Origin of the sequence: Pseudarthrobacter sp. NPDC080039, from assembly GCF_040702335.1 — a bacterium.
Taxonomy (GTDB): domain Bacteria; phylum Actinomycetota; class Actinomycetes; order Actinomycetales; family Micrococcaceae; genus Arthrobacter; species Arthrobacter enclensis_A.
Genome location: NZ_JBFBKY010000019.1, coordinates 1 through 55,253 on the forward strand (window position 1 = coordinate 1; position 55,253 = coordinate 55,253).

Genomic DNA, 55,253 nt, shown 5'->3' on the forward strand with positions numbered 1-55,253 from the left:
CGCGACAGCCAACTGCCGGCGTCGTACGCCCCACCAAGATCCTCCCCAATGGCCTCCATAACCCCACTCTGCCAGCCACCACTGACAATGAAGACCACCCAAAACCCCTATGTGGAAAACCTGGGCAAGTAGTGCTTAGGCCGCCGAAGCGGTGGAACCGGAACGGGCCGCAGAGGCTTCTTTTTGCCACGGCCAGCGCCCGGTGATCTCCAGCTCAAGGGAGAAGCTGAGGAACGTCCTGATGAGCACGATGATGGCCAGTACCCCGACGCTCACGAATGTCGGGGTGACGGCGACGGTCCGGATGATGTCGGCGGCGACGAGCAGCTCAAGGCCCAACAGGATGGACCTGCCCAGCAGCTGCCGGTACGAGCGGTAGAAGCTCAGCTTCCCAGTGCCTGGCGGGAGCTGCCGGGGCTGATGACCGCGGATCGCCAGCGGGAGGGAGACCACCGCCCCGATGACCATGACCGCCACTCCTGCGAAGTCGACCAGTTGCCCAACCGTCTCTATGATCTGCCGAAAGTCCATTCCCTGCCCTACCCCGGGCCAGGCGTCTCCGCAACCAGCCCGGCAGTGACTAAGGGAAGGCCGACCAGTTACGGATGGCGGACGCCGTTCCCCGCTATAACGTCCCTGTACCCTTCCCTGAAGGTCGGAAACGCCAGGGTGAACCCGGTGCTGCGCAGGAGGTCGTTGCGGCAGCGCTTGTTGCCCCCACGGGCAGGCCCCGCGTCACCGACCCGCGGTGCCGGAAGGCCGAGTTCGCTTGCCAGGAAGCGCAATATGCTGCCCAGGTCGGCAGGCTCATTGTCCACACCCACGTAGATGGGCGCGGGTGCAGCATCCATGGTGGCAAGGTGAACGAGGGCTGCCGCAGCATCGTCGCGGTGGATCCGGTTGGTGTACCGGACGTCCTCGGGAATGACTGCCGAGCCGCTCCGCGCCTGGTCGATCAGCCGGGTCCGTCCCGGCCCGTAAATGCCACCCAGCCTGACGGAGACACCGAGAGTGCTGGTTCCTTCAAGCCTTGCCTGCAGCAGTTCCTCCGCTTCCACCAGGATGCGGCCAGAGAAGCCGCCGGGATCGGCGGGCGTGGACTCGTCCACCCAGCCGCCGCCCGCGTCCCCGTATACGGCCGTCGAGGAGACAAAGATGATCCGTTCGGGGGTGACAGCATCCCGCTTCAGCGCAGCAAGGACGTTTTCCACTCCACGTACATACGCGGCCCGGTATGCCTCCTCAGTGGGTGAATCGGCGGCAACGGCAATTACGACGGCGGTGGCATCCTCGGGGACGGGAGGCAGGTCCCCCGCGGTCAGGTCAGCCGCGGCACCTTCGATTGCGGCCGGCAGCTTCGCCGGGGACCGGCGCCACCCGACAACCCGGTGGCCCAAGCCGGCAAACCGCAACCCCGCCTCAGTACCAAGATCGCCGCATCCGGCCAAGAGAATCGTCATAAGCTACGGTGCCTCCACCGGGAAGAAGACACGCGGATCCTGCAGCAGCGCCGGGTAGGCGAACGCGGAGCGGTCCACGATCTCGGTGACTTCGAAGTTCCTGCCGAAACGGCCGTCATCGAGGGTGATGGGCCGCCCCACGACCTGTCCCACCGCGAACCTGGCCCCGTTCTCGAACGGGACCGCCACCGGTGTCTTTCCGGGAAGGGTCCGGAAGGCCTCCTCCTGCGCCAGCCGTTTGCGGGTGGGTTTCTTCGCCTGCGGCCTGGGCGGTGCCTTCTTCGGGGCACGGGACGGCCGGCGGGAGCCGTCTTCAACATAGACAGGGGAGTAGCCGTCGTCCCCGGCGGCCATTGCCGCAGCGGCGGCCGCGCTGCGGTTAACCGGCGGGAGCGCCACAGTCGTTAGGGCCTGGGGGTCGAGGTCCTCATGTGGCTCCCGCAGGATCCAGAGAATGTCCCCCTCCGGTTCCTGCGGAAGGAACTCGTGCCGGGGCTCTGGCCAGACGTAGTCCATGTCCGGGATCGCGTCGGGAAAGACAGCGGTGTAGAACTTGGGTTCCTTGTGGACCAACTTGGAACGGTGGCTCAGGTGGAAGTCGGGCTCACCCAGCCACGGCGGCATGACGATTTTGGCCGCGTAGTCCGGGTGCGCTGCCTGCGGGGCGAACTCGCCGATGTTCGCACGGGTGTTGTCCGGGTGGCCGCGTTCGATCCATTCGTCCACCATGGCCAGGCCGTACATGGTGAGGGCGGGCACGTGGCCCATCCACATCCGGATGGCCGGGTGGGTTTGCCAGCCGTAGCCCGGAATGACCAGCGCGCGCAGGGTTTGCAGCGCTTCAACCCGCTGCTTGCCCAGCCGTGCGGTGTCCAGGGCTGCGGCGCTTTGGCGGAAGTCAGGGTACGGAAGGAAGGTTTGCATCTCTTCAGTCTGACGGTCCCCGGCGGAAGTGCCAATTGCTGTGCCTGCGGCCACACGCAAGGGTCGCGTATGTCCAAATAATGGACGCCTGCATACGTCTTTCAGGTTAAACCACTAAGATCGCCGCAACCACCCCCGCGTTTTGGAAGCTCACTCATGACATCTACACCCAACAAAGCCGTCAGCCCATCCCGCACCGCCCTGCCCCGCTACGGGCAGATGCTGGGCCCGGAAGCCCAGGGAATCCTGGTTCTCGACGAGTTCACCATCGATCCTGCCGCCGCCCGCAAAGACCAGCACCGCTTTCGCGATGGCATGGCCACTGTTGCCAGGACTGTGCGCCGGATAGCCGCCCTCCGCGTTGTCATAGCGCTCGTGGCGATTGGCAACCTGCCCTTGTTCCTGCTGGGAAGTGGCTGGTGGATCTACGGCGTCTCACTGACCCTTGTTGTCGCTGTCCACGCTGCCGTGACGCTGCTCAACCGGCACGAGCCGCGGCTCAAGCAGCGCTCCGCCCTGGAGCTGCACATGCACCGGGAACGGAGCGCCAACTACCGCAAGGTGCGCGACGCCGTGAAGTACATGATCGACACCCCCACCCGCATGAACGAGCACCTCTACCTGGAGCTGCTGGCCGTCAAGCGGGTTGCCTTGAACCTCGCCCACGGCACGGTTGCGCTGCTGGACACCAGCGACGAGTCGGCCTGGAAGGTGCGGATCGTCCGCGAACTGCACGCCAGTTGACCGCAGGCTGGCTGCCTGCTCCGGCAGCGGCTGAGGAGTTAAAGAACGACGCCGGCACATCCCTTGTGGGGTGTGCCGGAGTCGTTTTTGGTCAACGGAATTTGTCTATCGCCGACCTGTCTGTGTCGCCTTGAAAAGGCGGTGCGGCCAAGGCCGCTGATGGAACATCCACTGGTATTAGGCGGGGAGCTGAATGACCTGTCCCTCGAATACGAGGTTCGGATCCGAAATAGTGTCCAGGTTCGCATCCGCGAGGTGCTGCCAGCCGCCCTGGACGCCCAGCTTCTCGGCGACGATGCTCAAGGTATCCCCGGCCTGCAGGGTGTAAGTCTCGCCGCTGAGCGGAACGGACGTCGCGTGCCGCGGCGCCGGCGCCTGCTTTACCGGGGCGCTCTGGACAGGGGCGCTCTGGACCTTGACCGGGGCACTCTGCACCGGAGCGCTCTGGACCGGAGCTCCGCCGCCGCCGCTCAGTCCAAGCTGCGACGAGCAGGACGGCCAGGCGCCCCAACCCTGGGAGGCCTGGACCCGCTCGGCTACAGCAATCTGCTGTTCACGGCTGGCGTTCGCCGGGGACCCGGTTCCGCCGTAGGCTGCCCAGGTGCTGGAAGTGAACTGCAGGCCGCCGGAGAAGCCGTTGCCCGTGTTGATGGACCAGTTCCCGCCGCTTTCGCACTGGGCGAGTGCATCCCAGGTGGATGTGGGGGTGGCTGCGTTGGCCGCCGTGGCTGAGAGTGCCAAACCTGCCGCGGAGACGGCGGCCAAGGTGACTCCGCGGCGTGCGGCAGTACGGAATTTGGTGTTTTTCATGATGGTGATGCTCCTGAAGGCCACCAGCGCTGGTTCCGTCCCCGGAGATCGTCGCGCCACTGCCCGCCCCTGACGAATAGAGGTCACTGTCGGTGGCTGCCGCTGGGCAGTTCTGGTGGAGGCAGCACCGGGCAATCAAAAAGCCCGCCGAACGGGCATGCATTTCACGCTAGGACATCGTTTCTGCGTTATCAAATCGAGATTCCGGCGGGCGTGTTGGGTGTGGGCCGGGACGCCCCCGGCGCCTCCCCTCGTAAGCGCGTTATCGCGCGGGCGGGCGCGAAGCCGGGAGGGGCATTATCCTGTCCGGATGGACAATTTAGCCGCTGGCAGCACCATGCCCGAAACCAACGTGGACGCTGCGGAAACCGCCGTTCCCGCCAAGCCCCTCCCGGTGGCCGAACTCCACCTGCACATCGAGGGCACGCTGCAGCCCGAGCTCATCTTTGCCCTCGCCGAGCGCAACGGTATTGAGCTGCCCTACTCCGGGCTGGAGGAACTCCGCGAAAAGTACGAGTTCACGGACCTGCAGTCGTTCCTTGACCTCTACTACGCGAACATGGCGGTACTGCGCACCGAGCAGGACTTCGCCGACATGACCCGCGCATACCTGGAGCGTGCTGCGGCAGCCGGCGTCCGGCACGCCGAAATCATGATGGACCCGCAGGCGCACCTTTCCCGCGGCATTCCCCTCGAAGCATGCGTCAGCGGTGTGGCGTCGGTACTCGCGACTTCGGAGGAGGAATTCGGCATCTCCACCATCCTGATCGCGGCCTTCCTGCGTGACCTGCCCGAGGACTCGGCCCTGGAAGTTTTGGGCAGGCTGCTGGCCATGAACGCGCCCATCGGCGCCATCGGGCTGGACTCGGCCGAAGTGGGAAACCCGCCGTCCAAGTTCGAAAGGTTGTACGCCAAGGCGCGGGAAGCAGGCCTGCGGCTGACGGCGCACGCGGGGGAGGAGGGCCCGGCGTCGTACATCACCGAAGCCTTGGATATTTTGGGCGTGGGGCGGATCGACCATGGCATCCGCTGCATGGACGATCCAGACTTGGTGGAACGCCTCGTGGACGCGCGGATTCCATTGACCGTTTGCCCCCTGTCCAACGTCAGGCTGCGCGCAGTGGACACCCTTGCGGACCATCCGCTGCCGGCCATGCTCGCAGCCGGGCTGAATGTTTCCGTCAACTCGGACGATCCTGCATACTTTGGCGGTTACGTGGATGACAACTTCGCACAGCTGACCGCTGCGTTCGATCTCTCCGACTTCGACAAGGCACGGCTGGCAGCGAACTCCATCCACTCCTCGTTCGCATCCGAGGAGCGCAAGGCGGAACTCCTGGCGGAACTGAACGGGCGGGAAGTGGCCGACTGACCACTTCTGTGTCACGCGCAACAGCAGGCGTCCGCGCCCGGTAAACTAAGTGCCGCAGGCGTGTCTGGGGAGTGCAGGGCAGCACCCATGTCAGCGCTTGAGGGTTATGCAGACAGCCCTTACCCGAGACCTCCGCCTCACTTGCGGCACCATCCGCTTCACAGTCGGTCACGACACGCAGAGTTAACCAATTAAAGTCGCGCGATTTAACGGGCAGTTGGCAAGATGCCTAAGACCGATCGCTTATATAAGGGGAATCATGGCCAAGTCCACCGCAGAAAACACCTACCTTCGACTCAAGACCGTCCTGGATGTCCTGACCGAAGGCGTGTGGTCCGGCGATGCACTCAATGCTGGCCAGGTCCTGGCGGAAGCCACTGCCCGCGTGCCGTTCAACGAGCACGAGGCGGAACTCCTCAGCGGCGGCATCCCGCGCGGCCACAAGACCCTTACCTCTGCCACCGCGAAGCTGGTCAAGGCCGGCTGGCTTATCAAGGGCCGTTCCGGCTGGACCATCACCGAAGACGGCATGCGGGCAACTGTCGCCTTCCCGGACGTGGATTCCTTTGCCGCAGCGCTCGACGCCGGCACCCCGGTCCCTGCCGACACCCCCGTTCCCACGGCTCCCGAAGGATTCGTGCGTCCCGTTTCCGCCGCAGCCGCGACGCTGGAGGTTCCGGCCAAGGAAGAAGCACCGAAGAAGACCACCCGGAAGGCTCCGGCCAAGAAGGCGGCTTCCGCTGTGGGCAAGGCAGCAAAGGCACTGGAGGACGCCGTCGAGCCGGTGGTGAAGGCCGTCCGCAAGAAGTCCTCCTCGAAGGACAAGGCTGAAGCGGCGGCTCCTGCCGAGGCCGCTGCCGCCGAGCCGTTCGAGGGCCCGGATGTGGAAACCCTTCCGCAGCCTGAAGCTGTGGCCGTTGCCGGTGACTTCAACATCATCCTTGGCGCCCCCGAGAACTGGGCTCCACAGTACGACGAAGCACAGATGGAGTTCGACTTCCTGGACCAGCTGTGGAAGAAGAGCGCGGAGCTTCCCGCCGGTTACTACACCTTCAAGATCGCACTGAACCGTTCGTGGGATGAGAACTACGGCGCGTTCGGAACGTTCGACGGCCCGAACCACGAACTGCACCACGCCGGCGGCACGGTGACCATCCGCTACAACCACGCCACCCGCGACATCACCATCAACTAACCAGCCATTCCACCCAGCCGGGTTGCACGGGCTGCCGTTTCGGGTTCCCGGAACATCGGTTCGTGCAACCCAGCGGGCCAGGGACGCTGTCCTACGAGGAGGCCATTATGGGCCGGCATGAAAGTTCAGCGCAGGACAACCCGGCGCCTGAAGGTTCAGGGCAGAATGTCCGGCTGGCCGCCCGGGTTTTCGGGATGGTTCAGGGTGTCGGCTTCCGCTACTGGACCATGGGCACCGCTGAAGAGCTTGGGCTCTCCGGAGAGGTGCGGAACCTCGACGACGGCTCCGTGTCCGTGATTGCCGAAGGCCCGGAACGCAAAGTCCACCAGCTCCTGAAGTGGCTCAATTCCGACCGGACTCCTGGCAGCGTGGAGCGGGTGGACAGTTCCCTTTCGAAAGCGGAGGGAAACCTCCGGGGGTTCCGCGCGCACTGACGTTCTCCGGGCCGCCTTGCTTCCGAAGACTACTGCTGGGCGGCCCGCTCGTGGGGGCTCAGGCCGAGGAAGGCTCCAAGTTCCTCCAGCGCCGCCGGCTTGTGCGGCATGTAATTAGTGAGTTCCGGGGACCGGATGACCACCGCGCGCCACTGGCCGCGGGAGACAGCAACGTTGATGCGGTTCCTGTTGAGCAGGAACTCTGCTCCGCGCGGTGCTTCGGCGACCGCAGAGCACGCCATGGACACCAACACCACCGGTGCTTCCTGGCCCTGGAACTTGTCCACTGTCCCCACGCGGACCTCGGGCAGTCCCGATTCTGCCAGTTGTTTGCGGATGAGGTGGACCTGGGCGTTGTAGGCGGCCACTACCAGCAGGTCCTGCTGTTCCAGTGGACGCGCCGCGCTGCCGGGGCCGGCAATCCACTTCAACCCCAGATGCCGGCGGGCCTGGCGGACAACTTCATCCGCCTCTTCTTTTGAAGCTGTCGTGTTTCCGCTGTGGGATACGAAGACCGTCTCCACACCGGGCGCGAAGGCTTCCAGTTCGCGGAGGGACGCGGCAGGAGCGGACTTCAGCTTCCCCTCGTAGCTGAGGTTGGATACGGCCCGGCACAGCTCCGGATGCATGCGCCAGGTGTCGGCAAGGAAGTAACCCAGGTTCGGCGGAAGGGTGGCGTGTCCGGCCGCGAGCCATCCCAGGGCGGACTCATCAACTGGTTCCGGATGCGCTCCTTGTGAAACCTGCGGAAGCTGCTGCGGGTCCCCGAGCAGGAGCAGCCTCCTGGCAGAGCGGGACACGGCGAGCGTGTTGGCCAGCGAGAATTGGCCGGCCTCATCAATGACCAGGAGGTCAAGGGACCCGGCAGGCACCTCCTTGCCGGTCATGGTCCACGCCGTGCCGCCCACCAAGCAGCCGCCCGGGGCCGACAGCAGGCGGCCCACATCTCCTTCCGCCGTTAGCTGCCACGGAACATCATGAGGAGAACTTAGTTTCTTGCCCACGACAGCCGGGTCCACCCCGCCTGTCTGGATGGCCCGGCACAGGAGGTTTTCCACCACATTGTGGGACTGGGCCACCACGCCGATCTTCCAGCCCTCGGCCACGAGCCTGCCGATCACATGGGCGCCAACGAACGTCTTTCCCGTACCCGGAGGGCCCTGGACGGCCAGGTAGGAGCGGTCAAGGTCCCGCAGGGACTCGGTGATGGCGCCGGCATAATCTGCCTCGGCGTCCTCCCCGCGCGCCACTTCCACCGGCCGCGGGCGGGAGAGGAAACGCGGTGGCAGCTTGCGCAGGATGTCCAACGCCGGCTGAGCGGGAAGGGTGGGCGCCGAGGCTCCCACTACCCGGGCTATGTCAGCTATGGCGGCCTCGATGTTGTCCGTGGGTATCGGGGTGTCCTCGGTCAGCGCTACCGGAAGGTGCGCGTAGGCAGCGACCTTCCTGGACTCCTTCTCGGAGATGGTGATGAGGGTGTGCTCAGGATTGTCCGGCGCCGCCTCCAGCTCATGAATCCGGGTTCCGAAGGTGTAGGCCCTGGTCCCGGGAAGGGCGTCGGGAGCGAGCATGCCGTCCGGTCCCGGAGGGTCGTACAGCCGGCACCACTTGGAATTTGAGCGGAAGTCGGAGCCTTCCGTCATGGTGCCTCGGAGCTTCAGTACACGGGTGCGCATCCGTTCCCGTGGCTTGGCCAATGCCCAGTCCGAGACGACTTCCGCTGATGACACCACGAAGACGTTCCGTTGGTCTGACCAACTGTCCAGCGGCGCCTCGACGCGGTCGAAGTGCTGCCACCAGAACTGCTTCCGCTCGCGCCGGTGATATCCGGTGGCGGCAGCGACCATGGCAAGGGCCCGCTCGTCGTTCGTCCAAGGCCGGTTGTCCGGCAGTTCGTCCAGATACTCGCGAAGGCGCCGTTCTTCCTGGGTCTCATTCCGTCCGACCGGGGATCCGTCGGCTGCGGGACCCGCGAGGGGAGCAACTGCCGAAGACCCGTCATCAGGATCTTCCGTGGGGGACTGGGCGCCTGCGGGGGCCTGGGAAGCGATCTGCAGCAGCCAGTCCCGCAGCCGCAGCGTGGAGAGGCAGTCGTACTGGTTGTAGTCGGAGATGGAAGCCAGGATGGCAGCGGCTTCATCCCGTTGCCCTTCATCCCGGGCGGCGCAATAGGCGGCATAGGCCACAACAGAGGCGCCTGCATCCTTGACATCCCCTGAGCGCAGGTTGTTTCCCATGTACAGCGGTTCGAGCTTCTTGATGGAGTAGGACGCTTCCGAGATGCGGACGGAATGCCGCACCGTGGCGTACAGGTCCACCAGCAGACCCTGTCTCAGCCAGTCGTCCACGATGTCCTCACCGGCCTGGTGGGCGAGGGAGAGGTTGCGGAGAGCCGTCTTCTCGTACGGGGCATAGTGGTAGACGTGCATGTCCGGGTAGACGGCACGCCTCTGTTCCACGTAGTCCAGGAAGCCAAGGAATGCGCGGCGCTCCTCCGAGCGGGAGTGCGCCCAGAACGGCCGGAAGACCGGATCTGTCTGATCCCCTTCAACCGGTGCCTCGATGACGCCGAAGAGGTACTCGATGCCCCATGCGCCGGTGGCAGGGTCCTGCCACAACGGATCGCCTTCGAAGTCGAAAAAGATGTCTCCCCTGCTGGGGGCGGGAAGATCCCGGATGGTGTTGTCCGGAAGGACGGTGTAGGAAACCGTGCGTGTTTCTCCGTCCTTCGTAAACGTGCGGGAACCGGCCACCGAATCCAGGCCCAGTTGCATCCGCGCCTGGGCGCGCAGCCTGACCACCGAGTTTTTTGCCTGGGCGGCGGGCATCGCCGCCAGTTGGTCGATGGTGGTGATGTTCGCTGCATGGAGTTTCCGCCGCTGGACCACGGACATGCCGGCTACCATCAGCAGGTCCCGGTGGAGTTTCACCTGTTCCGCGCAGTAGTCGCACCGTCCGCAATGGACGACGCCGGGCTGCTGCCACTGCACAACTGCCTCGGCGGCGCGGTGGCTGGCCGTGAGTTGGCGGAAGCGCCGCCGTCGCTCGCGGAAGACGGGCAGCAGGTCCGGCAGGGAGTGGCTGCTCCGCAGCCAGTCCTCTCCCACGCGGGTGCCCAGCACGAGGGTGACAACGGGCGAGGGGTCCAGCCCCATGCCCAGTAATTGGTCGCCGTACGCGGCCAGCTGAAGAAGCGCGCCTGCCTTGGCGTGCCGGGCCAGTTTCGTGTCCCAGATTTCGTACCGGCCCGGGTCCCCGGTGCCTGCGGCCTCGTTGACCAGGAAGTCCGCGTAGCCCAGGAATTCGCCATCGAAAAAGGTGGCTTGGAAGACGACGTCCGCTCCGGACCGGAGGGCGAGCTCTGTTTCGGCATGTTTAGCCTGAAGGTCGCTGCGCAGGGTCTGGCCGCGTTCCAGGGAGTAGACGCCCGACCCGCGGCTGGCGTCCCACTCGCCGTATTTCTCTACGAGACTGGCAAGCACCGTGCGCTCGTGCCGGTCTCCCAGCTCGCCGGCACGCTTCTGCATTTCGTCGGCGGGAAACTCGGCCTTGGGGGAGCGTCCCAGCTTTTCGTCCAGTATCCGGAGCGTGCGGTACTCGCATTCGGACGCAGCCACCAGGTCGCTGGCCGAAAAGACCAGGTCCGGCGGGGCACTGGAGCCCGAATCAGTGCCGGCGGCGTCGAGCAGAAACACGTGGCCTCCCCAACTGTTGGCGGGCCGGGGGACGGTTTCCCCAGCCTGGAATCAAACGTAGCAAGAGGGACTGACAAAGGCTCCCGGCCGGGAGTCCATTCAGAATTGGCGCCTCGACGCCGGTCCCCCGATTCACGTGACTCCTCAGCGCCCGGCGGCAGCGGCGCGCACCTGGGCCTTGTCATGCTCGGCGTGGGCGCTGTGGATCAGGTCCATGAACTCCGTTTCGTGCCGGACCAGCCGTTTGTACTTCTCGGGAAGCTTGTGGATCTGGTCTTCTTCGCGGCACATTTTGGCGAAGATCCTGTCGCGCTCGGCCATGTCCGTCTCATAGTTGAGGTCCAGGTACTCGGTGGCGTGCCGCCGGGCGCCGGACACTGCATTCTTGGCTTTGCCCTTAGGGCTGAAGATCGACGCAAGGATGGTCACCACCAGAACGCCCAGGATCACGCCCAGGGAAACCCCGGTGCTGACCTCCACCACGTTCACGTGCCCGCCCTCGTTAATGAATGGCAGGGTGTTTTCGTGCAGGGCGTGCAGGATGAGCTTGACCCCGATGAAGCCCAGGATGACTGCCAGGCCGTAGGAGAGGAAGATCAGCCGGTCCAGCAGTCCGTCAATCAGGAAGAACAGCTGGCGCAGGCCCATCAGGGAGAACGCGGTGGCAGTGAATACGATGAACACGTTCTGGGTGAGGCCGAAGATGGCCGGAATGGAGTCCAGTGCAAACAGCATGTCCGTGCCGCCGATGGCCACCATCACCAGCAGCATCGGCGTGAGGACCCGTTTGCCGTTCTCCACTGTGAAGAGCCTGTCGCCGTCGTAGTGCTGCGACGCGGGCAGGAGCTTCCTGGCGAGCCTGACCACCAGGCCTTCGGAATCGTCGTCGTGGTCGTCCGGCTTGAGCAGGTTGCCGGCCGTGACAAGCAGGATGAGCCCGAAAATGTAGAACACCCAGGCGAAGCTGCTGATCAATGCCGCACCGAGGAAAATGAACACCGTCCGGGCGATCAGCGAAAACACGATGCCGAACAGCAGCACCTTTTGCTGGTCCGCCCGTGGCACCCTGAAGCTGGCCATGATGATGAGGAAGACGAACAGGTTGTCCACCGACAGCGCCTTCTCCGTGACGTAGCCCGCGAAATACTCGGTGCCCATGTCAGGGCCGCCGAAGAGCAGTACGCCCAGTCCGAACAACACGGCAATGCCCACGTAGATCGCCGACCAGGCGGCGGATTCCTTCAACTTGGGCGTGTGGGCCTTCCGGACGTGGAAGAAGAAATCGAAGGCGAGCAGCCCTACGATTCCCGCTATTGTCAGGGTCCAGACATACGCAGGTACTTCCACGCCGGGCCTTTCGTTGGAGGTTCCCCCAGCCTACCTAAGCGGGCTTCAGGAGTTTGTTCTCCACGACAGCTGACCGGGACAGCGTCTTGTACCCTTCCTGCTCGAAGAGCACCGTGATGACATCGTCCTCGTGCCGCATCACCAGGCCGGGCCCCCACTCCTTATGGACCACGGCTGACTGAAGCGGGAACGGCTCCTCTTCCCCGGTGCCCGCCCCACCGCCGTCGTACGCCTTACCCTGCTGTTTCCTGCCCCGCTTGTCTTTGGGCTGGTCCTTCTTGCCCTGCCGTTTCCTGCCCGTGGGCTCTCCATTTTCGCGAGCGGAGGCAGCAGCGGCGCACCCGTCGCAGTTTCCGCACGGCTCCGGCAGTTCCTCACCGAAGTAGCCCAGCAGGAACTGCCGCCGGCAGCCGTCCGTCTCCGCGTAGGCGCGCATCATGGTGAGGCGGGACTGGTCCACGCGCTGCCGGGCTTCGGCGAGTTCGACGGCGTCACCCACCAGGGTGGGCAGCTTCGCCTTGGACGTCAGCCGGACGCCGCGCTTGCCGACGGCCACCGCGCCGATCTCCTCCAACTGGTTCACGAGGCCGGTGACGCGGCGCGGCTTGAATCCGGTCAGCTCCGCGAGCGAGGACTTGGGAGTGGCCGCATGGGCAGCCTTTAGGGCCTTCAACACGGCGAGCAGGGAATCTGGATCAGGGGAGTGGGTGCCGAAGAATTTGCGGATGCCCAGATCCTCCGACCGGTAGTGCAGCACGGCGGACGCGGGTTTGCCGTCCCGGCCTGCCCGGCCGATCTCCTGGTAATAGGAGTCCAGGGATTCGGGAATGTCGGCGTGCACCACAAACCGGACGTTCGGCTTGTCGATGCCCATGCCAAAGGCCGTGGTGGCCACCACCACGTCCAGCTGGTCGTCCAGGAACAGCTCGTGGATGCGTTCGCGGTCTGCGGCTGACCGGCCGGCGTGGTAGGCCTCCGCCCGCAGCCCTTCCTTGGCCAGCTTGGCCGCGTATTTCTCCGTGTCTGTCCGGGTGGCAGCGTAAAGGAGCCCCTGCCCGTCGCTCGCCAGGGCCGCCACCTGTTCCAGCACGGCCTTGCGCTTGCCCTTGTCCTCATGGTGACGGACCACGTCCAGGCTGATGTTGGGCCGGTCGAAGCCGTGAACCAGCACCAGTGGGTTCTTCATGGCCAGCCGCTCCACGATCTCGTCCCGCACCGGCGGAGAGGCGGTGGCGGTCAGGGCAGCCACGGGCGGATTTCCCAGCTGCTCCCGCACATTGCCCAGGCCCAGGTAGTCCGGACGGAAGTCGTGGCCCCAGGAGGAGACACAATGTGCCTCGTCAACCACGAAGAGCGAGATGTCCAGTGCTTTGATCCGGTCCACGGTTGACTGCTTGGCCAGCTGCTCGGGGGCGAGGAACACGAACACGGCCCTGCCGTCCTCGGCGGCCTGCCACGCGGCCTCCACTTCGGCGTCACTGTGAGAGGAATTGATGGCCACCGCGGTGTCCGGCCCCAGGTCCTGGGACAGGCTGTCCAGCTGGTCCTCCTGCAAAGCGATCAGCGGTGAAACCACGACGGCGGGACGGCCAAGTGCCTGGTGCAGGTGCAGGGCCGCGACCTGGTAGATGGCCGACTTGCCATAACCGGTGGGCATCACGGCCAGGACGTCGCGGCCATCGGCAAGGGCGGCCATACCGGCCAATTGGCCGTCCCGAAGGCGGGGCAGGGAGAAGGACGAGGCAGCAAGGGCCCGGAGGGCAGGTTCGTCGGACATGAAACGGGACTCCGCACAGAAGAAAACCGCGGCCGCTTGCTTCAGCCGTAGGAACCACCCTACGCCAGCCCCGCCCCGCCGTCGTGCACCCCGGGCCCTGTGTGGAAAGCCCTGGCTACGTGTCGATGGTGGACATGTTGGGGTAGCGGTCACCGGCGGTGGCGCCGGCCGGCGCCAACTGGTCCAGCAACTGCAGCTCGTCCTGGCTGAGCTCGACGTCTACGGCGCCCAGGTTCTCGCGCAGCCGTTCACGCTTCTTGGTGCCCGGAATCGGGACGATGTGCTCACCCTGGGCCAGCAGCCAGGCGAGGGCCAGTTGGCCGGGCGTGCACTGTTTCCGGTCGGCCAGCTCCTTTACACGGTCCACAAGTTCGAGGTTCCGGGTGAAGTTCCCGCCCTGGAAGCGGGGGGAGTGCTTGCGGAAGTCGTCATCGGCGAAGTCATCCACGCTGCGGATCTGGCCTGTGAGGAAGCCGCGGCCCAGCGGGCTGTAAGGGACAAACCCGATGCCCAGCTCCGCCAGCACGGGAAACACCTTGGTCTCAGGCTCCCGCTCCCACAGCGAATACTCCGTCTGCAGGGCCGTGATGGGGTGCACGGCGTGGGCCCGCCGTATGGTGTCGGCGGAAGCTTCGGACAAGCCCAGGTGCCGGACCTTTCCGGCCTGGACCAGTTCCGCCATGGCGCCCACCGTGTCCTCGATGGGGACGGTCTTGTCCACCCGGTGCTGGTAGTAGAGATCGATGTGGTCCACGCCCAGGCGCCGCAGGCTGGCGTCACAAGCGGAGCGTACGTACTCCGGACGGCCATTGATGCCCACCCAGGAACCGTCCGCGCGGCGTTCATTGCCGAACTTGGTGGCCAGTACCACGTCTTCGCGGCGCCCGGCGATGGCGCGGCCCACCAGCTCTTCGTTGGTGAAGGGGCCGTACATGTCCGCCGTGTCCAGCAGGGAGCCGCCGGCGTCCAGGAATTCGTGGATGGTGGCGATGGATTCCTGCTCATTGCCCTCGCCATAGAACTCGCTCATGCCCATGCAGCCAAGGCCCAGGGCAGAAACCGTCAGTTGTCCAATAGTGCGCGTCTTCATGCGGTTCTCCTCAAAGGTGGAACTTGCCTGGGACCGGTCCGCCGGCGTTCGTTCATCACAGCGGAAACCAGGTGGTGCGGCGTAGGCCACTGTAGGCACCTACCCTGTGGGAAGCCTCGGTAAACAGGGGCCTCCTACCCCTAGACCACTGTGGGGGGCGTGCCTAGACTGGGCGAATCCCCACCCGGGAACCGGTACCTGACCATGCCAAACATCAGGAAAGCACCATAGGGCCAGGGCTGTTCCCCAACACGAGGGATGTCTCACCTACCCAGATCACGGCCGTCCCACCGGACGCCTGACTATAGGAGCAATTGATGACAGGGAACAAAGCCGTTGCCTATAAAGAAGCCGGCAAGGTTGAAGTAATCGACATTGATTACCCAACGTTCGAGCTCAAGGACGGGCCCGGGGTCAATCCCGCGAACGTGGGACGCCCGGTGAACCACGGGGTGATCCTCAAAACAGTCGCCACCAACATTTGCGGATCGGACCAGCACATGGTCCGCGGCCGCACCACGGCCCCGCCCAACCTGGTGCTGGGCCACGAGATCACCGGCGAAGTGGTGGAAGTCGGCCGCGACGTCGAGTTCATCAAGGTGGGCGATCTCTGCTCCGTGCCGTTCAACATCGCCTGTGGACGCTGCCGGAACTGCAAGGAACGCAAGACCGGCATTTGCCTGAATGTGAACCCGGACCGGCCCGGCAGCGCCTACGGCTACGTGGACATGGGCGGCTGGGTGGGCGGCCAGGCCAACTACGTGCTGGTGCCGTATGCCGACTGGAACCTGCTGAAGTTCCCGGACAAGGACCGGGCCATGGAGAAGATACTGGACTTGGCCATGCTCTCGGACATCTTCCCCACGGGATTCCACGGCGCCACCACGGCAGGCGTTGGCGTTGGTTCCACCGTGTACATTGCCGGTGCTGGTCCTGTGGGCCTCGCAGCGGCAACCAGCGCGCATTTGCTGGGTGCCGCCGTCGTCATTGTTGGCGATATGAACGAAGGCAGGTTGGCCCAGGCGCGCAGCTTCGGCTGCGAAACCGTGGACCTGACCCAGGGTGAGCCGAAGGACCAGATCGAGCAGATCCTGGGCGTGCCGGAAGTGGACTGCGCTGTGGACGCGGTGGGCTTCGAAGCGCGCGGCCACGGCAAGGGAGCGCACGAAGCACCCGCAACCGTGCTGAACAGCCTGATGGACATCACAGCTGCCGGCGGTGCCCTGGGTATCCCCGGACTGTACGTCACCGGCGACCCGGGCGGCATCGACGAAGCAGCCAAGAAGGGTTCGCTCAGCCTTAGCCTGGGCACCGGATGGGCAAAGTCGCTGAGCTTCACCACGGGCCAGTGCCCCGTCATGAAATACAACCGGCAGCTGATGATGGCCATCCTGAATGACAAGGTCAGCATCGCCAAGAACGTCAATGCCAAGGCCATACCGCTCGAGGATGCACCCAAGGGCTACGCGGAGTTCGACGCCGGCGCAGCCACCAAGTACGTCCTCAACCCGAACGGCTACTTGAGCTGACACGACGGCGGACGGGGATCGCCGCCAGGGAACCACCGCTTGCGGAAATAAGTGCCCACCGGGCCGGGTTAGGCTGTGCACGGGCAGCACACCGCAAACGAAGGAGTACCCCTTGAGCGACATCACCGTCCGCCACAACCCGGAGCGCGAACGCTTCGAGATCCTCGACGCCGGCAACGTGATTGGCAAGGCGGCATACAAGGAGTACGACGGCGGGGAGTCGCCGCAGCGCATTTTCTACCACACTGTGATCAATGAGGAATACGGCGGGCAGGGCTTGGCGGGACGCCTCGCCACCGCCGCACTGGACAGTACGGTGGAGGCGGGCATCCGCATAGTTCCGGTCTGCCCGTTCATCAAAAAGTTCCTGGGCAAGCATCCCGACTACCTGCCCAACGTGGTGGCCGTTACCCCGCCGCACCTGGAGTTCCTGGACTCGCGGCGCGTACCCGGGGCTAGTTCCACGCGAGCCTGCTGCTGAGAAGGCGCAGGCCGCCTTGGCATGCCATCCCCTTCCGCTGTCCGCAGCAGGATTTTCGACGCGCAAAATTGTTCTCGAGGAGCAAATGACGCAGCGCGGCTGAAATGTGGGCCGCGGAATGTGCTTTGCGGGTCGGGGACGGATTTGCCTGTCGTCAAGGCCACTTCGGGACACTCCGCAAGCCTTCAGGAACCTCCCAATGTCCAGTGATTTAATCGGCATTTGTCAGCGCGGCTCAGTGCCGCGCTGATTGTTTGTTGACAAGCCGAGGCTGGACAGGAGCCCTTGTATGTCCGTGCACCCCGTGGTGCCCAAGCCAGGCCGCGACGCCCCGCCGCCGGCGCCACGCAGGCCGGTTTCCGCGAAGGCTCGGGGTAACAGAAGGCTGCTGATCCTGGCCCTTGTCGTGTTACTCGTCATCGCCGGCACCATCACCCTGGCGGTGGTCCGGTCCGAACCGCGGTCCGGGGCAGTTGTGCCCACGCAGCCGGCCGTGCCCGCGGCCCCCGTGGCGGCAGCTCCGGCGTCCCTGAAGGACAGTGTGGACCATATCCTCAGTGAAGCGGACCAGTACCGGATTGGGCTGGCGCTCGCGGACGTGTCCGGCGGCGCCGAGCGAACATTCGGTGACCAGAACACTTTTACTGCAGCCAGCACCGCGAAGATCCTGACTGCTGCCGCCTACTACCACCTGGTGGAAGAAGGGCAGGCCAGCCTGGACGCACCCATGGGAGACTACGACGCCGCCTTCCAGCTCAAGGCCATGGTCAACGACAGCAACAACGATTCGTGGCTGCTCCTGATGGATGCCGTGGGCCACTCCCAGCTGACCGCCTATGCGGCGTCCATCGGAGTCACGTACGATCCCGAACAGAATCTCCTGACTGCGGCCGACATGGCCCTGATCCTGAAGAAGCTTTACGCGGGGGAGCTCCTGGACAAGGACAACACGGCGCAACTGCTCGGCTACATGCAGGACACCAACAACGAGGACCTCATTCCGGCGGGCTCCAGGTCCGGAGTGGACGTGCACCACAAGTACGGGGAAGTTTCCGGGGAACTGCATGACGCCGCGCTCCTGAGCTACCAGGGTTCGACGTTCGCGCTGGTGATCTATACGGAGAACCGGGACGGCGTGGCGGATGACGGCCAGGCGGAGGTCATCCGGGACCTCACCCGCGCGGTGGAGGACGCATTGTTCCCGGTGGGCCTGTCCAGCAGCAGCAAGTAGTTAACGCCACACCCTCCCGCAGGCCGCGAAGTCGTCTCCAGCGGCGGCCTTAGGACAGACTGTTACCGTGAGCAACAAACCCCGGACTGCCCTGGCCGTCGCCGGCCTCAGCCTGGGCACGGCATTGAATCCGCTTAACTCCTCCATGATCGCCGTGGCCCTGGTGGTGCTGCGCGCGGACTTCGGTCTCGACGTCGCCGCCGTCACCTGGGTGGTCACGTCCTTCTACCTGGCCTCCGCGGCCGGCCAGCCGGTCATGGGAAGGCTTGCTGACCGGTTTGGGCCGCGGCGGATGTTCATGCTCGGCATGGGTTTGGTTGCCGTTACGTGCGTACTGGCTCCGCTGGCCCCGAACTTTGCGCTGCTCTGCGTGGCCCGGGCGGTCATGGCGCTGGGCACCGCCACGGCGTATCCCAGCGCAGTGGTGATGGTGGGCGCGCTGGCGCACCAGGCCAAGGTGGATACTTCGCGTCCACTGGGGCGGCTGCAGATGGCCAATACGTCGGCAGCGGCGGTGGGGCCCGTCGTCGGAGGCCTTCTGGTGGGCTTTGTGGGCTGGCAGTCGCTGTTCCTGATCAACGTCCCGCTGGCCGTGGCGGCGCTGCTGATTGTCCGGAGTGCGGCACCGCCGGACAAGGTCCGGGAGCGCGGCAGCGTTGCCGCGCTGGTGCGCGATTCCGACGTCCCGGGCATTGCCGCGTTCATCGGCGCCCTGCTGCTGGTCATGATGGCCGCACTGAACGTGGCGCCGGACTACCGCTGGCTGATGCTGGCCGCGGGTACCGTCATTGCCGCGCTGTTCGGCTGGCGGGAACTGCGGTTCGCCAAGCCCTTCCTGGACCTGCGACTGTTGGGCCGGAACCGGCCGCTGATGCTCGTGTATCTGGCCTTTGCCGTCTTCAGCAGTGTCTACTACTTCGTTTTCTTCGGCCTGCCGCAGTTGCTGCAGGAAGCCGGCGGCTACGATCCGGGCGTCGTGGGGCTGCTGATGCTGCCCCTGGCCGGCATGTCCGTGATCGCCACCCCGTGGGCGGTCTCCGCGATGGGAAGGTTCGGTGTGCGGCATGTGCTGCTTGCCGGCGTCGTCCTCCTGACCCTGGTGGCGGCACTTATGTGGCTGCTGACCGGGACGCTGGCCATTCCTTTCGTGGTGGTCCTGACGGCCCTGATGGGCGTCCCGTACGGGACGGTGAGCATCGCGTCCAACCAGGGGATGTTCGTCTCCACCCGGCCGCAGGACCGCGGGGTGGCTGCCGGGATTTACCAGACCTGCCGCTACGTGGGGGCGATTACCGCAACGGTGATGATCGGGGTGTTCGCCTCCGGCGGGGTGCACCAGGACAGCTGGATGCGGATGGTCCTGGCCATGCTGGTGCTCTGCGCGGTGACCTTCGGGATTTCGGTTTTCTGGCGGCAGCAGAAGGCGTAGCCGAACCTTTCAGGAAGGGGGCCGGGGCCCCTAGGAAGGCCCGGGGGAGCGTGCCATGCTGGCCCCATGGGAAACATGATGACTCTTGGCAACGCTAAAACCTCCGTCCAGGCGTACGTCAGCGAACCGGCCGGAACGCCCAAAGGCGGGCTGGTGGTGGTCCATGAAGTGTGGGGCCTGGTGGGCCACACCAGGGATGTGGCGGACCGCTTCGCTGCGGAAGGCTACCTGGCGGTGGCTCCGGACCTGCTGTCCGGAGCCGGTGGCACCGCCGACCTGTCAGGTGAGTTGCAGGTGGCGGCGTTCGATCCCGAACAGCGCAGCACCGCCCAGCCACGCCTGCGGAAGCATATGGCGCCCATTCGTTCCCCTGAGTACGCCAAGCACGCCGTGGCCGCCCTTCACGCTTGCTTCGACCACCTGGAAGGCGTGCCCGGGCTGGCGGGCCGGGTGGCCGCGACTGGTTTCTGCCTGGGCGGGACCTACACGTTCTCCCTGGCCGTTGCCGAACCCCGGCTGCGCGCCGCTGTTCCCTTCTACGGCCACGCCGAGTTCAAGGATTCCGAACTGCGCGCCATCAGCTGCCCGGTGCTGGCCTTCTACGGCGAGCAGGACACGGCGCTCATGGAGGAGCTGCCCGGGCTGAAGTCGCAGGTGCGCAAAGCCGGGGTGGACTTCGAAGCCGTGGTGTATCCCGGCGCCGGCCACGCCTTCTTCAACGACACCAACAAGTACACCTACAACGCGGACGCCGCCGCCGATTCCTGGACCCGGACGCTCGCATTCCTGGAACGGAGCCTCGCGGCCTAGGAGCGGCGGCCCCCACTCACGGACAGTAGTGCGCCTCACGGTCGTACTGGACTTTGGTCCCGGTCCGGTGGGAGTCCTCCCGTTCCCAGCACTGCCGGGTGCCGTCCGTGGTCTGCTCCCGGTAGTGCTGGCCCGACTCCACAACCTGCCCGTCGCGGACCAGGATGTGGGAGTGCGTTTGGGTGTGAATGGTGTTTAGGAGAGTTCCGCCGTTCGTCGTGGTCAATGTGTCTGTGTAGTTGCTCGAGCTCGAGTTGGACTGGATACCGCTGGGGGTCGAAACCTGGTGGCTGACAGCCATGCCCGTGCGGCAGGAGCTGTACAAGTCCCCGCTCTGGCAGTCGTTGAACTTGGTGACGTCTGCGCCGTTGCTGCTGGCGGCCTGGGCGGGGGCCGCGAAGGCTGCAGCGCCAAGGGCCAAGGCTGCGCCGATGAGGGCCGTGCGTTTGATGAACATAGCGATGTGTCCTGCCGGGGTAAGGGAGCACGTGCCCTGTGCCCCGATTCGTGCAGCGGAAACAGCCCCCAGCCCCTCCTGGCCCCTTCGGCCAGCCGCCCCTTAACTGTGGCCGCTGGGGGGTGCTGCCTCTAGGGCCATAGGTCCCTGACGGGAGGACGGAGGAGGAATCAAAACGGCGACGCGTTTCGTAAACGGAGCCTTTCGGCGGAAGGCGCGTCCCGCCGTCGTACTTGCCAGCCCTCAGCCGGGTTCCCCGCCAACAGGAGTGACCCGGATGCGGGCGATCCGCAGCCTGTCCATGCTGAGGACCGTCAGGAGGTAGCCGGGAACCTGGACCTTGTCTCCGGCAGAAGGGAGCCGCCCCAACCGGTCCATCATGAAGCCCGCCACAGTTTCGTAATGGCCCTCCGGCAGGGCGATTCCGGAGGCTGCCCTGAACTCCTGCAGGATCAGGCCGCCGTCGACCACGATGCTTCCGTTGGCCGTGGTGACGCGGTCCTCGTGCTCGGCTCCGGTGTCGTACTCGTCGTAGATCTCGCCCACCAGTTCCTCCACCAGGTCCTCGAGTGTGACCACGCCGTCCGTGCCCCCGTACTCGTCCACCACCAGGGCGATGTGCTGGTTGGCCTTGCGCATCCGGGACAGCGACGGCAGCACCCGGTTGGTTCCAGGCAGCGGCATGATGTCCCGGGCGATGCTCCCCACAGGCTGCTGGTCCTGCAGCTCGTCGCGGGGCATCAGGTCGCGGATATGCACGAAGCCCAGGACATCGTCCGGGCTCCTCCCAATCACGGGGAACCGCGAATACGGACCGTCCCTGACCATCCTCCGGGCGTCGGCGATGGTCATGGCACTGTCGATGAACGTCACCTCCGTGCGTGGGCGCATCACTTCCTGCAAAGTCCGGTCCCCGGCGCCGAACACATCAGCCAGGATGTGCCGGCTGCTCTCTTCGAGCAACTCGTTCTCTGCCACCATGTCCCAGAGCTCCTCCGAGCTGATGCCCTCCCGTTTGGCGCGCGGATCACCGCCCAGGAGCCTCACTACGGCGTCCGTTGACACTGACAGCAGCCAGATGACCGGCCGCATGGCCCGTGAAAGGGCGATCAGCGGCGGAGCCAGGAGCCGGGTGAAGGCGACCGGCCGCTGCAGCGCCAGCCTCTTGGGCGCCAGTTCGCCCAGAACCAGGGACAGGTACGCCACCAGCAGGGTCATGCCAATGAAGGCCACGGGCGCGGCGGCAGCACCCAGCCCAATGCTTTCCAGGAAGGGCACGACGTCGGGCGCGATCGCCGAGGCGCCATAGGCCGCCGAGAAGAACCCGGACAGGGTCACTCCGATCTGGACCGTGGAGAGGAACCGGTTGGGGTTCCGCGCCAGGGCGGCAGTGCGGGCGCCGGTCTCGCCCGACCTCTCGATGCGGCGGACCTGGCTTTCCCGCAGGGAGACCAGGGCCATCTCCGCCCCCGCGAACACCCCGCCCAGCAGCACGAAACCGAGAACCAACGCAATATTGACCAAGGTGCCGCTGTCCATGACAAAACACTACCGACCTGCGGATCGATTGGCCCCTGCCGCCCGCCTTAGGAAGCGTCAGGAGGCGGCAGTCCGGGGGCGGAGCCGAAGAGCCTGCATCCCGCCGTCCACTGCCAGGTCCACCCCGGTGGTTGACCCGGAGAGCGGACTGGCAAGGTAAACCACCGCTGCCGCAACTTCTTCCGGCGAGACAAGCCGGCCGTGCGGCTGGCGTGCCTCCAGCGCCGCCCGCTCGGCCGCTGGATCCGGTGCGGTGGCGAGGAGCCGGCTGATCCAGGGAGTGTCGGAAGTCCCTGGATTCACGCAGTTGACCCTGATGCCTTCCTGCAGGTGGTCGGCTGCCATGGCCAGGGTGAGCGACAACACCGCACCCTTGGTTGCGCTGTACAGTGCGCGCTGGGGCAGTCCGGCGGTGGCCGCCACCGAGCACGTGTTGACTATTGCTGCGTGGCTCGAGCGGCGCAGGTAGGGCAGGGCAGCCCTTGAGACCCGAACCATTCCCAGTACGTTGATGTCGAACACCCGGTGCCACTCGTCGTCGTCATTTGCCTCGATGGTGCCCTGGGCACCTACGCCGGCGTTGTTGACCACGACGTCGATTCCGCCCAGTTGCTGTGCAGCCTCATCGATGGCCTGGCGAACGGAAGCGTCGTCGGAGACGTCGCAGTGGACGGCTTTTACTCCCGCCGGCGCCTGGTCGGGGTTGAGGTCCAGGACGGCGACGTCGGCCCCGCGCTCCTGGAGCAGTGCCGCTGTCGCGGCCCCAATCCCCGAGGCCCCACCCGTAACGATTGCCTTGATTCCGGCAAACTCCATTGTTTGTTCCTTCCGCTTGTTCGGGCTTAGCCCTGGACGAATTCCTGCCGTTGCCGGCCCAGTCCTTCCACTTCAATTTCCACCACGTCGCCGTTCTTCAGGTAGGGGAACCGTCCTGACAGGGCCACTCCTTCCGGGGTGCCGGTGCAGACCAGGTCCCCCGGTTCCAGGACCAGGAACTGGCTGAGGTCGTAGATGATCTGCTCCACGCCGAAGATCAGGTCGCGGGTGGAGGAATCTTGGCGGGTTTCGCCGTTGACCCAGCTGCGCAGCCGCAAGTTCCCGGCATCCACCTCGTCGGGGGTGGCGAGGTACGGGCCCGTGGGGCAAAAGCCGGCGCAGCTCTTGCCCTTGGACCACTGGCCGCCAGACACTTCGAGCTGGAAAGTGCGTTCTGAGAGGTCGTTGACGGTAACGAAGCCGGCGATGTAGTCCCGGGCCTGCGCGGGGGACTCCAGGTAGGAGGCACGCCGGCCGATGACCACGCCCAGTTCCACTTCCCAGTCGGTCTTGGTGGAACCGCGCGGAATGGCTACGGGATCGAACGGGCCGCCCACCGTATTGGGCGCCTTATGGAAGATGATGGGCACGGAAGGGGGAGCAGAACCTGATTCGGCGGCGTGGGCTGCATAGTTCATCCCAACGCAGATGACGGAGGACGGCCTGGCGATCGGAGCGCCGATCCGGATCCCCTCGGACGGCAGTTCGGCCAGTTCCCCGGCGGCGAGTGCTGCTGCCGCCCGTCCAGGCCCGTCGGATTCCCAAAAGTCCGCGTCGATGTCCTTCGCTATCTGTTCCAGGGAGTAGTACTTCTTGTCGTGCAGCAGGGCGGGGACTTCCTTGCCCAGAGCACCTATGCGTGCAAATTGCATTCGTTTCTTCTTTTCTTAGTTGAGGGGTGCGTGGGGTCAGCTGATCAGACCGCGGTCCCGGAGGTCAGCCCACAGCTGGTCAGGGACGGACTGCGAGGCCAGGTCCAGGTTTTGCTTCACCTGCGCCGGCGTCCGCATGCCCAGGACCACGCTCGTCACGGCCTGGTGCTGGTACGGGTAGTGGAGGGCGGCAGCCGGAAGCGTGGTTCCGTGCGACTCGCAGATGTCCGCCAGCAGGTTGGCTTTGGCCAGCAGTTCCTGCGGCGCCGGTGCGTAATTGTAGGTGGCGTTGCCTGCCGGCCGTTCCTTGGACAGGAGCCCGGAGTTGAAGACCCCCACGTTGACCACGCCGACGCCGCGTTCCACGCACGCGGGGAGCAGGTGTTGCGCCGCGCCCTGCTCCAGGAGTGTGTACCTCCCCGCGAGCATGACCACGTCAATGTCTGTTTCGGTGACGAACCGGTGGAGCATTTCGGACTGGTTCATGCCCGCGCCCCAGGCTCCGATCACGCCTTCGTCGCGCAACGCTGACAGTGTGGGGGCGGCGCCTTCAACAGCCTCGGTCCAGTAGTCGTCGGGGTCATGGATGTAGACGATGTCGATCCGGTCGGTGCCCAGCCGCTCCAGGCTTTCCTCGATGGAGCGCAACACTCCGTCGCGGGAGTAGTCACGGACCCGGTGGAGGTCATCCGGGACGTCGAAGCCCTCGGTGTCCTTGCCCCGCGGTGACGGGCTGGGCCGCAGGAGCCGTCCGACTTTGGTGCTCAGGAGGTAACTGCCGCGGTCCTGCCCGGCCAGCGCGGCGCCCAGGCGGCGTTCCGACAGGCCCAGCCCGTAGTGCGGCGCGGTATCGAAGTACCGGACGCCGCCCTCCCAGGCCGCAGTGACGGCGTCGAGCGCTTCCTGCTCCGGAACCTGCCGGTAAAGGTTACCGATGGGCGCTCCGCCGAAGCCGAGCACCGGAAGCTGCACGCCCGTGCCAGGGATGGTGCGGGTTTCTGCTTGCATTGTCAGTCCTGTTCCTGGTTCGTGGCTGTTTGTTCAGGGTCTTCCCCGAGTTGGTAGACCCGGGTGGCCGTTCCGTGTGCAACGCCGCCGCGCTCGCCGTCGGACGCCCCCGCCAGCGACCGTTCCACCAGAGTGATCCAGGCCTGGTAGTCGGCCGGGCTTGTCAGGGAGACGGGGAAATCGCTGCCGACCATGCAGCGTGCCGCCCCAAAAAGCTGAAGGGTTTCCTGGATGACGGGCAGCGCCTGCGGCGCCAGGGGCCGGTTCGGGTCCGCCTCAGCGCCGGCCCCTGAAAGTTTGACGACGACGTTGGGGCGCCTCGCCAGTTCCCGCATCCCGGTGCGCCACACTGTGAGGTCCCCACTGGCTATAGGCGGCTTGCCCATATGGTCCAGCACGATGGGCAGGTCTGGAACGCCGTCCGCGAATTCCGCCAGGGCCGGCAGCTGCCAGGAGCGGATGCACGCGTCGAAAACCAGGCCTGCCCGGGCAACCTGCCGTGCACCCGCCAGTGTTGTCCGGTCCAGCATGAATGATTCGTCCCGGTCCTGGAACAGCTGCCTGATGCCCCGTACCAGGGGGCGTTCCAGCAGCTGGTCCAGATCCTCCGCTACAGTGTCACCGTGGCTGATGGGGGCGAAAGCCACAATCCCCGCCAGCTGCGGCCAGACTGCGTGGAGGCTGGACACCCAGTCCACTTCCTTCAGGGCCTGGTCATCACGGCAGTCAGCCTGGACAAAAACGGCCCCGCGGGTGTTTGCCCCGCTGTGCGGGAGGTGTTCCGGCAGGAACGGCTTGTTCAGGGTAGGTGCATCCGCAAGCCAGGTGTAGTCGAGCGCCGCGGGATCCCAGATGTGGACGTGCGAATCAACCACCCGCAATGAAGGCGTTCCCATCACGACGTGCCGTCGGGCCGGACCCCGATGGTCAGCAGGAGGTTCGCATAGTGCCGCGTATCGCCACTGGCAATGACGACGGCGACATCGGCTGAGCGCGCGGCATCATAAAACTCAAAGCGCTGATGGGATTCGATGGAAACGTTCGTGCCAAGGGTGCGTTCGTAGCCTTTGACGGCCTCCGTCCAGTTGCCGTCCGGGGGTGTCATCACCGCTGCTGCCTCAAGGGGGACGGCATCCACCAGTACTTCAAGGATTTGGTCGATGGTCAACAGCCCGGGCCGGAGGTTCAGCGCGATGCGCCGCGCGGAGGCAGGTGCCCCGGTATTGTGCGGGTAGTTGGCGTCGGCGATGAGGATTTTTGAGCCGTGGCCGGACTCGGCGAGGGCTGCCAGGAGCCCCGGGTGGGTGAGGGTGTAGTTGATCATGCCTGGGCCTCCAGCCGTGCGCTGGCGAAGGCAACGCGGCCCGGCGGGTTACTGGCCCGCCATGCCTGTTCTGCCCTGCCGGAGCCGGTTCCTGCCCAGTAGCTGCCGTAGGGAAAGGCGTATTCCTGCAGCGTCTGCTCCTTGAGCTCGGCTGAGTATCCCGGATTTGCCGGCATGGCATAGGCGCCGTCCCTGACGATGCAGGGGTCCACGAAGTGTTCGTGCAGGTGATCAACGAACTCTGTGACGCGTCCGGCCAGGTCGCCCGAGACGGCGATGAAGTCGAAGATGGAAAGGTGCTGGACCAGCTCGCACAGCCCCACCCCGCCCGCATGGGGACAAACCGGGATACCGAATTTCGCGGCCATCAGCTGAACGGCCAGTACTTCGTTGACGCTGGCGAGCCGGCAGGCATCCAACTGGCAGTAGTCGATGGCTCCCGCCTGGAAAAGTTGCTTGAAGAGGACCCGGTTCATGCCGTGCTCGCCGGTGGCGACTCCGATGGGCTGGACCGCCCGCCGGATTTCAGCGTGGCCGAGGATATCGTCAGGGCTGGTGGGTTCCTCGATCCACAGCGGATTGAACTCGGAAAGCTGCTTGACCCAGTCGATGGCCTGCGGGACATCCCATACCTGGTTCGCGTCGATCATGAGGTTGCCGTCAGGGCCGATGACATCACGTGCGATGCCGAGGCGGCGGATGTCGTCCTCCAGGGACCCGCCCACTTTCAGCTTGATGTGGCGGTATCCCTGGTCCACCGCCTCCTGGCAAAGCCGGCGGAGTTTCTCGTCGGAGTACCCCAGCCAGCCCGCGGATGTGGTGTAGCACGGGTAACCGGTTTGTGACAGCTGCCGGATGCGTTCTTCCCGGCCCGGCGCAAGGCGTGCCAACAAGCCCAGCGCCTCGTCCCGCGTCAGGGCATCCGAGAGATAGGTCAGGTCGGCAGCGTCGACAATTTGCTCCGGGCTCATGTCCACCAGGAGCCGCCACAAGGGCTTGCCCGCGCTCCGCGCTGCGAGGTCCCACACTGCGTTCATCACGGCACCGAGGGCGAGGTGCTCCACCCCCTTGTCCGGCCCGAGCCAGCGCAGCTGGGTGTCGAGCTTCATTTCCCGGTACGTCTCCCCAAGGTTCCGGCAGATACGGTCGGCGTCCTGTCCCAACAGGGGGCGCGCCCGCAACTCAATTGCCGCCGCGCAGACCTCATTGCCGCGGCCGATGGTGAAGGTGAACCCGCAGCCGTAAACGGCAGGGTCGTCCGTCCTCAACACTATGTAGGCGGCAGAATAGTCCCCGTCCTTGTTCATTGCATCTGAGCCGTCCGCGGACAACGAGGTGGGAAACCGCACGTCAAACACGTCAAAACCGGTGATGTGTGGCATGGTGAGCCCTCCAGATTCAGGCTAAGAAGATGACGCTCCAGCAACGGTGCGAGCATCATCTGATGTATTTGGAAGTATTTGATGAGAATATAAGAGCAGGCTGGATTTTCCAAGCAATAGATCAGATGAAAGTGATTTCTGTAGCGGAAACCTGCTGACGAAACACAACGAAGGGCGGTAGCGATGACGAGCGGCGCACCCAATGGTTCGATGTCCCAGACCGATGTGGTGATCACGGGCGTGAAGCGGATGTTGTCCTCCCGCCGGCTCCGGCCGGGGGACCGGCTGCCAATCGAGAAGGACCTGGCGGCAGAGCTGCAGGTATCGCGCGGCTCACTCCGGGAGGGTGTGCGTGCACTCTCTACGATGGGCATCCTGGAAACCAGGCAAGGTGCCGGAACCTTCGTAACCCGCCTGGAACCATCGGCACTCCTGTCTGCGATGGAATTCTGGGTGGGACTTCAGGACGGTGAGCGGGCAAACCAGGTACATACCGTCCGCAGGGCGTTGGAGACCGAGGCGGCTGCCGCCGCGGCCATCTGCATCGGGAAGGACCAGCTGGATCAGGCGGAACGCATCCTGGAGCGCGCCCACTCCGCGATCCACGCGGCACCCGTCCAGCATGACGCGGCGATGCAGTGCGACGTGGAGTTCCACCGGTTGATCGCCGAGGCGTCCGCCAACCACGTGCTGTCCGCGTTGATCGAGACCGTGTCCACCAACACAATCCGGGGACGGATGTGGCGGTCGATCCATGACAACGAGGGCCTGCTGGCCACGCACCGCGAACACCTCGGCATCCTGGAAGCGCTGCGCCGGCATGATGTGGACCGCGCCCGGACGCGGATGGCAAACCACCTGTACGCCGTGGAGGACTATGTAACGGCCATCCCCGAACCGGACCTGGAGGGGCAGGTGGGGGATGCGGACGCGGTCCCCGGTGACCAGGGAAGCATGCCTTAGACATCATTCGTCTGATCTTGTTCTCAAAAAAACCCTGAAATACTGCCCTCTCTGTCGCTTTGGATCAAATTATCCAACAAAGATCAGATGATTCCTTGACTTACTGAGATGACCGGGGTCATTCTGTTGGAACGGGGGTTGCGGAAATCACACCAGGCAGGCCACGAGGACGTCGCCGGGCAACCCTTGTCCCCAGATATGAAAGGACATCATCGTGTCGAACAACCGCGTTACCGGCCGCCTGCTGACAGCGGCAGCGGTGGCAGCCCTCGCAGCGGGCACCCTCAGCGCCTGCGGTTCAAGCGCAGGTTCATCGTCGGACGGGGGCAAGGAAGCCTCATCGATGTACACATGGATCAGTAATGAAAATGACCGGGCACAATGGCAGGCCTTCGTGGACGCGGCAAAGAAGAAAGACCCCGCGTTCAACCTCACCCTCGAGGGCCCCAGCTTCAACGACTACTGGACAAAAGTGAAGACGCGGTTGTCCAGCTCCGGTGCGCCGTGCATCATCACCACGCAGGCAGCCCGCGCCCAGGAACTCAAGGACCTGACGGTGCCGCTTGACGACATGGTCAAGAGCAACAACGTGGACGTGTCCATGTACAACAAGGCGATGATTGATGGCTTGACGGTGGACGGAAGCCTCCGCGGCATCCCGTACGACGCCGAGCCGGTAGTTCTCTACTACAACAAAGACCTCCTGTCCGCAGCAGGAGTGAAGGAGCCAACGCTCAATTACACCACCGCCCAGTTCACATCGGACCTGAAGGCACTGACGAAGGGCGGCGTTACGGGCTTGGCCGTGCCGCCGGGCTTCGGCGCCGGCCCGGGGCTGCCCCTGGCTTTTGCCAACGGCAACGAACCGGTCAAGGACGGGAAGCTGGACCTGACCAACCAAGGTCTGGTGCAGGACCAGCAGTTCGCTTTTGACCTGGCCGCCAAGGAAAAGGTGGCCACTGCTCCCCAGGCATCGGACGGCAGCGATGTCCCGGAGCAGCAGTTCATGAGCGGCAAGGCGGCCATGATCATCGACGGCCCCTGGATGTACGACACACTGACCACGAAGACGCAGGGCAAGGTGGGCATCGCCGTCATTCCTTCGACCTCGGGGCAGGGCATCGGGATGATCCAAGGCTCCGCCTTCGCCATCGCGGCGTCCTGCAAGGACAAGGAAACGGCCTTCAAGAACATCATGAAGATCACGACGCCTGAGGTGGTTGGAGCCGTCGGGGCCGCCCGCGGAACGGTGCCGTCCGTGGAGTCCGCGATCAAGGACTGGGCCGGTAACAAGCCGGCGGCCGACGTCGCCGTGGTCGAAGCGCTGCTGAAGTCCGGGCGCCCCCTGGTGACGACACCCACCTGGAACCAGGTGGAAACGAACTTCACGCAGTACTCCGGCGACGGGTTCCGCGGCACCAAGTCAGCCCAGGACATCCTCTCCACCATCGCCAACTCAGCCAAGTAATCCTCCGGGGGCGGGCTCCAGCCTGGAGCCTGCCCCGCCCAAGGAATAGGTCAAAGATGACTGCTTTACCGACGCTCGCAGTAAAGAACGCAAAGAAGCCGGCCAGGGTCACCGGCCACGGGAAGCTCGCCGCTGTGTACCTTGCCCCCGGCATGCTGGGGTTCCTCATCTTCATCGTGGTTCCGCTCGTCGCCTCCCTGGTGATCAGCCTGTTCGACTGGCCCCTGTTCGGTACACCCAAGTTCGTCGGACTGGAGAACTACACCCGCATGCTGACCGGTGACCCGGTCTTTTGGACGGTCCTGGGCAACACGCTGTTCTTCGCTGTTTCCTACACCGTGCTGAACCTTGTCCTGGCACTTGCGGTATCGACGTGGCTGCACAACCTGGGGAGCTGGGGCCCGTTCTTCCGCGTCCTGTTCTTCATCCCGGTTGTCACGCCGATGGTGGCCAACGCGCTGGTATGGCGGCTCATGCTCACCGATGACGGCGTCGTCAACAGCTTCCTGGCCACTTTCGGCATCCACGGACCGTCCTGGCTCAGCAACAGCCAGTTGGCCATGGGCTCGCTGATCGCCATGTCCCTGTGGCAGGGAATCGGCTACAACATCATCGTCCTCGGCGCGGGGCTCAACGGGATTTCACCAAACCTGCTGGAAGCAGCCCGCATTGACGGAGCCGGGGCGTGGCAACGGTTCTTCCGCGTGGTGCTGCCGATGCTCTCGCCGTCGCTCTTCTTCTGCACGGTGATGACCATCATCGGATCCTTCAAAGTCTTCACCCAGCCGTACCTGCTCACATTGGGCGGCCCCGGTGAATCCACCAACACCATAGTGCTCTACCTGTACCGCAACGGATTTTCCTTCGACAAGCTCGGCTACGCATCAGCGCTGGCCTGGGCGCTGTTTGTGATCGTCATGCTTATCACCGCACTGCAGTTCTCCCAGCAGAAGAGGCTGGTCAACTATGACAACTGAAACCATGGCCAAGGGCGCCACCCCGAACACCGGCGCCCTGAAGCGCCAACCCCCTGCGCGCCGCAGGAAGAAGAGGCCCGGTACCTACATCAGCAGGGCAGGCATCATCCTTGCAGGGCTCATCTTCTTCTTTCCGTTCCTCTGGATGGTGGCCACTTCCCTGAAGCCGACTTCCGAGGTCTTCTCCACGGGTTCGAACTTCCTGGCTTCCCGCGTGGAATGGTCCAACTATGTCACCGCCTGGACCGCCATACCGTTCGCACAGGTGATCGCCAACAGCTTCCTGGTGTCCATTGCCGGAGCAGTCCTGACCACCGTCGTGTCGCTGCTGTCCGCATATGCCTTTGCGCGGCTGCAGTTCAAGCACCGCGACAAACTGTTCCTTGTCTTCCTGGGCACCCTGGTGCTGCCGCAGGAGGTCCTGGTCATCCCGCTCTACATCATGATGAACAAGCTGGACCTGGTGAATTCCCTTCCGGCGCTGATCGTTCCGTTCGCATTCGGTGCGTTCGGTGCGTTCCTCATCCGGCAGTTCCTGCTTTCCCTCCCGGTCGAATTCGAAGAAGCCGCGCGGATAGACGGTGCGGGGTCCCTCCGGATCCTCTGGAGCGTCATCCTGCCACTGGTCCGCGCACCGCTCGCGGTGGTGGCTGTGTTCAGCTTCATCGATTACTGGAGCAGCTTCCTGTGGCCCCTGATCGTCATCAATGACGTCTCGCAGGCGACGATTCCGCTCGGCTTGTCCATGTTCTCCGGTGAACGCGGAACGGACTGGGGGCCACTGATGGCCGCAGCAACCGTAGCCGTGATCCCCAGCCTGTTGGTCGTCATCCTCCTGCAGCGCCAACTGGTCAAAGGCGTCAGCATGGGCGGATTCGGCGGCCGGTGAGCCCCACCCTGAACCACAAAAATTGCCAAAATCACCTATCTGAAATTGGAGTGCAGCATGACTGACAGCACAGCCACGCCTGAAGACTGGAACAAGTTGTCCCGTCCCGTGCCGGAGTGGTTCCAGAACGCGCCGTTCGGCATCTTCATCCACTGGGGCGCCTACTCCGTTCCCGCCTGGGCCGAACCCATCGGCGCGCTGGGCACCATAGAGGACCACGAGTGGTTTACCCACAACCCCTACGCGGAGTGGTACTACAACACCATCCGCATTGACGGCAGCCCTGCCCAGCAGCACCACCGGGAGGTCTTCGGAGGAGAGGACTACGACGCCTTCCTGGACCAATGGAAAGCAGAACAGTTCGATCCGGCGGACTGGGCTGAGCTGTTCAAATTCGCGGGTGCCGACTACGTGGTGCCCACCACGAAGCACCATGACGGCATTGCGCTCTGGGACGCTCCGGGAACAGGGGAACGGAACACGGTCCACCGCGGACCGCGCAGGGACCTGATCGGCGAAATCGCCCGCGCTGTGGACGACAAGGGCCTGAAGCTGGGGCTGTACTATTCCGGCGGCCTCGACTGGCACGTACGTCCCTTCCCGCCGCACGTCACCAGCGAAAGCGTCCACGACACGTCCCGCCCCAAGGACGCCGGCTACGCCGAGTACGCCTACAACCACGTGGTGGACCTGGTGGATAAGTACCAGCCGGACGTCCTGTGGAACGACATCGAATGGCCCGACGCCGGCAAGCACTTTGGCGAGCACGGCCTCGGCGCGCTGTTCGAGCACTTCTACTCGATCAATCCGCAGGGCGTGGTGAACGACCGTTGGGGCGCCACCCACAAGGACTACGCCACCAGCGAATACGAAGCCGCCAGGGAGAACGAGTCCGAATCCGAGTGGGAGAACTGCAGGGGAATCGGATTCTCCTTCGGCTACAACCAGGTGGAAGGTCCGGAGCAGTCGTTGACCGGCCGGCAGTTGGCCCGCCACCTCACAGACGTGGTGTCCCGCGGCGGCCATTTTCTTTTGAACGTGGGTCCCCGGGCCGACGGGACCCTCCCTGAGATCCAGCGCCAGGCCCTGACAGGTCTCGGCGAGTGGATGGCCACTGCCAAGCAGTACCTTGTGGGGGCCCGTCCGCTCCAGGATGGAATGGCGGCAAGCAGCGAGGACCCCTGGATCCGCTGGGTGGACCGCGGAACGGAGGCCGTGGCTTTCGTTGACTCGCCGGGCGGGGGAACGGAAGCTGCCATCAAGCTGGACGCGGGCAGGTTCTCATTGTCACAGGCGGTAGCGGAAGGTGCCGGCGGAACGGTCGAGGCGACCGGGGACGGGCTCAATGTCACCCTGTTGCCTGACCGGCCCGGCCCTGCCATCATCCGCGTCCCCAAGGCGTAGTCCCGGAAGTAACGTCGACGGCGGCGGCTGACCCACCAAGGGGGCCGCCGTCGTGGTGCCTCAGCTCAAGATCCGCCGCTTACGTGTACATCAGCGAGCCGGGCGTAGTGAGCTTTTCGCCGGTCTCCAGCCAGGTCTTCAGGCCGGAGAGGATCATCGGCCAGCCGCCGTAGAGCTGCTCATTGGCGCCTTCACGCAGGTCGCTGTGGGTGACCGTGAGGTGGCAGGAATCGCCTACCGGCTCGATCTCCCAAGTGATTTTTGACGTGCCCTCGGCCTTGACGTCGTCGCCCCACAGCGCCCGCATGGTCTGGACCAGCCTGCGCGGCGGATCCACTTCCAGGTTCTCGCCCTCGCCCAGGGCCGCACCCGCCTTCGGGTTGCCCATGACGAACTTTCCGCCGGGGGACCAGTCGGCCTCGAGGGTGTTGCCGAACTGGTACTTGCTGCGGATGTCGCTGTCCGTGATGGCTTCCCAGAGCTGTTCGGGCGTGGTCTTGATGTAAATTTCGAAGATCTTTTCCATGGGACTTTCCAATCTGGATTTGAGGTCGCTGAGGGCAGCGGCCCATGGTTCTGCGTATTTGCTGACCCAGCGGTCGTGGACCAGCCGGATGGGGACGGGGTTCAGGAAGTGCAGCTTTTCCCGGCCCCTCCGGCGGGTGACCACCAGGCCCGCGTCCTCCAGGATGCGGAGGTGCTTTGCGATCCCGAACCGGGACATGGTGAACCGTGCTTCAAGCGCGCTCAGGGTCTGGCCGTCCTCGCCGAAGAGCTCGTCGAGCAGGTCCCTGCGGGTGGGGTCGGAGAGTGCCTTGAACACGTCGTCCATGCACCCATGATAGGTGACTAAATGGTCACCTATCAAGGGTTTAGTTCCGCGAAGCCAGGTTCCGGTCCCGCTCCTCGAATACCTCTTCGCCGGGACCAGTGAAGGCGCGGGAGCGTTCCACAGCCTCGATGGAGCCGGTGAACAGTTGCGATTCATGCGGGTCCGCGGGGGCCGGCGACGCACCGGACCCGGACGCACCCGGCCGGCGCAGCGGTGCCTTGCGCTGGCTGGCCGTGCCGGCGTCGTGCGTGTGTTCCCAGCGCTGGTGCGGCAGGGCTTCGGGGTGGTTCTTCTGCAGGAACGTGACCATGGTTTCGCGGACCAGGCAGCGTAGGTCGAAGAGGGCAGCGCTGTCAGCGGCACTGACCAGGATCCGGATCCGGACGAAGCCGCCGGTGGCATCGGTGATCTGCAGGACGCCCACGCGCTCATCCCACAGTTCGGTTCCGGCCAGGACCCGGCGCAGCTCGGTGCGCATGTCCTCCACCGGGGCGCGCCAGTCGAGATCGAACTCCACGGTGCCCATCACCTCGGACTGGCGCCGGGTCCAGTTTTCGAAGGGCGTGGTGGTGAAATGCGTGGACGGCAGGATCAGCCGGCGGTCGTCCCAGAGATGCACCACCACGTAGGTAAGCGTGATCTCCTCGATCCGGCCCCACTCCTTCTGGACCACCACCACGTCATCCACGCGGATGGCATCGGTGAACGCAAGCTGCATGCCGGCGAAGACATTGACCAGGGATGTCTGTGCGGCGAGCCCGGCCACGATGGAAATCACGCCCGCGGACGCCAGGAGCCCGGCGCCGAGCGCCTGGATGGCGGGGAATGTCAGCATCGCAGTGCCGACCGCGAGCACCACCACCAGTGCCACGGCGATCCGGCGAGCCAGGATCATCTGCGTGCGCAGCCGCCGCGCCCGGCGGTTATCGGCAACGTCAACGCTGTGCCGGTTAAGCACCACCGCCTCCACGATGAGCAGCACCGCGATGGCAAGCCAGGCCACCGCGCCGATGAGGGCGATCAGCAGTAGATGGTCGACGCCGGCATGCCAGCTTTCGCTTCCCGCCGTCAGCCCCAGCGCAATGCGGACGCCTACCAGGCACAGTGCCAGCCGCAACGGCTGGCGGGCCACCCGGGACGTGGCCTGCAGTTCCGGGCGCTTCCGGTTCAGCTTCAGCACGGTCTTGCGCAGCAGCCAGGACAATGCCAATCCGGCCACCACCGCCAGGGCCATGGCGATGAAAGGCAGGGCGGGGTTCAGGAGCTTGAGCATTCTTTAAGCTGTATCAAGCCTGGGGCGCCCCTCCGAAATCGGGGCAGGAAACTGGCCCGATGCGGAAGGAACCCGGGTAGCCTTGGGCGCATGCAGAAGATATCGATCGACGCGCTGGCCCGTCAGCAGCTCGAGGCGGCTGTCACCTCCACCAACGGCCGCGCTGCAGACACCGTGTACGGCGGCCACGAAAAGATCCTCCGGCAGACCGTCATGGCCATGAAGGCCGGAACCCAGCTGAGCGAGCACCAGAACCCCGGCGACGCCACGGTGTTCGTGATCCAGGGCTGCGTCAGCCTCAAGGCAGGCGGTGACTCATGGCAGGGCAAAACCGGGGACCTGCTGATTGTCCCGCCCGGACTGCACAGCCTTCACGCCGAAGAAGACTCCACCTTCCTGTTTACGGTGGCCAAGTACCGCGACTGACGCCACCAGGGCACGGCTGCCGGGCTTCCCCCAGCGGAAGTCCGGCAGCCGCCGTCGGTCCCGCAGCAGCGCCCGTCGCGGCGGGCTTCCCAGTGCGGCCTGTCAGTGCGGGTCCCTCAGTGGGGTCCCTCAGCGCTGCGGGTCCTGCTTGGTTGGTGTGGGACGCGGGGCATCGGTGGTTTGGGTGTCCGGGCGCCTGGTGGGCGTGGCCTCGCCCGGCTGTTCCTGCCTGATGGCGCCGGGTGCATCAACTCCTGCTGCGACACCCCCGGGTTGCCCGGCGGCATCCTTTCCCCCCTGCTCCGCCGGCCCGCGCGCAGCATTGGTTCCCCCGCCCGGACTCTCCGGAAAGGCCGCCGGTGCCCCCTGGCCTTCCGCCGCGCCGGGGTCCCCGCCCGTCGGTACCTGTCCCAGTTCGGGGTGTGGCACCACTGGCGGCGAAGGGACCGAATGCGGTCCACTGGCCGGGGAAGGCACGACGGCGGCACCAGGGCCTGGTGCACCGGCGCCAGTCGGGGGAGGCGTCGGCGGGGCTTGGGTCGCAGGGTCACGGATCGGCGGTGCCGCGGGACCTTGTGGGGTCAGTGACCGGACGATAGTGCTGATGGTTCCCTCCGCACCTCGGCGGATGGTTTCGTTCCCAGCCGCCGCGGTGCCTGCCACGCCAAGCGACGCGGCCACAGCGAGGGCCGTGAGGACCGCGCGCGGCCTGCTGCGCTCCGTTCCAGGTTTGTGCGGTGTCCTTGCCTGGTCCAGGGGAATGATGCCTGCTGTTGCAGGCGTCCCCATGAGGGCAAGGAGTTCGGCGCAGGGCGGCGGGACGTCAGGAACCCGAAGGGTCCTCAGCTGCAGCAGCACCTGCCGCAGCCCGGCATCGTCAGGGAAGCCGGCATCGGCCAGGAGTTCGTCCACGGCATGTTCGTCATCCGGCCGGATCCCGGTGGTGCGTCTGTTCCTGCTCGTCATGACCGGTCTTCCTTCAAATACGGGCGCAGCTTCCGGAGCCGGCAGAGGGCCCGGTGCTGCAGCTGCTTGATTGCGCCGGGAGTCTTGCCCATGATTTCGGCTGTCGTTTCCACGGAGAGGTCGGCCACAACCCTTAAGGCGATGACTTCCTGCTGGTCAGGTTGGAGTGTTTCAAGCAGTTGCCTGACATTGGATGCCCCTTCAACTGCCAGAAGCTGGTCCTCCGCGGAGTCGCTGCAGCGGGGGTCGGCATCAGGGTTGTAGTCCGTGGTGGCTGGTGCCTTGAGGCGGCGGCGGTGCTCGTCCACGTACCGGGCGTGGGCAATCGAAAAGAGGAGGGACCTTGCCCCCTTCATCCCCCCGCACAGTTTTCCCAGTTGAGGGTACAGCGCCAGGAAGACCTCCTGGGTGAGCCCCTCAGGATCCTCCACGTTCCGGGAACGCAGGTAGCTCAGCACGGAAGGTGAGAATTCCCGGTAGATGTCACAAAACAGGCCCTCGTCCGGCTGTTCGGGCGCCGGGGCTTCGTCCTTGACCCTCTCCATCCGCCCCCCTGCGGCAGGTTCCCCTTGCGGGATCTCCTTGGAATGGGCGGCCGCTCCGTCGTGGTTTACTGCTCCCGGAGCGGCCGCTGAACGTCGCGGCAGGTTACCGCTGGCCGCCGCCGGAGTGCCTGGTTCCGGGGTTGGACTGGTGCTCCGCGCCTCCGTTGGCGGCGCCTGTTTCCTGGCCCTGCTCCTTTACCTGCTGCTGTTGCGCCTGGTGTTGCTCCGGCGCTGCGGGGCCCGCACTGCCGTTGTCGGCCTGGCCCGTGGGACCGGTGACCGTTGCGCAGTAGGAGCCGACGCCGTCCTCGCTGCCCGCAGCCCGGACCAGCGCGGTGTAGGCGGTGGAGGATGTGCCCAGGCCGCCATTGGCAAAAGCGGTGCACAGGCCGAATGCTGCAGGTCCGGTGGCGTCGGGCCCCGCAGCGGTCGACGTCGGCGCAGGATCAGCAGTCTCGGTGGGCGCCGGGTCCGGAGCTTCGGTTTCCGTCTCGGTGGGCGCCGGCTCCGGAGCTTCGGTTTCCGTGGAAGTGGGGTCGGGGGATTCGGTTTCCGTCGCCGTGGGGCTGGGCGACGATGATTCGGTTTCGGTGGGGGCAGGCGACGGCGACTCCGTGCCTGCCACAACCGTCGGACCGTCGGGCAATGATTCGGCCATGGCTGCCACACCCGTGCCCCCGACTGCCAGGGCACCGGCAGCCAGCACAGTCATGGCCAGTTTGTTGCCTGAAAACGTGAAGAACGACATGAGACCCTCCGTTGACGAATTTCAATGATTGCGATCAACTTCGCGGGATACCCCCGCACTTAATGGATCGAACGACAGGTCATGGAGGTTACGGCTTTGTGGGACTCTTTTGACTAATTTGTCACGTTGGTCCCTTGGCCGGGGGAGGATCGGGTCAGGCCGCGTCCTTGACCTTGTCCGCAACAGGGCGGGGTTCCAGCCAGATCCGCTCGCGCGGGCCGGGTGGGTATGCGTACCTTTTCCCGGCAAGGGTGATGACAAACGCCGCCACCACCGGAATGGCTGCCGCGGCCGGAACCAGCAGCGGGCCGCCCACCACCAGTGCCGCAGAACCGTACAGGGCGCCAACGGTGATGCCCAGCTGGATGGTCAGGACCGTGAGTCCGTTGGCTGCCTCGCTGTATTCGCCGCCCGCGCGGAGGATTGCCGACTGGTTGTAGATGCCGATGGCACCCAGGCCGGCTCCCCAGACGGTCATGAGCACCAAAGCCACGACGAGGTTCCCCACTGCGAAAGGCAACAGGAACATCGATGCGGCGATGGCCGCCGTCGTGAGCAGCAGCGAACGGCGGGGGCGCGAATCCACGGTGAGCCCGGCAACCCAGATGCCCAGCAGGCCGGAACCACCCAGCACCGTGAGCGAGAGGCTGGTGGCGTAATCCGGCAGGTTCGCCTCACGGATGAACGGAGCGATGTAGGTGAACAGGGCAAAGTGGGCCAGGACCAGCAGCGGCCAGGCAACGGCCACCGATTTCACGCCCGGCTGGCCGACTGCCTTGCGGAGGGAGGGGCGGGCGGCGTCGCTGATCCGCTTGACGCGGGGGAGCAGCCAGAACGCCAGGACCGTCAGGACCACACCGAATCCTGCGAGCACCAGGAATGCCGAACGCCAGCCAAGGAAACCGCCCAGGGCCGTTCCCACGGGCGCGCCGATGGCCAGGCCAAGACTGTTGCCGCTGAAGACGATCGCCAGGGCTTTGCCCACTTTGTCCGCCGGTACCACCCGGGAAACGAACGGCGCCATGGTGGTCCAGAGCAGGCCGTGCGCCAGGCCGCCCACCAGCCGGGCAACCATGGCCGCGGTAAAGTCCGGTGCCAGGCCCACCATCGCATTGCTGAGCGCGAAGGTCAGTACCAGTCCCACCAGCAGGGCATGCCGCGGAATTTTCCCCAGCAGCCGCGCCGCGGGAACCACTGTGACCACAATGACGGCGGCGTAGGCGGCGGCAAGGTAGCCGGCTACCGGCTCGGAGACGCCCAGACCGGTGCTGATCTGGGGCAGCAGCCCGGATGGGAGGAGCTCTGTGGTGATGGCGGTGAACGCAATGGTGGCAAGGACCGCCATGGCGGCGTAGGGAAAGCGGGCAGGTTCCGGCGCTGGGATCGCGGAAGACATGGCGGAGTGATCCATTCAAGGGAAAGGGGGGATGGATTGCGGCTCTGCTCGCCTGCAATTCCTCCCTTAAATCTACCGGATGGAAGGACGTGTCACAGACGTGACACGTCCTTCCCCGACCGCCCTGCTGTCGTGCAGTTTCGATGCCCGCCGATTCCCGCCACCGGCGGCCACCGCTGTCCTTTGTTAGGCGTTGATCCGTGCGTCCAGCAGGCCTGCCGCCACTGCCGGGGCCAGCCCGGGCGCCAGCGGAAGGCGGGGTACCACCAGGCAGTGCCACAGGTGGTAGATATCGGCTTTGCCCGACCATACGGTGGAGCTGACATTTCCGTTCTCGTCGAGTTCCTGCTTCCAGGACCCGTGCTCGTAGTCGATGAACCAGTCCCGGGCGTGGTCCCAGATCCGCTCGTACCAGTCCGCATACTTCTTCTCTCCGGTGGCGATGTAGAGGGCCGCCGCGCCTCCGATCGCCTCGGCGGGAACCCAGCGGATGCGGGTTGTGACCACCGGCTTGCCTTCCCAGTCCACGGTGTACACGAATCCCGGATGGCCGTCCGGTTCCCACGCGTCGCGGATGGCGGCGTCGAACAGGCCACGCGCGTCCTCCAGCAGCCACGCGGGGACGTCCAGGCCGCGGGCTTCGAGCCCGGCGCGGAGGTGCAGGAGCAGTCGTGCCCACTCCACCCAGTGGCCCGGGGTTCCGCCGTAGGCCCGGAACTGGCTGGCCCGGTCATCGGTGTTGTACTCCGGCATGGGGTTCCACTCGGGGTTGAAGTGCTCAAATACGCGGTAGTTGTTGTTACGCGCAAAGTGGTGGATGAGCACCTCGGCGATGTGCAGCGCCCGTTCGATCCAGCGGTTCTCCCCGGTCACGTCGGCGACAATCAGGTAGGCCTCCACCGAGTGCATGCTCGCGTTGCCGCCGCGGTATGCCTCGGTCTCGGTGAAGTCCCGGTTCCAGGAGTCGAAGCACATGTTGGCCTGGTGGTCCCAGAACTTCGTGTCCGCTATCCGCAGTGCTTCGTCGAGCAGTTCCCGGGCGCCCGGGCGGCCTGCAGCGACCGCGCTGGCAGCAGCGAGGAGCACGAAGGAGTGCTGGTAGCCGGACTTGGTGTCATTTACCGGGCCGTTGGCGTCCACCTCGGCATACCAGCCGCCGAACTCGTCGTCGTGGAGGACCCCATTGAGCGCCGCGATGCCGTGGTCCACGAGGGTGGCAGCACCGGGCCGTCCCATCAGGGCGGCGACGGCAAAACTGTGGGTCATCCGCGCGGTGATCCACAAGTGGGTTGGTTTGTCGGCGAACACCTTGCCGTAGTTGTCCAGCCAGCCGAAGCCGGTGGGGACTTTGGAAGCCTCGGCGAAACGGATCAATCGGTCCGTTTCCGCTTCAAGCCATCGTGCATGGGCCGCACTGTCGAGCCACGTCATGTTTAGTTCCTCTCTAAGGTGCAGGTGAAATGTCGGGTCAGGCAACGGCGTCGGAGATGCCGCGGATGATGGTGGCTGCCGCCCCCAGGTAGGCCAGGATGATCAGGAGAATCTGTGCTGCCCGGGCCGGGACGTGCTTGGAGGCGAGGTCGCCCAGGACCAGGCCGGCCAGGCAGGCGACGGCGACGGCGAGCCACATCGCCAAGGGCAGCACGGGGAAGGTCGCGGGAGCCGTGATGGCCTTCGAGATCAGCGAGAACGTTCCGATGGTGAAGAAGTACGGCTGCATGGTGGCCGCGAAGGACTTGTGCTGCCACCGGGTGGCGATGGAGTACATGCTGACCGCCGGACCGCCCACGCCTGCCGCCGTATTCATGAAGCCGCTGAGGCCGCCGGCGGTCAACAGGTAGCGGCGCCGCTGGGGCAGTGTGGCGGACTTAAGGACCAGCAGGACCGTCAGTCCCATCGCGAGGATCACCCCGATGGAGATCTCCAGGACAGGTGCCGGAATGAGCCGGATCAGGATGGCTGCCGGAATGATGCCCAGCAGTGCCGAGGCCGCAAGGGCTGCGTAGCGCTTCCAATCGATGTCCTTCACCACCCGGACGATGATGGCCCCCGCCGTCACCGCGCCGCACACGTTCACCAGCGCCACGCCTTCCACCGGGCCCAGGAGCAGGACCAGGAAAGGGGCTGCGACCAGCGCGAATCCCATCCCGGTGACGCGCTGCATTCCGGCACCCATGACGACGGCGGCCAATACCAGCCCGGTGGTCAGCACTTAGGGCCTCCAGGCCACGTACTGGACCTCCTCGAATTCTTCGAGGCCCAGGCTTGATCCTTCCCGGCCCAAGCCTGATTGCTTGGCGCCGCCCATCGGGGCGAAGGCAACGGAGGGCAGCGGGTCGTTCACGCCCACGATGCCGGCCTCAAGCCGCTCCGGAATCTCCCAGCCACGCTTCGGGTTGCTGCTCCAGACGTACGCAGCCAGGCCCATCTCGGTGGCGTTTGCCTTCCGGACGGCTTCTTCCTCCGAGGAGAAGGTCACGACGCCGGCCGCCGGGCCAAAGACTTCCTCGGTCACCAGGAGAGCGTCGTCGGGGACGTCGGCCAGCAGAGTGGGTGCCATAAAGGCACCTTCGCCGGGCACGGAAGTCCGCTCGGTGACCCGGCGGGCGCCGCGCTCCAGGGCATCGTCCACCAGCGCCTGGACCGCGGACACCCTGTCGGCGTCGATGACGGGACCGAGGTCCGGGACCGGTGCGCCGCCGTCGGGAACTCCGTGGCCGATGCTCATGGCATCAAACCGGGCGCCGAGCTTCTGCGCGAACTCTTCCGCGATGCTGTCCTGGACCAGGAAGCGGTTGGCGGCCACGCAGGACTGGCCGGTGTTGCGGAGCCGGCCCAGGATGGCACCTTCGACCGCGGCGTCCAGGTCGGCGTCCTCGAAGACGATGAACGGGGCGTTGCCGCCCAGCTCCAGCAGGGGCCGGACCACGCGTTCCGACGCGGATGCCATGATCTGGCGGCCCACTCCGGTGGACCCGGTGAAGCTGACGGCGCGAACCGCGGGGTGGGACATCAAGGCGCCGGTGATCTCGCGGGAGGGGCCGTGGACCAGGTTGACCACGCCTGCGGGGAAGCCTGCGTCGTGCAGGACTTCGAACAGTCCGGTGGCGGCAAGCGGGGCCTTCTCGGACACCCTGCCCACCACGGTGCAGCCGGCGGCGAGCATCGCTGCGAGCTTCCGGGCCTGGATGGAGACAGGGAAATTCCACGGTGTGAGGCTGAGGGCCACGCCGATCGGCTTGCGGCTGCTGAGGTGGCGCCGGCCCTGCAGTTCGGGCGGGCTGATGGTGCCGGTGGCGCGGCGGGCTTCGTCGGCGAACCAGCGGAAGTACTCCACCGAGAAGTCCACTTCGCCCTGCGCTTCGGGGAGCCGCTTGCCCGCTTCGAGCGCCAGGGTATGGGCGAGTTCATCGCGGCGTTCGGCCAGGAGGTCGGCTGCGGCGCGGAGCAGGTCGGCGCGGTGGCGGGCGGTGGTGCGGGACCAGCCGTCGAAGGCTTCGGCGGCGGCGTCCGCGGCCTTGGTGGCGTCCCCGGCGGATCCCCAGGCCACCTCGCCCACGGTGCTGCCGTTGCCCGGATCAGTCACGTCCCTGGCGGTTCCGGCGGTGTGCCAGGAGCCGTTGACAAGGTGCCTGGCTGATTTGAGGTTCATGGATATTGCCTTTCGTTGGGCTGGGATGGCACCGCCGGTGCCGCCCGTCGTCGTCGTACTCATCCCTTGCTTGCGCCTGCCGTGATGCCGGCCACGAAGTAGCGCTGCAGGAAGACGTAGGCCACCACCACGGGCAGGGACGCCAGGATGACGCCGGCGAACAAGAGCGGGTAGTTGGTCTGGAATTCGCCCTGGAAGCTCAGCAGTGCCAGCGGCAGGGTGCGGTTTCCGGGGGTCTGGATGAACAGCAGCGGGTAGAGGAGTTCGTTCCAGTGGATGACGAACAGGAAGATGGCGGCCGCGGCGATGGACGGTGCGGACAGCGGCAGGGCGATGGAGGAGTAGGTCTTCCACGGCCCGCTGCCATCAATGGAGGAGGCTTCGTAGAGTTCCTTGGGCAGGGTCCGCATGAACCCGCCCAGGATGAACACGGCGATGGGAAGCGTGGACACCACGTTGGCCAGGATCAGGCCGGCCAGATTGTCCAGCAGGCCCAGCCGGCCGAACAGGACGTACAAGGGCACCATGTTGGCCTGCGCCGGGATGGCCATGCCCAGGACCAGGAAGCCGAAGATGGCCCAGGACATGAACCCTTTCAGGCGGGACACCGCGTAGCCGGCCAGGCTGGCCAGGAACAGGGTGAGCGGTACGGAGATGCCGGTGACGATCACGCTGTTCATGAAGGACGAGCCCAGGTTCTGGCCGCCCACCACATCGGTGAAGTTGTCGGGGGCGAGGGAATGCGGCAGGCTGAAGGGCCCGGCGAACAGTTCCTGCGTGGATTTGAAACTGCCGAAGGCCACCACGGTCAGCGGAATAATGATGATGACCGCGTAAATGGCCAGGATGGCGCGGCGGCTTACTGAGGCGAGCATGCTGCTAGTCCCCCTTCGGGGTCAGCCGGAGCAGGCGGCGCTGGAGCCACGTGACCAGCGCGATCATCGCCATGAAGATGATCGACTGGGCGGCGGCGTAGCCGAACTCCGAATTGGCAAAGGTGCTGTAGATGCGGGTGGACAGGATGTCCAGCGCGGCCTTGGGCGGGTTGCCCGCGATGCCGAGGATGAGGTCGAAAGCCTTGAACGACTGCACGGTGGTGTAGGCCACCACAATGGACGTGGCCGGGGCCACGAACGGCCAGGTGATGGACTTGAACTGCTGCCATTTGTTGGCACCGTCCATCTCTGCCGCTTCGTAGAGTTCCTTGGGGATGGCCTGCAGCCCCGCGATGTAGACCACCATCATCTGGCCCGAGTGGAACCAGACCTGGGTGACGGCCACCCAGTACAAGGCCTGGGCGTCGTTGCCAAGGTAGGCGCCGCCGTCCACCCCCACCGTGCGAAGAACGGTGTTCGCCAGGCCGAAGTTGGGGTCGTAGATGAACTTCCAGATGAAGGCCACCGACACCGAGGACAGGATGGTGGGGAAGAAGAACAGGGCCCGCAGCAGGATGCTGCCCCGCGAGTTCTTGGTCAGCAGCAGCGCCAGGACCAAAGAGAACGCCGTCTGGGCGATCACCACCAGGAGCACGAACTTCAGGTTGTTGGTCAGGGCGTTGGTGAACAGCGAGTCCTTGGTGAACGCGCGGATGAAGTTATCCAGGCCCACATAGTTGAACGCGGCTGAGAAGCCGTTCCAGTCCGTGATGGCGTACTGGAAGGCCTGCAGCGTGGGCATCACCAGGAAGAAGGCGATGACGGCGACGGCGGGCAGCGGGAACAGGTACAGTGCCGGATTCACCCTGGTGGGGGAGCGGCGGCGCACTTTTGCAGGGTTTGCGGGGGTATGGCTGTCCGGCGCCTTGCGCTTGGCAGCCGTTCCGGGATGGATGCTCATAGCCGTTCGTCAACAATCTTCTGGGCGGCAGCGGCTGCCTGCTCCGGGCTGGTGCCGGAGATGACGGCCGTGGCGCTGGCCTCCACCGCGTTGCGGACATCGAGGTTATTGAACTGGAACCGGGCGGCGAGCGCTGTCTTCTTCTGCAGCCAGGGGCTCAGGCGCTTCAGGTCCGGGTTGGTGTACTCCACCTTGTCCACGGACACATGCTGGGCCGTCTGGTTGGCGTAATAACCGGCGTTTTCCGGCTCGGAGAGGAAATCGATCCAGGCTGCCGCGGCGGCCTGGTTCTTGCTGGCCGAGTTGACGCCCAGGATGAAGGTGGCGTTGTAGGCTCCCTCATACTTGCCCTTGCCATCGGAGGTGGTGTTGGGGAACACCAAGTCGATGGGGAACTTGGCTCCCAGGCTCCGGACGGCCGCGAGGTGGTACGAACCGGTGGCCAGCATGGCGGCCTTGCCCTGGGAGAACAGGTTCTGGGCCGGTTCAACCGCGGTGCCGGTGGCGTTGGGCTGCACGAAGGGCTTCAGGTCCTTGTACTGGTTGAGCATCCTGATGAACCAGTCGTCGGTGCACTTGAGCTTGCCCTGTTCGATCTGGGCGCACATGTCGTCCACGGGGGCGTTGTTGGCGATCATGCAGTTGAACAGCTGGCCGCCGTTTCCGACATCGCCGCCTGGCCAGGAGATGGGGATGACCCCGGCGGCGGCGAGCTTTTCGCACATGCCCAGGAAGGCGTCCCAGTTCTTCGGGGCGGTGTCCGCGCCGGCCTTGTCGAAGAGGTCCAGGTTGGCCATGGGCATGGGGAATACCACCTGGTAGGGCAGCCCCAGCTGGCTGTCGCCGTTCTGGCCGGCGGACAGAAGCCCCTTCTGGTAGTTCTTCACCGCCTGGCTGTCCTTGAGGTCGGTGTAGATCCCGGCCTCGGTGAAGTTCTTGAACTGTGCGCCGCGGAAGGTGGCGAACGCGTCGCCGATGGCGCCGCCGCGCAGCTTCTGCAGTGCCTGGGCGTTGTAGTCGTTGGAGGTGGAGATGTCCTGGGCCACCTCGACGCCATCGTGCTTTGCGGTGAAGCGCTTGATGAGTTCGTCGAACACGGCTTTGTCCTCGCCGCGCCAGTGGGCGAAGGACACCTTGCCGGTCACGGCTCCGGTGGAAGGCGCAGCCGGTCCGGTGGCCCCTCCGGGCTTGGTGGAACCGCCGGGTCCGGCGCACGCTGCGGCAGCGGCGCCAAAGCCCATGGCCCCGAGAAGGGCGACTGCCTGCCTGCGTGAAATCTGACTCACAATAATCTCCTCGTTGAGTGGTTGCTGTGCCTTGCTTGCTTACTGGTGGGCTTGCTGACTACTGGACGGGGGCCAGGCCCCCGTGACGGTGCTGTGGTGCGGCAGAAGTGCCTAGGCATTGGTCCTTTGGGCGGACACGACGTCGTCCACCACGGCGCAGAGGCGCTGCAACCGGCGGACGGCATCGGTGGACAGGGACTTGACGACGTCGGGCTCGCCGATGCAGGACGCCCAGACGGCGCGTCCGGAGAGGAAGCCGCTGGCACCTTCCAGGCAGGCCCACCGGACGGCGTCGGGGAAGACGTCCTCGGGAACACCGGAGGAGAGGACCACCCAGGGGCCGTCAATGGCCTTGGTCAGTTCGGCGCATGCGGCGCGGACCTCATCCTCGGAGGCCTGCCCCTTGAAGGGGACCTCGGCCTTGTAGAGGTCGGCGCCCAGGCTGCCGAGTTCCTTGGCTGCGGCCAGGATTCCGGCGTTCCAGTCAAAGTCGCCGCCGGCAAGGGGCTTGCGGGAGACGGGTTCAATGATGCTGATCAGCCCGGCGGACCGGCAGCTCTCCACGAATTCCCGGACCATCGCCACGCGGCCCTCGGAGGGCTCATCGGGCCGGTAGAGCACCAGCAGCTTGAGGGCCTTGACGCCCAGGGCCTTGTACTTGTGCGGGTCCACGAGACGGTCGATCGTCACCTCGCCCACCAGCTCGCCGTGTGCGGACTCGAAGTGGTCGGCGGAGGCAATAAGACCGCAGCTGGGATCCACCACGCCCGCTTCGATGGCCTGGTCGAGGGCGAACTGGCGGTCGATCAGGATGCCCGAGGCGTAAGGGGTAAGGATCCGGGCGGCTTCGAGCTTGAAGTCGCGCAGGTCCTCGTCGGTGACGGGCTGGTCGGTGTGCTCGGCGAACATGTTCCGCATTGCTTCACGCTGGTCCACGGCGAGCATCGCAAAGGCGCCTGACGGGCGCTGGAGGGGGGAGAGGTCTGTGGGGCTCATGGGCTGCTTCTTTCAGCTGGTTCAGATGGATGCTGGGACGGAATTGATGATTTGGTGCGGGATGGCGGAGCGGCCGTCGAGGCCGCCGCACGACGCGGCGGCGGTGCGGCCGGCGAATGCGGCGGCGTCCACGAGGGGAAGGCCGGCTGCGACGGCGGCGAGCAGGGCGCCGTGGTACACATCGCCGGCCCCGAGGGTGGACACGATGGTCGCGGGGGTTGCGGGTACGTGGACGGGTTCGCCGCCCCGTTCCAAAACCCAGGCACCGTCTGAGCCGGCGGTGGCGACGACGGCGGAGGCGCCGCCGTCGAGCGCTTTCTGCAGGAGCGCTCCAGGGGAGAGGTCCTCGCCGTACTCTGCACGAAGCCTTTCAATGGTGGGGACATAGAGGGCGAGGCCGCGGGGGCTGAAGTCCGGGATCGGATTGCCGGCGTCGACGCTGATGTTGAGGCGGGCGGGACGGCCGGACGCGTTAGCCACGGCGTTCCAGCCCAGGTGGTCGGTGTGGACCCACGCCGCGGACTGCAGCAGCTCGAAAAAGGTGCTGCCTGCGGGGAAGCTGACCGGCGGCACCGGGCGGGTGACGATGGCCCGGCTTTCGGTGGCCCTGCTGACCACGATCACGCTGGCCCCGGTTTTGACGCCGGCGTCCCTGACCACGGCGGACGTGTCCACGCCCTCGGCCTCAAGGCCGTGGATGATGCGGTCACCTTCCTCGTCCATGCCCAGGACGCCCGCAAAGGCTGTCCTTGCCCCTGCCCGGGCCGCCGCCACAGCTGCGGTAGCCGCCGGGCCGCCACCCGCCGTTGCAAAATCCGCGGCAACCGTGCGGCTGTCCGCAGCCGGGTAATCCTGCACCAGGGCAATGGAGTCAAGAGTGGCGCATCCTACGAAGAGCAGGGTTCCAGTTGTCGGTTGGGGCACGATCCACCTCGTTGTAGTTCCGGCTGGTACTGAAGAAATATACACACGGTATGTTGGAAAAACAACACTTTCTGTATAGTTGTGTTTGGGAAGCAACGCCGCGGTCCCCCCACTCAACGTAGAGAAACGGAGCAGTTCATGTCATTGCCTACTGCGGAATCAGTACGGACAATCCGGTACGGCCTGATCGGGGCCGGCCATATGGCCCGTGAACATGTCAGGAACCTCGCCCTGATCCCGGGAAGCACGATCACCGCAGTCTCGGATCCGACGCCCTCGTCCCTGGCGGAGACGGCCAAGGAAATCGGCTATGAGGTGCAGACCTTTTCCAACCACAACGAACTGCTGGCCTCCGGCCTGGTGGATGCGCTGGTCATCGCCAGCCCCAACGACACGCACCTTGGAATCCTGAAGGACATCTTCGCCAGCGGAACCAACCTGCCCGTGCTCGTGGAAAAGCCCGTATGCACCAGCGCGGAGCAGGCCGACGAACTGGAGGCGCTCGCCGCCAATTACCCCGCTCCGGTATGGGTGGCCATGGAATACCGGTACATGCCCCCAGTCCAGGAAGTCATCCAGGCAGCGCATGGCGGCAAGCTGGGCAACATCTACATGCTCTCCATCGTGGAACACCGGTTCCCGTTCCTGCACAAGGTGGATGCATGGAACCGCTTCGCCGAGCGGACCGGCGGCACGCTGGTGGAAAAGTGCTGCCACTTCTTCGACCTGATGCGGCTGATCCTGCAGGACGAACCTGTCCGTGTTTACGCCAGCGGCGGCCACGATGTGAACCACATGGACGAGGTCTATGACGGCCGGGTCTCCGACATGGTGGACAATGCGTACGTCATCGTGGACTTCAAGGGCGGCCGCCGGGCCATGTTGGAGCTGTCCATGTTCGCTGAAGGGTCCAAGTTCCAGGAGCGCATCTCCATCGTAGGTGACGCCGCCAAGATCGAGACCCTGATCCCGGTTGCAGCCAACCACTGGATCCCCGGTGACGAGGCGGAAGCAACCGTTGAGTTCAGCCCGCGGGCCCCGCTGGGTCCGGAAAAGCATGAGGTTCCGGTGGATGAGGCCGTCCTCGCAGCAGGCGCCCACCACGGTTCCACCTACTACGAACACCTGGGCTACCGGAAGGCCATCCTGGGCGAAGGGCCGGTGGAAGTGACCGTCGCTGACGGGCTGCAGTCGGTGCGGATGGGCCTGGCGGCTGAGCGTTCTATTAAGGAAGGGCGCCCCGTGGAGCTTGCCGATGCCGCCATCGGGGTACGTTCGTAAGAAGATACATGTTGGAATTGCAACATCCCGCCAGGCGCCTGCCCGGCATATTGGGGAGGGAGAACGGCCTATGGGTACCGCACAAAAGGAAGGGCCGCTGACGCCCCGTCAGCAGACCATCCTTGATGAGCTGGGCCGGAGGGGGTTCATCTCCACGAACGATCTGGCCGTGAGGTTCTCCGTCTCTGACATGACGGTCCGGCGTGACACCCGGGTCCTGTCCAAGCGCGGGCTGGCCCGGGTGGTCCACGGCGGGGTCAGCGCCGTGGACGGCCACGGCCAGAGTGCGGACTTTGCCGCAAGGGTCCGGGAGGACGCCGACGCAAAGCTCCGCGTGGCCCGGGCCTGTGTGTCGCTGATCGGGGAACGTGACGCCATCATCCTGGATGCCGGCACCACCACGTACCAGATTGCACAGCAACTGCCCACGTCCTTTACCGGCACCATCATCACGCACTCCGTGCCCGCCCTTCAGCGCTGCCTTCAGTTGACGGCAGCGCGGACCATCTGCCTGGGCGGGGAACTGCTGCTGGACAGCCAGGCCTTTAACGGCCCCATGACCGTCGGTGCCGCCGCCGGCCTGCGGGCCAAGACAGCGTTCATCGGCGTGACCGGTATCCACGACGAAGCGTTTTACATCGAGCGGGACGTGGAGCGCGCCACTAAGATCGCCCTTATGAATTCGGCGGAACAGGTGGTGGTGGTGGCAACCCACCAGAAGATGCTGCGGTACGCGCTCGCGCGGTTGGCGGCTTTCGACGCGGTGGACCTCCTGGTGACGGATGCGCCGCCGCCACGCGAAATCGAGAACGCCCTGAGCGCCGCCAACGTGAAGCTGATGGTCGCCGCATGAGCGCCCGGCTCCGCGTGTGCCTGCCCGCCCAAAACCTGCTGGACGCACTTGCGCCCATGGACGGCGTCGAATTTGTCCTCTGGGACCTAACGGGGCCTGCTCCGGAGGGCCGGCTGGACCTGCTGGTGCCGGGGTACATGGGCAAGCCGACGGCGCTTGCCGCGCTGGAGGGCGTGGACGTCGGCCTGGTGCAGAGCCAGTCCATCGGGTACGACGGCGTCGCCTCGGTTTTGCCCGACGGTGTCACCTTCGCGAACGCGGCGGGAGTCCATGAGACGTCCACGGCGGAGCTCGCCGTGGGCATGATGGTGGCCTCCCAGCGCGGGATACCTGACTTTGTCCGGAACCAGGTGAACGGGACGTGGGACAACAGCCAGCGCCCCAGCCTTGCCGACAGGCGTGTGCTGCTGGTGGGCTACGGGGGAGTGGGCAAAGCCATCGAGGCCCGGCTCCTGCCGTTCGAAACGGAGGTCACCCGGATGGCCAGCCGTGCGCGGGAAGACGAACGCGGCACCATCTATGGGATCGACTCGCTGTATGAGCAGCTGCCGCTGCACGAGATCGTGGTGGTCAGTGTTCCCTTGAGCGAGCAGACTGGACGGCTGGTGGACGCCAAGTTCCTGGCCGCCATGCCGGACGGTGCGCTGCTGGTGAACGTGGCCCGCGGGCCGGTGGCTGACACGGACGCCTTGCTCGCCGAGACGTCTAGCGGCCGGCTTCGGGCTGCCCTGGACGTGACGGACCCGGAGCCACTGCCGGCCGACCACCCGCTGTGGACCACTCCCGGCGTCCTCATCACCCCGCATGTCGGCGGTGCCAGCTCTGCCATGTTCCCCCGCATGGTGCGCCTGCTCAGGAAGCAGATCGGGCTCCTGCAGGAGGGCAAGGACCCGGTGAATGTTGTCCTCCCTTAACGGCAGCGGTTCCCGGCCCTATGCTGGGCGCATGTCCACATCCGAGGGCCGCAGCGCCGTCATGCCCGTCTCTGCCGATGAGCCTGCAGCACGGAAGACCTGGGGTTCCTGATGGGGGCTGTGGATGATGCGCTGGCCGCACTGGACGAACCGGACCGCAGCTGCCTCCAGCGCGTGGTGCAGATCGCACGGTCCCTCGCTCCCGATGCCGCGGAGGGCATGAGCTACGGCATGCCCGCACTGAAGCTGGACGGCAAACCCCTGGTCGCGGCCGTGGCCGCAGCCACGCACCTTTCCATCTTCCCGTTCTCCTCCGCCGTGGTAGAAGCGGTGGCGGGCCGCCTGGAAGGTTACTCGCTGTCCAAGGGAACCATCCGCTTTACCGCTGACCATCCTGTGCCGGATGACGTGCTGGCGGACATCGTCAGGCTGCGGATGGCGGAAATCCGGAAGTAGGGGTCCGGGACCGCGCTGAGCAGGACTTCCGGTCCTTCCGGTTATACGGCCCGCTGCCTAGCCTGTTGCCATGGCTGACACTCTTGCATCCCTGGCGGACTCGTTCAAGAACATGGGCGTCTCGCGCGCCTACGGCACCCCTGTGAACCTGGGCGGGGAGGAGATCGTGCCGGTGGCGCTGGTGTCCTTCGGCTTCGGCGGCGGGACGGAATCAGAAGAGGGGGCCTCCGGCGGTGGAGGCGGTGGCTTCGTTGTCCCCCTTGGGGTGTACCGCACCGTCAATGGCCGGCCCGCCTTCCGCCCCAACACCATCGCCGCCCTGGTATGCCTGGTTCCGTTGGTATCCGTGGCGGCCGCTGCGGTGCGCAAAACAGTCCGCGCCGTGCGGAGGTAGCAGGCCAAAACGGCAGCAGGACGGCAAATAAATAGCCTATTCCGCTGTGTGATTTTCGGGCCCATAATGTCCCCGTAGACTTCGGGAACCCCGCGTCGATGGCTGCTGCCATGGCGGCAGGCGTGGTTCCAGGCGGCCGCCCCGGCAATCGGCGGGAAGGACGGCCACGAGGCCCGGCGGGGGACGGCCGGACTGTTTCAGGGGGAGAGCAAACGCCATCCAAGCACAAGGAGATTTGTCATGCTCAAAGATATGGAAGTCATGGCTGTTTTGCCTGCGAAGGATATTGACCGGGCCAGGGAGTTTTATCGGGACAAATTGGGGTTTGAGCCCGAGCGGACGATGGCTGATGGCGGCCTTGTCTACCGCTGCGGGAAGGGGACATCGTTCCTGATCTACCAGACGGACAACGCCGGCTCGGCCAAGAACACGCAAATTGGCTGGGCCAGTGATGACGTTCAACGGGACGTGGATGAACTGCGGGCCCGGGGCGTGGTTTTCGAGGACTATGACATGCCTGGGCTGAAGACCGAGAACGGCATCGCAACGATGGAGGGTTACGGCCAGGCGGCATGGTTCCTGGACAGCGAGGGAAACATCCTGAACATTTCCTCGATTCCGTCTTGACCGTCAGGGCCTGCAGGCGCAGGCTCTGAAAACAACGACGACGCCGGCACGCACCGCCCAAAGCACCCGTCACCCGGGTGCGCTGCAGCGGCGGGCCGGCGCCGCCGTCGTGTGTGTCCAACGGAAAGGGAAGCGATGGGCGTGGAGAAGGCGGAACAGGCGACGAGGGGCGTCACGGTGGAATTGCTGGCAACGGTGGACCTCGCCGGCGAGATCGACGGCATGGAGGGCCGCCAACTGCGGATGAGGATGGTGACCATCGAACCCGGCGGAGTGTTCGGGCCCCTTCACGATCACGCAGGGCGGCCCGGAACGGTGTACATCCTGCAAGGGACCATCACCGACCACCGGGATGGCTTGGCCACAGAATACGGGCCGGGCGTGGGATGGCCGGAGGACCGCAACACCAACCACTGGCTGGAGAACCGCGGAACGCTCCCGGCCGTGGAGATCTCGGTGGACATCGTCACCAAGCCGGCATAGAGCGCTTTGCCTGGGGCAACCTTGTGAAGGATAGGCCAGCCGCCCTGCTCACACCGCGGGCTCCCGCCTGCCAATTGCCATCCGGACTGCGCCCCGAAAGGTGAGCCGGTTCCGCCGGGTCACCGCAACCACGGCGGCAATGCCCGCTACGAGGACAACGATCCCGCCCACCGCGACCGCCCATCGGGCGCCGAACTGGCTGCCGATCCAGCCGACCAGCGGTGAACCCACCGCGGTCCCACCCTGAAGGATGGCCAGGTACAGGGCCAGGACGCGGCCGCGGAACTGGGGCTCCACGGAGAGTTGGATGCTGGTGTTGCAGCTGTTCAGGAAGGTGATGGACGCCAGGCCCACGGGAATCAGGACGGCGGCGTAAACCCAGAACGTCGGCGCGACGCTGCCAAGGACCGTAAAGATCCCCAGCCCCAGCGCCCCGCCCAGCAGGAACCGCAGCCGGGGGCCGGATCGGCGCGCCGCGAGGAGGGCGCCTGCCAGGGTGCCCACGGCCATGATCGAGCCCAGGAGCCCGAATTCGCTGGGTCCCATGCTGAACTCTGTGGTGGCCATCAGCGAATTGATCACGGGGAAGTTCATGCCGAACGCGCCCAGGATGCCTACCAGGACCATGATCAGCATCAGGTCGGGCCTCCGGCGCACGTACCTGATTCCTTCGACGACCTGGTGCTTGTTCCGGACGCCCTTCCCGCCTGGGGCGGCCTGGGTGAGGCGGATCCTGAACAGCGAGACCAGGACGGCGGCAAAGCTCGCGGCGTTCAGAAGGAACACGGGACCGGTGCCCACCCAGGCGATGAGCACGCCGGCGATGGCCGGCCCCGTGAGCCTGGCGGTGTTGAAGGACGCCGAGTTCAGCGCCACCGCATTGGAAATGTTGTCCTGGCCCACCAGTTCGGACACAAAAGCCTGCCGGGCGGGCGCGTCCACGGCGCTCGCGACCCCCAGGCAAAACGCCGCCACGTAGGCGTGCCACAGCTGGGCCGTGCCGGTGACTACCAGGAGCCCGATGGCAAGGCCGGTGAACCCCATTGCCAGCTGCGTCCACATGAGGATGATGCGCTTGCGGTAACGGTCCGCCAGCACTCCGCCGTAGGGGCCGAACAGCAGCATGGGCAGGAACTGCAGGCCGGTGGTGAGGCCCACCGCAGCACCCGAGTGGTCGGTGAGGACGGTCAGGACCAGCCAGTCCTGGGCCACGCGCTGCATCCAGGTGCCGATGTTGGAGACAATCGCGCCGCTGGCCCAGATGCGGTAGTTGGGGTTTTCGAGAGCCCGGAACATTGCACTCATTTGCCGCTCATTTCCTGCATGATCCGGGCTGCGCGGCTGAGGACAAGCCGGTCTTCCTCGCTGAGGCCTGCCACGCGCTGGGCCAGCCAGGCGGTCCGCTGGCTTCGTGCCTCTGCCAGGACTGTCCTGCCCGCATCTGTGATGTCCACGCGGACCTGGCGGCCGTCGTCGGGATGGGTGCTCCTGGTGACGAAGCCCTGGTCCGCCAGCGCGTTGACGATCCTGGTCATGGACGGCGCCTGGACGTGCTCGCTTTGGGCGAGGGCCCGGAGCGTGCTGGGTCCGCTGCCGTTCAGGAGGGCCAGGACGGTGTACTGGCCGGGGGTGATGATCTCGCCGGTGGCTTCGACCCGGAGCCGGCGCGAGGTTCGCATGACGGCGGTGCGGAGATCGATGGCGAGGGTGTCCGGGGCGGTGGGATCTGCGGCTGGCTGGTTCTTCGTTGAGGTAGGGGACATATAAGCGGGTGCGCCTCCTGCATGCATCCTTAGCACTGCTAATTAGTTCTGCTAACTATTGTGTCCGAAATGCTTGCCCGTGGCAACGGTTTTGGGTGTGGCGTTGGCGACAGACTCAGGCAGAATAGGATCCGTGACTGGGGGCAGAGCTGACGGAAACCGAAAACCCGCGCTG

55 protein-coding genes (1 of these 55 running past the window's edge) are annotated in these 55,253 nt (G+C 65.5%); 23 read left to right on the forward strand and 32 right to left on the reverse strand.

All coding sequences use genetic code 11. The features are described from left to right. Positions 1-135 precede the first annotated feature (135 nt). The 3 genes from AB0313_RS16815 to AB0313_RS16825 all read right to left on the reverse strand — a co-directional run bounded on the left by AB0313_RS16815 (position 136) and on the right by AB0313_RS16825 (position 2,384). On the reverse strand, positions 136-531 hold the full coding sequence (locus tag AB0313_RS16815; RefSeq protein ID WP_307311424.1) for a DUF1622 domain-containing protein: 396 nt from the start codon (positions 529-531) through the stop codon (positions 136-138). Between the two features lie 68 nt (positions 532-599). Beyond that, positions 600-1,460 (reverse strand): NAD-dependent epimerase/dehydratase family protein, encoded by an 861-nt coding sequence (locus AB0313_RS16820; protein ID WP_366306924.1) that lies wholly within the window; start codon positions 1,458-1,460, stop codon positions 600-602. Between the two features lie 3 nt (positions 1,461-1,463). After that, positions 1,464-2,384: an MSMEG_6728 family protein gene (locus AB0313_RS16825; RefSeq protein WP_366306926.1), complete on the reverse strand. Its 921-nt coding sequence runs from the start codon at positions 2,382-2,384 to the stop codon at positions 1,464-1,466. Between the two features lie 156 nt (positions 2,385-2,540). Here AB0313_RS16825 and AB0313_RS16830 point away from each other — a divergent pair, with 156 nt between their 5' ends. Beyond that, the gene (locus tag AB0313_RS16830) at positions 2,541-3,128 is read left to right on the forward strand and encodes a hypothetical protein (protein ID WP_141943352.1); all 588 of its coding nucleotides are present in this window, start codon (positions 2,541-2,543) and stop codon (positions 3,126-3,128) included. 177 nt (positions 3,129-3,305) lie between these two features. On the opposite strand, the gene AB0313_RS16835 is transcribed toward AB0313_RS16830, so the two are convergent. Then, entirely contained in the window at positions 3,306-3,938 is a 633-nt protein-coding gene (locus tag AB0313_RS16835; protein ID WP_366306928.1) for a transglycosylase family protein, read from the reverse strand. A gap of 337 nt (positions 3,939-4,275) precedes the next feature. Here AB0313_RS16835 and AB0313_RS16840 point away from each other — a divergent pair, with 337 nt between their 5' ends. The 3 genes from AB0313_RS16840 (at position 4,276) to AB0313_RS16850 (ending at position 6,939) form a co-directional block, all read left to right on the forward strand. Beyond that, positions 4,276-5,310: an adenosine deaminase gene (locus AB0313_RS16840; protein ID WP_366306930.1), complete on the forward strand. Its 1,035-nt coding sequence runs from the start codon at positions 4,276-4,278 to the stop codon at positions 5,308-5,310. Positions 5,311-5,569: 259 nt separating this feature from the next. Then, entirely contained in the window at positions 5,570-6,505 is a 936-nt protein-coding gene (locus AB0313_RS16845) for a glycosidase (RefSeq protein WP_366306932.1), read from the forward strand. Between the two features lie 107 nt (positions 6,506-6,612). Next, positions 6,613-6,939, forward strand: a complete 327-nt coding sequence (locus AB0313_RS16850) for an acylphosphatase (protein WP_141946528.1) — start codon at positions 6,613-6,615, stop codon at positions 6,937-6,939. Positions 6,940-6,968: 29 nt separating this feature from the next. Here the strand turns inward: AB0313_RS16850 and AB0313_RS16855 are convergent, their stop codons facing one another. From AB0313_RS16855 to AB0313_RS16870, 4 genes are all read right to left on the reverse strand, one after another. Next, a complete protein-coding gene (locus AB0313_RS16855; protein ID WP_366306934.1) occupies positions 6,969-10,634 on the reverse strand; it encodes a TM0106 family RecB-like putative nuclease in 3,666 nt (1,221 codons plus the stop codon). A gap of 144 nt (positions 10,635-10,778) precedes the next feature. Further along, positions 10,779-11,981, reverse strand: a complete 1,203-nt coding sequence (locus AB0313_RS16860; RefSeq protein ID WP_307311454.1) for a TerC family protein — start codon at positions 11,979-11,981, stop codon at positions 10,779-10,781. Positions 11,982-12,015: 34 nt separating this feature from the next. Next, the gene (locus AB0313_RS16865; protein ID WP_366306936.1) at positions 12,016-13,758 is read right to left on the reverse strand and encodes an ATP-dependent DNA helicase RecQ; all 1,743 of its coding nucleotides are present in this window, start codon (positions 13,756-13,758) and stop codon (positions 12,016-12,018) included. A gap of 115 nt (positions 13,759-13,873) precedes the next feature. Beyond that, positions 13,874-14,848: an aldo/keto reductase gene (locus AB0313_RS16870; RefSeq protein WP_307311459.1), complete on the reverse strand. Its 975-nt coding sequence runs from the start codon at positions 14,846-14,848 to the stop codon at positions 13,874-13,876. Positions 14,849-15,165: 317 nt separating this feature from the next. Here AB0313_RS16870 and fdhA point away from each other — a divergent pair, with 317 nt between their 5' ends. The 5 genes from fdhA to AB0313_RS16895 all read left to right on the forward strand — a co-directional run bounded on the left by fdhA (position 15,166) and on the right by AB0313_RS16895 (position 20,328). Continuing rightward, the gene (gene fdhA / locus AB0313_RS16875; RefSeq protein ID WP_141943331.1) at positions 15,166-16,377 is read left to right on the forward strand and encodes a formaldehyde dehydrogenase, glutathione-independent; all 1,212 of its coding nucleotides are present in this window, start codon (positions 15,166-15,168) and stop codon (positions 16,375-16,377) included. Between the two features lie 112 nt (positions 16,378-16,489). Further along, on the forward strand, positions 16,490-16,858 hold the full coding sequence (locus AB0313_RS16880; RefSeq protein ID WP_366306939.1) for a GNAT family N-acetyltransferase: 369 nt from the start codon (positions 16,490-16,492) through the stop codon (positions 16,856-16,858). 289 nt (positions 16,859-17,147) lie between these two features. Beyond that, complete coding sequence (locus AB0313_RS16885) at positions 17,148-18,089, forward strand: serine hydrolase (RefSeq protein ID WP_366306941.1); 942 nt, start codon at positions 17,148-17,150, stop codon at positions 18,087-18,089. A 67-nt stretch (positions 18,090-18,156) separates the two neighbouring features. Next, positions 18,157-19,518, forward strand: coding sequence for an MFS transporter (locus AB0313_RS16890; RefSeq protein ID WP_366306943.1), 1,362 nt, complete (start codon positions 18,157-18,159; stop codon positions 19,516-19,518). Between the two features lie 66 nt (positions 19,519-19,584). After that, complete coding sequence (locus AB0313_RS16895; protein WP_307311469.1) at positions 19,585-20,328, forward strand: dienelactone hydrolase family protein; 744 nt, start codon at positions 19,585-19,587, stop codon at positions 20,326-20,328. A gap of 16 nt (positions 20,329-20,344) precedes the next feature. Here the strand turns inward: AB0313_RS16895 and AB0313_RS16900 are convergent, their stop codons facing one another. From AB0313_RS16900 to AB0313_RS16935, 8 genes are all read right to left on the reverse strand, one after another. Next, a complete protein-coding gene (locus AB0313_RS16900) occupies positions 20,345-20,785 on the reverse strand; it encodes a hypothetical protein (RefSeq protein ID WP_307311471.1) in 441 nt (146 codons plus the stop codon). A gap of 243 nt (positions 20,786-21,028) precedes the next feature. Continuing rightward, positions 21,029-22,324, reverse strand: coding sequence for a hemolysin family protein (locus AB0313_RS16905; RefSeq protein ID WP_307311474.1), 1,296 nt, complete (start codon positions 22,322-22,324; stop codon positions 21,029-21,031). Between the two features lie 57 nt (positions 22,325-22,381). Beyond that, complete coding sequence (locus tag AB0313_RS16910) at positions 22,382-23,140, reverse strand: SDR family oxidoreductase (RefSeq protein WP_366306946.1); 759 nt, start codon at positions 23,138-23,140, stop codon at positions 22,382-22,384. Positions 23,141-23,166: 26 nt separating this feature from the next. Beyond that, a complete protein-coding gene (locus AB0313_RS16915) occupies positions 23,167-24,012 on the reverse strand; it encodes a fumarylacetoacetate hydrolase family protein (protein ID WP_366306948.1) in 846 nt (281 codons plus the stop codon). 36 nt (positions 24,013-24,048) lie between these two features. Next, the gene (locus AB0313_RS16920) at positions 24,049-25,020 is read right to left on the reverse strand and encodes an aldo/keto reductase (RefSeq protein ID WP_366306950.1); all 972 of its coding nucleotides are present in this window, start codon (positions 25,018-25,020) and stop codon (positions 24,049-24,051) included. 2 nt (positions 25,021-25,022) lie between these two features. Next, positions 25,023-25,916: an amidohydrolase family protein gene (locus tag AB0313_RS16925; RefSeq protein WP_366306952.1), complete on the reverse strand. Its 894-nt coding sequence runs from the start codon at positions 25,914-25,916 to the stop codon at positions 25,023-25,025. After that, positions 25,916-26,344: an RbsD/FucU family protein gene (locus AB0313_RS16930; protein WP_141943312.1), complete on the reverse strand. Its 429-nt coding sequence runs from the start codon at positions 26,342-26,344 to the stop codon at positions 25,916-25,918. Before AB0313_RS16930 ends, AB0313_RS16925 begins: the two co-directional genes overlap by 1 nt. Continuing rightward, positions 26,341-27,726 (reverse strand): L-fuconate dehydratase, encoded by a 1,386-nt coding sequence (locus AB0313_RS16935; RefSeq protein ID WP_366306954.1) that lies wholly within the window; start codon positions 27,724-27,726, stop codon positions 26,341-26,343. Before AB0313_RS16935 ends, AB0313_RS16930 begins: the two co-directional genes overlap by 4 nt. Positions 27,727-27,909: 183 nt before the next feature. Here AB0313_RS16935 and AB0313_RS16940 point away from each other — a divergent pair, with 183 nt between their 5' ends. From AB0313_RS16940 to AB0313_RS16960, 5 genes are all read left to right on the forward strand, one after another. Continuing rightward, positions 27,910-28,689: an FCD domain-containing protein gene (locus tag AB0313_RS16940; protein ID WP_366306956.1), complete on the forward strand. Its 780-nt coding sequence runs from the start codon at positions 27,910-27,912 to the stop codon at positions 28,687-28,689. A gap of 214 nt (positions 28,690-28,903) precedes the next feature. Continuing rightward, positions 28,904-30,157, forward strand: a complete 1,254-nt coding sequence (locus AB0313_RS16945) for a sugar ABC transporter substrate-binding protein (protein WP_307311495.1) — start codon at positions 28,904-28,906, stop codon at positions 30,155-30,157. A 56-nt stretch (positions 30,158-30,213) separates the two neighbouring features. Continuing rightward, complete coding sequence (locus AB0313_RS16950; RefSeq protein WP_277798180.1) at positions 30,214-31,134, forward strand: sugar ABC transporter permease; 921 nt, start codon at positions 30,214-30,216, stop codon at positions 31,132-31,134. Beyond that, positions 31,124-32,023, forward strand: a complete 900-nt coding sequence (locus AB0313_RS16955) for a carbohydrate ABC transporter permease (RefSeq protein WP_366306959.1) — start codon at positions 31,124-31,126, stop codon at positions 32,021-32,023. Before AB0313_RS16950 ends, AB0313_RS16955 begins: the two co-directional genes overlap by 11 nt. 57 nt (positions 32,024-32,080) lie before the next feature. Beyond that, entirely contained in the window at positions 32,081-33,427 is a 1,347-nt protein-coding gene (locus AB0313_RS16960) for an alpha-L-fucosidase (RefSeq protein WP_366306961.1), read from the forward strand. 79 nt (positions 33,428-33,506) lie between these two features. Here AB0313_RS16960 and AB0313_RS16965 read toward each other — a convergent pair whose 3' ends face one another. Continuing rightward, positions 33,507-34,259, reverse strand: a complete 753-nt coding sequence (locus AB0313_RS16965; protein ID WP_366306963.1) for a metalloregulator ArsR/SmtB family transcription factor — start codon at positions 34,257-34,259, stop codon at positions 33,507-33,509. A gap of 40 nt (positions 34,260-34,299) precedes the next feature. Continuing rightward, complete coding sequence (locus AB0313_RS16970) at positions 34,300-35,532, reverse strand: mechanosensitive ion channel domain-containing protein (RefSeq protein ID WP_366306965.1); 1,233 nt, start codon at positions 35,530-35,532, stop codon at positions 34,300-34,302. Between the two features lie 90 nt (positions 35,533-35,622). On the opposite strand from AB0313_RS16970, the gene AB0313_RS16975 reads away from it, so the two are divergent. Beyond that, positions 35,623-35,958, forward strand: coding sequence for a cupin domain-containing protein (locus AB0313_RS16975; protein ID WP_141943298.1), 336 nt, complete (start codon positions 35,623-35,625; stop codon positions 35,956-35,958). Between the two features lie 129 nt (positions 35,959-36,087). On the opposite strand, the gene AB0313_RS16980 is transcribed toward AB0313_RS16975, so the two are convergent. From AB0313_RS16980 to AB0313_RS17035, 12 genes are all read right to left on the reverse strand, one after another. Then, positions 36,088-36,924 carry a hypothetical protein gene (locus tag AB0313_RS16980; protein WP_366306967.1) on the reverse strand — a complete coding sequence of 279 codons (837 nt, stop codon included), beginning with the start codon at positions 36,922-36,924 and terminating at the stop codon, positions 36,088-36,090. Further along, positions 36,921-37,469, reverse strand: a complete 549-nt coding sequence (locus tag AB0313_RS16985) for a sigma-70 family RNA polymerase sigma factor (protein WP_366306969.1) — start codon at positions 37,467-37,469, stop codon at positions 36,921-36,923. Before AB0313_RS16985 ends, AB0313_RS16980 begins: the two co-directional genes overlap by 4 nt. Positions 37,470-37,572: 103 nt before the next feature. After that, complete coding sequence (locus AB0313_RS16990) at positions 37,573-38,217, reverse strand: protein tyrosine phosphatase (RefSeq protein ID WP_141943293.1); 645 nt, start codon at positions 38,215-38,217, stop codon at positions 37,573-37,575. A 154-nt stretch (positions 38,218-38,371) separates the two neighbouring features. Beyond that, positions 38,372-39,613, reverse strand: a complete 1,242-nt coding sequence (locus tag AB0313_RS16995; protein WP_141943291.1) for an MFS transporter — start codon at positions 39,611-39,613, stop codon at positions 38,372-38,374. Between the two features lie 186 nt (positions 39,614-39,799). Continuing rightward, complete coding sequence (locus AB0313_RS17000) at positions 39,800-41,044, reverse strand: AGE family epimerase/isomerase (protein WP_366306972.1); 1,245 nt, start codon at positions 41,042-41,044, stop codon at positions 39,800-39,802. Between the two features lie 37 nt (positions 41,045-41,081). Beyond that, positions 41,082-41,825, reverse strand: coding sequence for a sulfite exporter TauE/SafE family protein (locus tag AB0313_RS17005; RefSeq protein WP_366306974.1), 744 nt, complete (start codon positions 41,823-41,825; stop codon positions 41,082-41,084). Further along, positions 41,826-43,265 (reverse strand): NAD-dependent succinate-semialdehyde dehydrogenase, encoded by a 1,440-nt coding sequence (locus tag AB0313_RS17010; protein WP_366306976.1) that lies wholly within the window; start codon positions 43,263-43,265, stop codon positions 41,826-41,828. It lies immediately after the preceding gene. Positions 43,266-43,324: 59 nt separating this feature from the next. After that, positions 43,325-44,140, reverse strand: a complete 816-nt coding sequence (locus AB0313_RS17015) for a carbohydrate ABC transporter permease (protein ID WP_366306978.1) — start codon at positions 44,138-44,140, stop codon at positions 43,325-43,327. 4 nt (positions 44,141-44,144) lie between these two features. Then, positions 44,145-45,101, reverse strand: coding sequence for a sugar ABC transporter permease (locus AB0313_RS17020; RefSeq protein WP_141943282.1), 957 nt, complete (start codon positions 45,099-45,101; stop codon positions 44,145-44,147). Beyond that, positions 45,098-46,387: an extracellular solute-binding protein gene (locus AB0313_RS17025; protein WP_307311534.1), complete on the reverse strand. Its 1,290-nt coding sequence runs from the start codon at positions 46,385-46,387 to the stop codon at positions 45,098-45,100. Before AB0313_RS17025 ends, AB0313_RS17020 begins: the two co-directional genes overlap by 4 nt. 111 nt (positions 46,388-46,498) lie before the next feature. Beyond that, positions 46,499-47,383, reverse strand: coding sequence for an aldolase (locus AB0313_RS17030; protein WP_141943278.1), 885 nt, complete (start codon positions 47,381-47,383; stop codon positions 46,499-46,501). Positions 47,384-47,404: 21 nt separating this feature from the next. Further along, on the reverse strand, positions 47,405-48,307 hold the full coding sequence (locus AB0313_RS17035; protein WP_366306981.1) for a PfkB family carbohydrate kinase: 903 nt from the start codon (positions 48,305-48,307) through the stop codon (positions 47,405-47,407). Positions 48,308-48,445: 138 nt separating this feature from the next. Here AB0313_RS17035 and AB0313_RS17040 point away from each other — a divergent pair, with 138 nt between their 5' ends. The 7 genes from AB0313_RS17040 to AB0313_RS17070 all read left to right on the forward strand — a co-directional run bounded on the left by AB0313_RS17040 (position 48,446) and on the right by AB0313_RS17070 (position 53,315). Further along, positions 48,446-49,588 (forward strand): Gfo/Idh/MocA family oxidoreductase, encoded by a 1,143-nt coding sequence (locus AB0313_RS17040; protein WP_141943274.1) that lies wholly within the window; start codon positions 48,446-48,448, stop codon positions 49,586-49,588. Between the two features lie 70 nt (positions 49,589-49,658). After that, the gene (locus AB0313_RS17045; RefSeq protein WP_141943272.1) at positions 49,659-50,441 is read left to right on the forward strand and encodes a DeoR/GlpR family DNA-binding transcription regulator; all 783 of its coding nucleotides are present in this window, start codon (positions 49,659-49,661) and stop codon (positions 50,439-50,441) included. Continuing rightward, positions 50,438-51,355, forward strand: a complete 918-nt coding sequence (locus tag AB0313_RS17050) for a 2-hydroxyacid dehydrogenase (RefSeq protein ID WP_141943270.1) — start codon at positions 50,438-50,440, stop codon at positions 51,353-51,355. Before AB0313_RS17045 ends, AB0313_RS17050 begins: the two co-directional genes overlap by 4 nt. A gap of 111 nt (positions 51,356-51,466) precedes the next feature. Continuing rightward, a complete protein-coding gene (locus tag AB0313_RS17055) occupies positions 51,467-51,811 on the forward strand; it encodes a DUF1801 domain-containing protein (protein WP_141943268.1) in 345 nt (114 codons plus the stop codon). A gap of 70 nt (positions 51,812-51,881) precedes the next feature. Next, the gene (locus AB0313_RS17060) at positions 51,882-52,205 is read left to right on the forward strand and encodes a hypothetical protein (protein WP_141943266.1); all 324 of its coding nucleotides are present in this window, start codon (positions 51,882-51,884) and stop codon (positions 52,203-52,205) included. A 240-nt stretch (positions 52,206-52,445) separates the two neighbouring features. Continuing rightward, positions 52,446-52,832 (forward strand): VOC family protein, encoded by a 387-nt coding sequence (locus AB0313_RS17065; RefSeq protein WP_141943264.1) that lies wholly within the window; start codon positions 52,446-52,448, stop codon positions 52,830-52,832. Positions 52,833-52,967: 135 nt separating this feature from the next. After that, positions 52,968-53,315 (forward strand): cupin domain-containing protein, encoded by a 348-nt coding sequence (locus AB0313_RS17070; RefSeq protein WP_141943263.1) that lies wholly within the window; start codon positions 52,968-52,970, stop codon positions 53,313-53,315. Positions 53,316-53,363: 48 nt separating this feature from the next. Here the strand turns inward: AB0313_RS17070 and AB0313_RS17075 are convergent, their stop codons facing one another. After that, positions 53,364-54,620, reverse strand: coding sequence for an MFS transporter (locus tag AB0313_RS17075; RefSeq protein ID WP_307311561.1), 1,257 nt, complete (start codon positions 54,618-54,620; stop codon positions 53,364-53,366). Beyond that, positions 54,617-55,078, reverse strand: coding sequence for a MarR family transcriptional regulator (locus AB0313_RS17080; protein WP_366306985.1), 462 nt, complete (start codon positions 55,076-55,078; stop codon positions 54,617-54,619). Before AB0313_RS17080 ends, AB0313_RS17075 begins: the two co-directional genes overlap by 4 nt. A gap of 133 nt (positions 55,079-55,211) precedes the next feature. Here AB0313_RS17080 and AB0313_RS17085 point away from each other — a divergent pair, with 133 nt between their 5' ends. Next, positions 55,212-55,253, forward strand: the start of a protein-coding gene (locus AB0313_RS17085; protein ID WP_366306987.1) for a DUF3592 domain-containing protein. 465 nt of this gene lie beyond the right edge of the window; only the first 42 of its 507 coding nucleotides appear in the window; it begins with the start codon at positions 55,212-55,214; the stop codon falls past the right edge of the window.

What these genes read in the sequence shown, in the direction of transcription:
- AB0313_RS17040 (WP_141943274.1), top strand. Translation starts at nt 48,446, where the DNA reads ATGTCATTGCCTACTGCGGAATCAGTACGGACAATCCGGTACGGCCTG.
- AB0313_RS16905 (WP_307311474.1), bottom strand. Translation starts at nt 22,324, where the DNA reads ATGGACAGCGGCACCTTGGTCAATATTGCGTTGGTTCTCGGTTTCGTG.
- AB0313_RS16985 (WP_366306969.1), bottom strand. Translation starts at nt 37,469, where the DNA reads ATGGAGAGGGTCAAGGACGAAGCCCCGGCGCCCGAACAGCCGGACGAG.
- AB0313_RS16865 (WP_366306936.1), bottom strand. Translation starts at nt 13,758, where the DNA reads ATGTCCGACGAACCTGCCCTCCGGGCCCTTGCTGCCTCGTCCTTCTCC.
- AB0313_RS16915 (WP_366306948.1), bottom strand. Translation starts at nt 24,012, where the DNA reads ATGCAATTTGCACGCATAGGTGCTCTGGGCAAGGAAGTCCCCGCCCTG.
- AB0313_RS17045 (WP_141943272.1), top strand. Translation starts at nt 49,659, where the DNA reads ATGGGTACCGCACAAAAGGAAGGGCCGCTGACGCCCCGTCAGCAGACC.
- AB0313_RS16995 (WP_141943291.1), bottom strand. Translation starts at nt 39,613, where the DNA reads ATGTCTTCCGCGATCCCAGCGCCGGAACCTGCCCGCTTTCCCTACGCC.
- AB0313_RS16920 (WP_366306950.1), bottom strand. Translation starts at nt 25,020, where the DNA reads ATGCAAGCAGAAACCCGCACCATCCCTGGCACGGGCGTGCAGCTTCCG.
- AB0313_RS17065 (WP_141943264.1), top strand. Translation starts at nt 52,446, where the DNA reads ATGCTCAAAGATATGGAAGTCATGGCTGTTTTGCCTGCGAAGGATATT.
- AB0313_RS16925 (WP_366306952.1), bottom strand. Translation starts at nt 25,916, where the DNA reads ATGGGAACGCCTTCATTGCGGGTGGTTGATTCGCACGTCCACATCTGG.
- AB0313_RS16910 (WP_366306946.1), bottom strand. Translation starts at nt 23,140, where the DNA reads ATGGAGTTTGCCGGAATCAAGGCAATCGTTACGGGTGGGGCCTCGGGG.
- AB0313_RS16940 (WP_366306956.1), top strand. Translation starts at nt 27,910, where the DNA reads ATGACGAGCGGCGCACCCAATGGTTCGATGTCCCAGACCGATGTGGTG.
- AB0313_RS16930 (WP_141943312.1), bottom strand. Translation starts at nt 26,344, where the DNA reads ATGATCAACTACACCCTCACCCACCCGGGGCTCCTGGCAGCCCTCGCC.
- AB0313_RS17060 (WP_141943266.1), top strand. Translation starts at nt 51,882, where the DNA reads ATGGCTGACACTCTTGCATCCCTGGCGGACTCGTTCAAGAACATGGGC.
- AB0313_RS16845 (WP_366306932.1), top strand. Translation starts at nt 5,570, where the DNA reads ATGGCCAAGTCCACCGCAGAAAACACCTACCTTCGACTCAAGACCGTC.
- AB0313_RS16970 (WP_366306965.1), bottom strand. Translation starts at nt 35,532, where the DNA reads ATGCTCAAGCTCCTGAACCCCGCCCTGCCTTTCATCGCCATGGCCCTG.
- AB0313_RS17020 (WP_141943282.1), bottom strand. Translation starts at nt 45,101, where the DNA reads ATGAGCATCCATCCCGGAACGGCTGCCAAGCGCAAGGCGCCGGACAGC.
- AB0313_RS16960 (WP_366306961.1), top strand. Translation starts at nt 32,081, where the DNA reads ATGACTGACAGCACAGCCACGCCTGAAGACTGGAACAAGTTGTCCCGT.
- AB0313_RS17055 (WP_141943268.1), top strand. Translation starts at nt 51,467, where the DNA reads ATGGGGGCTGTGGATGATGCGCTGGCCGCACTGGACGAACCGGACCGC.
- AB0313_RS16895 (WP_307311469.1), top strand. Translation starts at nt 19,585, where the DNA reads ATGGGAAACATGATGACTCTTGGCAACGCTAAAACCTCCGTCCAGGCG.
- AB0313_RS17075 (WP_307311561.1), bottom strand. Translation starts at nt 54,620, where the DNA reads ATGAGTGCAATGTTCCGGGCTCTCGAAAACCCCAACTACCGCATCTGG.
- AB0313_RS16980 (WP_366306967.1), bottom strand. Translation starts at nt 36,924, where the DNA reads ATGACGAGCAGGAACAGACGCACCACCGGGATCCGGCCGGATGACGAA.
- AB0313_RS16885 (WP_366306941.1), top strand. Translation starts at nt 17,148, where the DNA reads ATGTCCGTGCACCCCGTGGTGCCCAAGCCAGGCCGCGACGCCCCGCCG.
- AB0313_RS16820 (WP_366306924.1), bottom strand. Translation starts at nt 1,460, where the DNA reads ATGACGATTCTCTTGGCCGGATGCGGCGATCTTGGTACTGAGGCGGGG.
- AB0313_RS16840 (WP_366306930.1), top strand. Translation starts at nt 4,276, where the DNA reads ATGCCCGAAACCAACGTGGACGCTGCGGAAACCGCCGTTCCCGCCAAG.
- AB0313_RS17070 (WP_141943263.1), top strand. Translation starts at nt 52,968, where the DNA reads ATGGGCGTGGAGAAGGCGGAACAGGCGACGAGGGGCGTCACGGTGGAA.
- AB0313_RS16975 (WP_141943298.1), top strand. Translation starts at nt 35,623, where the DNA reads ATGCAGAAGATATCGATCGACGCGCTGGCCCGTCAGCAGCTCGAGGCG.
- AB0313_RS17010 (WP_366306976.1), bottom strand. Translation starts at nt 43,265, where the DNA reads ATGAACCTCAAATCAGCCAGGCACCTTGTCAACGGCTCCTGGCACACC.
- AB0313_RS17080 (WP_366306985.1), bottom strand. Translation starts at nt 55,078, where the DNA reads ATGTCCCCTACCTCAACGAAGAACCAGCCAGCCGCAGATCCCACCGCC.
- AB0313_RS16900 (WP_307311471.1), bottom strand. Translation starts at nt 20,785, where the DNA reads ATGTTCATCAAACGCACGGCCCTCATCGGCGCAGCCTTGGCCCTTGGC.
- AB0313_RS16935 (WP_366306954.1), bottom strand. Translation starts at nt 27,726, where the DNA reads ATGCCACACATCACCGGTTTTGACGTGTTTGACGTGCGGTTTCCCACC.
- AB0313_RS16835 (WP_366306928.1), bottom strand. Translation starts at nt 3,938, where the DNA reads ATGAAAAACACCAAATTCCGTACTGCCGCACGCCGCGGAGTCACCTTG.
- AB0313_RS17015 (WP_366306978.1), bottom strand. Translation starts at nt 44,140, where the DNA reads ATGCTCGCCTCAGTAAGCCGCCGCGCCATCCTGGCCATTTACGCGGTC.
- AB0313_RS17050 (WP_141943270.1), top strand. Translation starts at nt 50,438, where the DNA reads ATGAGCGCCCGGCTCCGCGTGTGCCTGCCCGCCCAAAACCTGCTGGAC.
- AB0313_RS16850 (WP_141946528.1), top strand. Translation starts at nt 6,613, where the DNA reads ATGGGCCGGCATGAAAGTTCAGCGCAGGACAACCCGGCGCCTGAAGGT.
- AB0313_RS16815 (WP_307311424.1), bottom strand. Translation starts at nt 531, where the DNA reads ATGGACTTTCGGCAGATCATAGAGACGGTTGGGCAACTGGTCGACTTC.
- AB0313_RS16955 (WP_366306959.1), top strand. Translation starts at nt 31,124, where the DNA reads ATGACAACTGAAACCATGGCCAAGGGCGCCACCCCGAACACCGGCGCC.
- AB0313_RS16870 (WP_307311459.1), bottom strand. Translation starts at nt 14,848, where the DNA reads ATGAAGACGCGCACTATTGGACAACTGACGGTTTCTGCCCTGGGCCTT.
- AB0313_RS16825 (WP_366306926.1), bottom strand. Translation starts at nt 2,384, where the DNA reads ATGCAAACCTTCCTTCCGTACCCTGACTTCCGCCAAAGCGCCGCAGCC.
- fdhA (WP_141943331.1), top strand. Translation starts at nt 15,166, where the DNA reads ATGACAGGGAACAAAGCCGTTGCCTATAAAGAAGCCGGCAAGGTTGAA.
- AB0313_RS17000 (WP_366306972.1), bottom strand. Translation starts at nt 41,044, where the DNA reads ATGACGTGGCTCGACAGTGCGGCCCATGCACGATGGCTTGAAGCGGAA.
- AB0313_RS16950 (WP_277798180.1), top strand. Translation starts at nt 30,214, where the DNA reads ATGACTGCTTTACCGACGCTCGCAGTAAAGAACGCAAAGAAGCCGGCC.
- AB0313_RS16830 (WP_141943352.1), top strand. Translation starts at nt 2,541, where the DNA reads ATGACATCTACACCCAACAAAGCCGTCAGCCCATCCCGCACCGCCCTG.
- AB0313_RS16990 (WP_141943293.1), bottom strand. Translation starts at nt 38,217, where the DNA reads ATGTCGTTCTTCACGTTTTCAGGCAACAAACTGGCCATGACTGTGCTG.
- AB0313_RS16965 (WP_366306963.1), bottom strand. Translation starts at nt 34,259, where the DNA reads ATGGACGACGTGTTCAAGGCACTCTCCGACCCCACCCGCAGGGACCTG.
- AB0313_RS17030 (WP_141943278.1), bottom strand. Translation starts at nt 47,383, where the DNA reads ATGAGCCCCACAGACCTCTCCCCCCTCCAGCGCCCGTCAGGCGCCTTT.